The 57,671-nt window shown below is 48.2% G+C and carries 56 protein-coding genes, 1 tRNA gene and 1 pseudogene (2 of these 58 cut by a window edge); 23 read left to right on the forward strand and 35 right to left on the reverse strand.

The window, feature by feature from the left end:
* A protein-coding gene (locus B0D95_RS07480; RefSeq protein ID WP_078043318.1) for a GlxA family transcriptional regulator crosses the window boundary here: on the forward strand, window positions 1-208 show its 3' end. It extends 797 nt beyond the left edge of the window; only the last 208 of its 1,005 coding nucleotides appear in the window; its start codon lies off the left edge, out of view; the stop codon is at window positions 206-208.
* A gap of 63 nt (window positions 209-271) precedes the next feature.
* On the opposite strand, the gene B0D95_RS07485 is transcribed toward B0D95_RS07480, so the two are convergent.
* Together B0D95_RS07485 and B0D95_RS07490 are read right to left on the reverse strand one after the other, a co-directional pair.
* Window positions 272-766, reverse strand: a complete 495-nt coding sequence (locus B0D95_RS07485; RefSeq protein ID WP_078043319.1) for an Hsp20 family protein — start codon at window positions 764-766, stop codon at window positions 272-274.
* 137 nt (window positions 767-903) lie between these two features.
* A complete protein-coding gene (locus tag B0D95_RS07490) occupies window positions 904-1,827 on the reverse strand; it encodes a TIGR01777 family oxidoreductase (RefSeq protein ID WP_078043320.1) in 924 nt (307 codons plus the stop codon).
* Between the two features lie 273 nt (window positions 1,828-2,100).
* Here B0D95_RS07490 and B0D95_RS07495 point away from each other — a divergent pair, with 273 nt between their 5' ends.
* Complete coding sequence (locus B0D95_RS07495) at window positions 2,101-2,412, forward strand: HPF/RaiA family ribosome-associated protein (RefSeq protein WP_078043321.1); 312 nt, start codon at window positions 2,101-2,103, stop codon at window positions 2,410-2,412.
* Window positions 2,413-2,490: 78 nt separating this feature from the next.
* Here B0D95_RS07495 and B0D95_RS07500 read toward each other — a convergent pair whose 3' ends face one another.
* From B0D95_RS07500 to B0D95_RS07600, 21 genes are all read right to left on the reverse strand, one after another.
* Complete coding sequence (locus B0D95_RS07500) at window positions 2,491-3,240, reverse strand: SapC family protein (RefSeq protein ID WP_078043322.1); 750 nt, start codon at window positions 3,238-3,240, stop codon at window positions 2,491-2,493.
* Between the two features lie 166 nt (window positions 3,241-3,406).
* Window positions 3,407-3,483: transfer RNA gene (locus B0D95_RS07505), tRNA-Pro, on the reverse strand.
* 175 nt (window positions 3,484-3,658) lie between these two features.
* Window positions 3,659-4,018: a MerR family transcriptional regulator gene (locus B0D95_RS07510; RefSeq protein WP_078043323.1), complete on the reverse strand. Its 360-nt coding sequence runs from the start codon at window positions 4,016-4,018 to the stop codon at window positions 3,659-3,661.
* Window positions 3,999-4,307 carry an integration host factor subunit alpha gene (gene ihfA / locus B0D95_RS07515; RefSeq protein WP_007642205.1) on the reverse strand — a complete coding sequence of 103 codons (309 nt, stop codon included), beginning with the start codon at window positions 4,305-4,307 and terminating at the stop codon, window positions 3,999-4,001. Before ihfA ends, B0D95_RS07510 begins: the two co-directional genes overlap by 20 nt.
* Window positions 4,308-4,319: 12 nt before the next feature.
* Window positions 4,320-6,689, reverse strand: a complete 2,370-nt coding sequence (pheT, locus tag B0D95_RS07520) for a phenylalanine--tRNA ligase subunit beta (protein WP_078043324.1) — start codon at window positions 6,687-6,689, stop codon at window positions 4,320-4,322.
* 111 nt (window positions 6,690-6,800) lie between these two features.
* Window positions 6,801-7,814, reverse strand: coding sequence for a phenylalanine--tRNA ligase subunit alpha (pheS, locus tag B0D95_RS07525; protein ID WP_078043325.1), 1,014 nt, complete (start codon window positions 7,812-7,814; stop codon window positions 6,801-6,803).
* A 204-nt stretch (window positions 7,815-8,018) separates the two neighbouring features.
* Window positions 8,019-8,378, reverse strand: a complete 360-nt coding sequence (gene rplT / locus B0D95_RS07530; RefSeq protein ID WP_039913342.1) for a 50S ribosomal protein L20 — start codon at window positions 8,376-8,378, stop codon at window positions 8,019-8,021.
* A 34-nt stretch (window positions 8,379-8,412) separates the two neighbouring features.
* Complete coding sequence (gene rpmI / locus B0D95_RS07535; protein WP_007642209.1) at window positions 8,413-8,610, reverse strand: 50S ribosomal protein L35; 198 nt, start codon at window positions 8,608-8,610, stop codon at window positions 8,413-8,415.
* A gap of 61 nt (window positions 8,611-8,671) precedes the next feature.
* A complete protein-coding gene (infC, locus tag B0D95_RS07540; protein WP_078043326.1) occupies window positions 8,672-9,220 on the reverse strand; it encodes a translation initiation factor IF-3 in 549 nt (182 codons plus the stop codon).
* A 73-nt stretch (window positions 9,221-9,293) separates the two neighbouring features.
* Entirely contained in the window at window positions 9,294-11,219 is a 1,926-nt protein-coding gene (gene thrS / locus B0D95_RS07545) for a threonine--tRNA ligase (RefSeq protein WP_078043327.1), read from the reverse strand.
* 219 nt (window positions 11,220-11,438) lie between these two features.
* Window positions 11,439-13,844, reverse strand: a complete 2,406-nt coding sequence (locus tag B0D95_RS07550; protein WP_168172418.1) for a sulfite reductase flavoprotein subunit alpha — start codon at window positions 13,842-13,844, stop codon at window positions 11,439-11,441.
* 57 nt (window positions 13,845-13,901) lie between these two features.
* The gene (locus B0D95_RS07555) at window positions 13,902-15,308 is read right to left on the reverse strand and encodes an efflux transporter outer membrane subunit (RefSeq protein WP_246841749.1); all 1,407 of its coding nucleotides are present in this window, start codon (window positions 15,306-15,308) and stop codon (window positions 13,902-13,904) included.
* A 3-nt stretch (window positions 15,309-15,311) separates the two neighbouring features.
* Entirely contained in the window at window positions 15,312-17,255 is a 1,944-nt protein-coding gene (locus tag B0D95_RS07560) for a MacB family efflux pump subunit (protein ID WP_078043329.1), read from the reverse strand.
* Entirely contained in the window at window positions 17,255-18,550 is a 1,296-nt protein-coding gene (locus B0D95_RS07565) for an efflux RND transporter periplasmic adaptor subunit (protein ID WP_078043330.1), read from the reverse strand. Before B0D95_RS07565 ends, B0D95_RS07560 begins: the two co-directional genes overlap by 1 nt.
* A gap of 176 nt (window positions 18,551-18,726) precedes the next feature.
* On the reverse strand, window positions 18,727-20,226 hold the full coding sequence (locus B0D95_RS20795; protein WP_149867880.1) for a sulfite reductase subunit alpha: 1,500 nt from the start codon (window positions 20,224-20,226) through the stop codon (window positions 18,727-18,729).
* Window positions 20,227-20,280: 54 nt separating this feature from the next.
* The gene (locus B0D95_RS07575; protein ID WP_078043332.1) at window positions 20,281-21,108 is read right to left on the reverse strand and encodes a DUF4198 domain-containing protein; all 828 of its coding nucleotides are present in this window, start codon (window positions 21,106-21,108) and stop codon (window positions 20,281-20,283) included.
* 31 nt (window positions 21,109-21,139) lie between these two features.
* Window positions 21,140-21,667, reverse strand: coding sequence for a DUF2271 domain-containing protein (locus B0D95_RS07580; RefSeq protein WP_078043333.1), 528 nt, complete (start codon window positions 21,665-21,667; stop codon window positions 21,140-21,142).
* Between the two features lie 61 nt (window positions 21,668-21,728).
* Complete coding sequence (locus B0D95_RS07585) at window positions 21,729-22,325, reverse strand: PepSY-associated TM helix domain-containing protein (protein ID WP_078043334.1); 597 nt, start codon at window positions 22,323-22,325, stop codon at window positions 21,729-21,731.
* 19 nt (window positions 22,326-22,344) lie between these two features.
* Entirely contained in the window at window positions 22,345-24,759 is a 2,415-nt protein-coding gene (locus B0D95_RS07590; protein WP_246841750.1) for a TonB-dependent receptor domain-containing protein, read from the reverse strand.
* A 119-nt stretch (window positions 24,760-24,878) separates the two neighbouring features.
* The gene (locus B0D95_RS07595; RefSeq protein WP_078043335.1) at window positions 24,879-25,559 is read right to left on the reverse strand and encodes a Fe2+-dependent dioxygenase; all 681 of its coding nucleotides are present in this window, start codon (window positions 25,557-25,559) and stop codon (window positions 24,879-24,881) included.
* 93 nt (window positions 25,560-25,652) lie between these two features.
* The gene (locus B0D95_RS07600; protein ID WP_168172419.1) at window positions 25,653-28,016 is read right to left on the reverse strand and encodes a catecholate siderophore receptor Fiu; all 2,364 of its coding nucleotides are present in this window, start codon (window positions 28,014-28,016) and stop codon (window positions 25,653-25,655) included.
* 233 nt (window positions 28,017-28,249) lie between these two features.
* Between B0D95_RS07600 and B0D95_RS07605 the strand changes: the two genes are divergently transcribed.
* From B0D95_RS07605 to B0D95_RS21105, 7 genes are all read left to right on the forward strand, one after another.
* Complete coding sequence (locus B0D95_RS07605; protein WP_078043337.1) at window positions 28,250-29,077, forward strand: ABC transporter substrate-binding protein; 828 nt, start codon at window positions 28,250-28,252, stop codon at window positions 29,075-29,077.
* Between the two features lie 440 nt (window positions 29,078-29,517).
* Window positions 29,518-29,694: a hypothetical protein gene (locus tag B0D95_RS20555; RefSeq protein ID WP_168172420.1), complete on the forward strand. Its 177-nt coding sequence runs from the start codon at window positions 29,518-29,520 to the stop codon at window positions 29,692-29,694.
* A gap of 70 nt (window positions 29,695-29,764) precedes the next feature.
* The gene (locus tag B0D95_RS07610; RefSeq protein WP_168172421.1) at window positions 29,765-30,256 is read left to right on the forward strand and encodes a papain-like cysteine protease family protein; all 492 of its coding nucleotides are present in this window, start codon (window positions 29,765-29,767) and stop codon (window positions 30,254-30,256) included.
* Between the two features lie 194 nt (window positions 30,257-30,450).
* A complete protein-coding gene (locus tag B0D95_RS07615) occupies window positions 30,451-30,786 on the forward strand; it encodes a hypothetical protein (protein ID WP_078043339.1) in 336 nt (111 codons plus the stop codon).
* A gap of 87 nt (window positions 30,787-30,873) precedes the next feature.
* Window positions 30,874-31,146, forward strand: a complete 273-nt coding sequence (locus tag B0D95_RS07620) for a hypothetical protein (protein WP_078043340.1) — start codon at window positions 30,874-30,876, stop codon at window positions 31,144-31,146.
* 64 nt (window positions 31,147-31,210) lie between these two features.
* Window positions 31,211-32,038 carry a hypothetical protein gene (locus B0D95_RS07625; protein WP_078043341.1) on the forward strand — a complete coding sequence of 276 codons (828 nt, stop codon included), beginning with the start codon at window positions 31,211-31,213 and terminating at the stop codon, window positions 32,036-32,038.
* Between the two features lie 115 nt (window positions 32,039-32,153).
* The gene (locus B0D95_RS21105) at window positions 32,154-32,294 is read left to right on the forward strand and encodes a hypothetical protein (RefSeq protein ID WP_371453646.1); all 141 of its coding nucleotides are present in this window, start codon (window positions 32,154-32,156) and stop codon (window positions 32,292-32,294) included.
* 173 nt (window positions 32,295-32,467) lie between these two features.
* On the opposite strand, the gene nfuA is transcribed toward B0D95_RS21105, so the two are convergent.
* Entirely contained in the window at window positions 32,468-33,055 is a 588-nt protein-coding gene (gene nfuA, locus B0D95_RS07635; RefSeq protein ID WP_078043343.1) for a Fe-S biogenesis protein NfuA, read from the reverse strand.
* Window positions 33,056-33,402: 347 nt separating this feature from the next.
* Between nfuA and metH the strand changes: the two genes are divergently transcribed.
* The 10 genes and pseudogenes from metH to B0D95_RS07680 all read left to right on the forward strand — a co-directional run bounded on the left by metH (window position 33,403) and on the right by B0D95_RS07680 (window position 43,494).
* Window positions 33,403-37,137 (forward strand): methionine synthase, encoded by a 3,735-nt coding sequence (metH, locus tag B0D95_RS07640; RefSeq protein ID WP_078043344.1) that lies wholly within the window; start codon window positions 33,403-33,405, stop codon window positions 37,135-37,137.
* A gap of 16 nt (window positions 37,138-37,153) precedes the next feature.
* On the forward strand, window positions 37,154-38,035 hold the full coding sequence (locus B0D95_RS07645; RefSeq protein WP_078043345.1) for a GIY-YIG nuclease family protein: 882 nt from the start codon (window positions 37,154-37,156) through the stop codon (window positions 38,033-38,035).
* 73 nt (window positions 38,036-38,108) lie between these two features.
* Window positions 38,109-38,330 (forward strand): penicillin-binding protein, encoded by a 222-nt coding sequence (locus B0D95_RS07650; protein ID WP_078043346.1) that lies wholly within the window; start codon window positions 38,109-38,111, stop codon window positions 38,328-38,330.
* 246 nt (window positions 38,331-38,576) lie between these two features.
* Window positions 38,577-39,164 (forward strand): porin family protein, encoded by a 588-nt coding sequence (locus B0D95_RS07655; RefSeq protein WP_246841751.1) that lies wholly within the window; start codon window positions 38,577-38,579, stop codon window positions 39,162-39,164.
* A 163-nt stretch (window positions 39,165-39,327) separates the two neighbouring features.
* A complete protein-coding gene (locus tag B0D95_RS07660) occupies window positions 39,328-39,840 on the forward strand; it encodes a hypothetical protein (protein WP_078043347.1) in 513 nt (170 codons plus the stop codon).
* 74 nt (window positions 39,841-39,914) lie between these two features.
* Window positions 39,915-40,385 carry a Cys-tRNA(Pro) deacylase gene (gene ybaK, locus B0D95_RS07665; RefSeq protein WP_078043348.1) on the forward strand — a complete coding sequence of 157 codons (471 nt, stop codon included), beginning with the start codon at window positions 39,915-39,917 and terminating at the stop codon, window positions 40,383-40,385.
* A gap of 205 nt (window positions 40,386-40,590) precedes the next feature.
* Complete coding sequence (locus B0D95_RS07670) at window positions 40,591-40,947, forward strand: helix-turn-helix transcriptional regulator (protein WP_246841752.1); 357 nt, start codon at window positions 40,591-40,593, stop codon at window positions 40,945-40,947.
* Window positions 40,947-41,570: a type II toxin-antitoxin system HipA family toxin gene (locus B0D95_RS20800; RefSeq protein ID WP_246841753.1), complete on the forward strand. Its 624-nt coding sequence runs from the start codon at window positions 40,947-40,949 to the stop codon at window positions 41,568-41,570. Before B0D95_RS07670 ends, B0D95_RS20800 begins: the two co-directional genes overlap by 1 nt.
* A gap of 35 nt (window positions 41,571-41,605) precedes the next feature.
* A pseudogene (locus B0D95_RS20805) lies at window positions 41,606-42,259 on the forward strand (type II toxin-antitoxin system HipA family toxin); the annotation flags it as partial.
* 38 nt (window positions 42,260-42,297) lie between these two features.
* Complete coding sequence (locus B0D95_RS07680; RefSeq protein WP_078043349.1) at window positions 42,298-43,494, forward strand: CvpA family protein; 1,197 nt, start codon at window positions 42,298-42,300, stop codon at window positions 43,492-43,494.
* Here the strand turns inward: B0D95_RS07680 and lpxL are convergent.
* The 4 genes from lpxL to B0D95_RS07700 all read right to left on the reverse strand — a co-directional run bounded on the left by lpxL (window position 43,491) and on the right by B0D95_RS07700 (window position 46,662).
* Window positions 43,491-44,408: an LpxL/LpxP family Kdo(2)-lipid IV(A) lauroyl/palmitoleoyl acyltransferase gene (gene lpxL, locus B0D95_RS07685; protein WP_078043350.1), complete on the reverse strand. Its 918-nt coding sequence runs from the start codon at window positions 44,406-44,408 to the stop codon at window positions 43,491-43,493. The genes B0D95_RS07680 and lpxL overlap by 4 nt on opposite strands.
* Before the next feature lie 156 nt (window positions 44,409-44,564).
* A complete protein-coding gene (locus B0D95_RS07690; protein ID WP_078043351.1) occupies window positions 44,565-45,332 on the reverse strand; it encodes a YdiY family protein in 768 nt (255 codons plus the stop codon).
* Window positions 45,333-45,446: 114 nt separating this feature from the next.
* Entirely contained in the window at window positions 45,447-45,671 is a 225-nt protein-coding gene (locus B0D95_RS07695; protein ID WP_007642266.1) for a DUF2789 domain-containing protein, read from the reverse strand.
* Window positions 45,672-45,750: 79 nt separating this feature from the next.
* Window positions 45,751-46,662, reverse strand: a complete 912-nt coding sequence (locus B0D95_RS07700) for an acyltransferase (protein WP_078043352.1) — start codon at window positions 46,660-46,662, stop codon at window positions 45,751-45,753.
* A gap of 94 nt (window positions 46,663-46,756) precedes the next feature.
* On the opposite strand from B0D95_RS07700, the gene lepB reads away from it, so the two are divergent.
* Window positions 46,757-47,386, forward strand: a complete 630-nt coding sequence (lepB, locus tag B0D95_RS07705) for a signal peptidase I (protein ID WP_078043353.1) — start codon at window positions 46,757-46,759, stop codon at window positions 47,384-47,386.
* Window positions 47,387-47,449: 63 nt separating this feature from the next.
* Here lepB and fabV read toward each other — a convergent pair whose 3' ends face one another.
* Entirely contained in the window at window positions 47,450-48,625 is a 1,176-nt protein-coding gene (gene fabV, locus B0D95_RS07710) for an enoyl-ACP reductase FabV (protein ID WP_078043354.1), read from the reverse strand.
* 214 nt (window positions 48,626-48,839) lie between these two features.
* On the opposite strand from fabV, the gene B0D95_RS07715 reads away from it, so the two are divergent.
* Together B0D95_RS07715 and mgrA are read left to right on the forward strand one after the other, a co-directional pair.
* Window positions 48,840-49,256 (forward strand): MAPEG family protein, encoded by a 417-nt coding sequence (locus B0D95_RS07715; protein ID WP_244904480.1) that lies wholly within the window; start codon window positions 48,840-48,842, stop codon window positions 49,254-49,256.
* A gap of 119 nt (window positions 49,257-49,375) precedes the next feature.
* Entirely contained in the window at window positions 49,376-50,389 is a 1,014-nt protein-coding gene (mgrA, locus tag B0D95_RS07720) for an L-glyceraldehyde 3-phosphate reductase (protein WP_078043356.1), read from the forward strand.
* A 149-nt stretch (window positions 50,390-50,538) separates the two neighbouring features.
* Here the strand turns inward: mgrA and B0D95_RS07725 are convergent, their stop codons facing one another.
* From B0D95_RS07725 to creB, 5 genes are all read right to left on the reverse strand, one after another.
* On the reverse strand, window positions 50,539-50,739 hold the full coding sequence (locus tag B0D95_RS07725) for a hypothetical protein (protein ID WP_078043357.1): 201 nt from the start codon (window positions 50,737-50,739) through the stop codon (window positions 50,539-50,541).
* Between the two features lies 1 nt (window position 50,740).
* Window positions 50,741-52,138, reverse strand: a complete 1,398-nt coding sequence (gene creD / locus B0D95_RS07730) for a cell envelope integrity protein CreD (protein ID WP_078043358.1) — start codon at window positions 52,136-52,138, stop codon at window positions 50,741-50,743.
* Window positions 52,139-52,325: 187 nt separating this feature from the next.
* Entirely contained in the window at window positions 52,326-52,931 is a 606-nt protein-coding gene (locus B0D95_RS07735) for a hypothetical protein (protein ID WP_078043359.1), read from the reverse strand.
* 125 nt (window positions 52,932-53,056) lie between these two features.
* Window positions 53,057-54,526 carry a two-component system sensor histidine kinase CreC gene (gene creC, locus B0D95_RS07740; protein WP_078043360.1) on the reverse strand — a complete coding sequence of 490 codons (1,470 nt, stop codon included), beginning with the start codon at window positions 54,524-54,526 and terminating at the stop codon, window positions 53,057-53,059.
* Entirely contained in the window at window positions 54,526-55,227 is a 702-nt protein-coding gene (creB, locus tag B0D95_RS07745; protein WP_078043361.1) for a two-component system response regulator CreB, read from the reverse strand. Before creB ends, creC begins: the two co-directional genes overlap by 1 nt.
* Before the next feature lie 128 nt (window positions 55,228-55,355).
* Between creB and B0D95_RS07750 the strand changes: the two genes are divergently transcribed.
* Window positions 55,356-57,566, forward strand: a complete 2,211-nt coding sequence (locus B0D95_RS07750; RefSeq protein WP_078043362.1) for an FdhF/YdeP family oxidoreductase — start codon at window positions 55,356-55,358, stop codon at window positions 57,564-57,566.
* A 1-nt stretch (window position 57,567) separates the two neighbouring features.
* Here the strand turns inward: B0D95_RS07750 and B0D95_RS07755 are convergent, their stop codons facing one another.
* Window positions 57,568-57,671: the 3' portion of a hypothetical protein gene (locus B0D95_RS07755; protein WP_078043363.1), read on the reverse strand. 160 nt of this gene lie beyond the right edge of the window; only the last 104 of its 264 coding nucleotides appear in the window; its start codon lies off the right edge, out of view; its stop codon occupies window positions 57,568-57,570.

A 57,671-nucleotide genomic window follows, 5' to 3' on the forward strand; every position in this document is an offset into this window, starting at 1 on the left:
GGGACAAACACCACTTGAATACCTTCAAGATATTCGTATTAACACCGCCAAAGATTTATTAAAAACCAGCAACTTATCGATTGCAGAAATAGCGGACAAAGTTGGCTACCAAGACACCAATTATTTCACCACACTATTTAAAAAGCATCTAGCAACGACACCCAACGCCTATCGCGAAACCGTACGCGCAAAATTATTTCGCACATAAAAAAACCTGCCATCATTTGATGACAGGTTTTTAATTTCAGGCAGAGTTTATATCAAAGCTGTATCAAGCAGCATCAACACTCGCGGCAACTGACGCAGAAGAACCTGCCTGCACAACAGTCAACTTCTCCGCCGTTTGCACACCGATTGGAATAGTACGGGGCTTCATAGACTCAGGGATAATGCGCTGCAAATCTATGTGTAAAAGTCCATTTTCATAGTGCGCTGATTGCACCTGCACATGATCAGCCAACTGGAAACGGCGCTCAAAACTGCGCGCAGCAATTCCCTGATGTAAATAAGTACGCTGCTGCTCTTCACCTGCCTTATTGGCAGACACGGTCAGATTATTTTGATTAACCTCAATGGTTAATTCGGATTGATCAAAACCGGCAACAGCCATGGTAATTCGGTATTTATCTTCTCCCGTCAACTCAATATTATAGGGAGGATAGCTTGGCTGATTTTGCTCAGCACGAGAAAGATTATCCAGCAGGTTAGCCATGCGATCAAAACCAATTGCCGAACGATAAAGCGGAGTGAAATCAAAATTACGCATATCAAATATCCTCAAATGAGCAATACATAAGTGGCGGCTTATCTACCGATCAAGCCATTTCAACTGTGTGATCCTCTAATGAGCCATCACACATCTGAAATAAGGATACGCAAATATTTTTCAAGGGAACTAATACATTATTTTTCAAATATTTTATTCAATGCGCCCTGCAACCGGGGATACTCAAATGAAAACCCCTCCCCTTCAGCCCTTACCGGCAATACTCGCTGACTGGACAACAACAGCGCATCAGCCATCTCACCAAATAAGAGACGCAACACAAAGGCTGGCATTGGCAGAAATGCCGGGCGACCTAACTGTGCAGCCAATAAAGCAGTAAAATCACGATTAGTTACCGGTTCAGGTGCGACACCATTAAACACACCAATCGCCTTATCATTCTGCAGCAAGAAAATAAACAATTGCACCAAATCCTGACGAACAATCCACGACATATACTGCTCACCAGAACCCATTCGCCCACCCAAGCCAAACCTGAATGCCGGCAGCATTTGCTTTAAAGCGCCACCATTACTATCCAGAACTATACCAATACGAACAATGCAGACACGAACAGAATGAGCTGCAAACTGTTGCGCAGCCGACTCCCAATCACGGCACAAATGCGCCGCAAAATCATCACCAACTGGCGCCCCCTCATCCAGCAAAGCAGAACCTGCATCGCCATAAACACCGATAGCGCTGGCACTAATCAGCACCTGAGGAAAAAGCCGCTGTGATGAGAAAAAGCCATACAATTCATGTGTAAAGTCCACCCTGCTCTGCCTGAACAACCGCTTTGACTGCTCATTCCAACGCCCGGCCCCCAACGACTCACCCACCAAATTAATCACCGCAAAAAATGCTATACCCACAAGATCACTGAGGCACCGCACTACATGCACTTGCTTGTTCAATCGCAGCATGGCGCGAGCTGGATCGCGGCTTAACACCCAAACCTCATACCCCATATGAACCAACTTATGGCTCAATGCACTACCAATAAAACCACTGCCGCCGGTTATCAATACTCGTTCTTTAGCGGAACTATCACTTGCCATAGTAGCCTCCCATAACCGCATGCATTATTTAGCGTTTAAGCTATTGATTTTCTTTACTCTGGGCAAGGTAAAAACGATCACACCCAATCGCAGCAAAACACTATATGGCTGCTAAGATCACAAAGTGCTAAACCAGAGATCAAAATGTTATTAATAAAACGAAGAAGAAAACTTGATATTTATACGAGGATGATCAATATAAGAAGAGAGGGTTGATGAAGTTTGCATGCCAAACACTCCCCCCTCCCAACATAAACGTTAAGGAGCTTTACGATGAAACCTGCTGTCGACGTTGTATATCGTGATTTGGATTCTTCTGCCGCACTCAACGACATCATTACCAAGAAACTCGAAAAACTCAGCCGCTACACCGACCAAATAGTCCACAGCCGCGTCGTACTCGATGCCCCCCATCAACACAAACACAAAGGCAAACAATACCGCGCCTCTATCGAACTGGATATAAAAGGTCACCCTGTAGCCATCACACAAGACGATGAATCCATTCATGTTGCCGTTCGCGATGCATTCTCCAGCGCCGAGCGTAAAGTAAAACAACTCGCAGCACGCCACCGGAACCGCTAAAGAACCGAATACCCGACTGGAAATAAAAAAGGCCGGAATCAATTAAGATTCCGGCCCTTGTATCAGACTACAACTTAATTATTTGGCAGCTTCAAGCTGAGCAGACTTTTTGCTAATCAATACATTCAAGTTGGATAGAGATTGGATATGACTATAGATCAACTCCAGGCCATCTTTCTTGAACAGATCCAACGCGTCCGCATCACTGAGCGCTTTTAACTTCTCGCGCTTAACCACATAGAATCCCATCAGGTTCATATTGGCATCTTCACGCCCTTTAAAAGTAATATTTGCCTGCATAGGTTCAAGCAAATCAAGCTCATGCAAACGCTTGCAGAACACCTTGGTCATTTCAGCACGGTATTGATAATCCTTCAGGAATTCGACAACTTCCTTCAGGTGCGCACTTTGCTCACCATTTTCTTCAAACAACTTACGCCCTTTACTGCCATCTTTAATTACGGTGGCACTGTCAGCGTCGATGCAAAGCGCCATAGTGTCAGCCGCTTTATCACCACCCAACACAAATGGATAGCGACGAATGAATGCAGGAATATAGCGTGTAGTAAATTGATTCTTTTCGTTCAAAATCAGGTTTTCACCCTCTTTCAACCCCATAATCGCCAGAGGGATGTATTCGCCTTCATTGGCTGTTGCCGAGAAAACAATTGGGAATTCTGCTGAAGCAAAGGGAATCTCTGTTGCCAACACTGGCACTGAAATCATGTGAGTTACAAAAGAATAATCTTCAACCAACACCGACCAGTTACGATGAATTTCAGATGACAGTGGTTGAATATTGTCATAAATCATTAATTGCTTTGCCACGAGAATACCTCTATTTATTTTCTATGCGGGGTTAGTGATACACAAAATAAAGGCGCATGGTAGCACTTTGACAAAAGACTGCCACTAGAATTGACAAGAAGGAAAGGAGAGAAAATCTTCGGGCAATAAAAAAGCCGCTTGTTAGCGGCTTTTTTATAAAACTAATTGGTCGGAACGGCGGGATTTGAACCCACGACCCCTACACCCCCAGTATAGTGCGCTACCTGACTGCGCTACGCTCCGACATCTTTCAAACGACAGCCGATTAACACCTGCTTTCGCGAAGGATCGGCATAATACCTTAATTTATTGTTAATGCAATCAGAGTTTTGATAATTCGTTTTATTAAAAACTCCAGGTAATTCGTTATTACCCATCAGTTATACAAACTGATCAATTCCCCAACAGTTCATTAAGGTTATTTAACTTTTAACAAGTCTAACAAATGTTCAAGATCATCAATCATACGTACAACCAACTGATTAAGCTGGCTGGAGTCAGACGAATTTGAGTCATTCGACATCTGCAAACGCGCGCCACCAATAGTAAAGCCTTGGTCATAAAGAAGGCTGCGAATCTGGCGGATAGTCAGAACATCCTGACGCTGATAGTAGCGACGATTACCTCGACGCTTGACTGGATTCAATTGTGGGAACTCCTGCTCCCAGTAACGCAATACGTGCGGTTTTACTGCACAAAGCTCACTGACTTCACCAATAGTGAAATAACGTTTGCCGGGTATTACGGGAAGTTCGTCGTTATGACTCGGTTCCAACATAAGCTTCTACTCGTGCCTTAAGTTTTTGTCCTGGACGAAAAGTAACCACTCGACGGGCGCTGATGGGAATCTCTTCACCAGTCTTGGGGTTTCGACCAGGACGCTGGCTTTTATCGCGCAACTCAAAGTTGCCAAAGCCAGAAAGTTTGACCTGCTCATTATTTTCCAAAGCGTGGCGAATCTCTTCAAAGAAGAGCTCCACCAACTCTTTGGCCTCACGTTTATTGAGTCCGAGATCTTCATAAAGTTTCTCGGCCAAATCTGCTTTGGTCAGAGCACCGTCCGACATAGTTATTATTCCCTATCTGAGGGTGGCTGAAAAATTAGCCCCCAGATACTGAACAATCGAGTCAATGGAGGCGTTGATCTCATCTTCATTAAGAGTGCGTGAAGGATGCTGAAAGGTCAACCCCATTGCAACACTTTTTCTATGTGGATCAATACCTTTGCCGATATATACGTCAAAAACCTTTAAGTCGATGAGATGCTCACCCGCTTGGGATTTAACCGCATTCACCAAGCTGTCCGCCGCCAAATCGCGGTCAACCAGTACCGCCAGGTCACGGCGAACTTCAGGGAACTTTGACAAACTTGTAAAGGCGGGGATGCGGGCCTTAAGTAGTGCACTCAACCGAATTTCAAATACATAAACTGACTGGGGAATATCCAATTGTTGCTGCAAGCTTGGATGAAGCGCCCCCACGACACCCTGCCACTCACCATCGCGGTAAATAGCGGCGGTTTGACCGGGATGCAGTGCTGAATGGCTTTCAGCCTTGAACGAGAAGGATGACTCATCACCAGTCAATGCCAATAAGGACTCTACATCGCCCTTAATATCAAAGAAATCGACAAACTCAGCCCCATTGGCCCAAGCTTCCGGAGCCCTACTGCCATAGATCAAACCGGCTAACATGGCTTCTTGTGCCAGGCCATCTGCTGAGGGGACAAAACGCAAGCCAGACTCGAACAAGCGCACGCGGTTTTGCTGGCGATTAAGGTTGTTGCGCAAGACGCTGACCAAGCCAGGCATCAAACTGGTACGCATTGCTGCCATATCTGCACTGATCGGATTGCGTAGCACAACTGGCGCCACTTCCGGATCAAACAACGCCGAGAGTTTTGGCTCGATAAAGCTATAGGTAATCGCCTCTTGGTATCCACGGGCAACCAATTGGTTACGCAGTGCAGGCAAACCCATTTTTGCTTCAGGGTGTGGCTCTATGTCCAAAGGTGCTGCAAGGCTTCTTGTAGGCAAACGGTTGTAGCCATACACGCGGGCCAGCTCTTCTAACAAGTCTGCTTCGATGGAAATATCAAAGCGGTAACTTGGAACCACAAACACCCACCCTTCAGCGTTTTGCGACAACAGGGAAAGCCCCAGGCGCGCAAGGATATCAACGACCTCGTCATCAGTCATTTCCAAACTCAGGCCGCTAAGGATACGAGCCTTGCGCAAGCTGACTTGGCGCTCTTGTGGCAAGTGCTCATTGGCGACATGCACTACCGGCCCAACTTCACCACCGACAATCTCCAACAACAATGCTGTTGCACGCTCAATCGCATCGAGTTGCAAGCTGTAATCCACGCCGCGCTCAAAGCGATGTGATGAATCGGTATGCAAACCATAGGAACGGGCGCGGCCCGCAATTGCTAGCGGATTGAAGAACGCACTTTCCAGGAAGATGTCACGTGTTGTTTCACCTACCGCACTTTCCTTACCACCCATAATGCCCGCAACTGCCAAGGCTTTTTGCTGATCGGCGATAACCATGGTGTCGTCATTGAGTTTGATTTCCTGTCCATCCAATAACTGGATAGATTCACCCTGCTGCGCCAAACGCACATGAATTGCGCCACTGAGCTTGGATAAATCAAATGCATGCATTGGCTGCCCTAGCTCGAGCAACACGTAATTAGTCACATCCACCACTGCATCAATACTGCGCAACCCCGAACGGACTAACTTATCTTGCAACCACGCAGGGCTTGGACGTGTGATATCAATATTGCGAATCACACGACCCACATAGCGACTACACGCGTCTCCCGCTTCAAGATGAACGGGGAAACTGTCAGCAATAGATGCCGCCACTGCAGGAATTGCAGGCGCAACGACAGGCGCACGATTCAATACACCCACCTCACGCGCAATGCCTTTGACACTTAAGCAATCGCTGCGATTGGGGGTCAAATCCACTTCGATCAGCTTGTCATCAAGATTGAGGTACTCGCGCAGATTCGTCCCTACCGGTGCATCAGCAGGCAGCTCCCATACACCGGAATCATCATCACCGGCTTTTAATTCCGTTTGCCCGCACAACATGCCAAAAGATTCAACACCGCGCAGCTTGGCTTTCTTGATATCAAACTCAGGCAGTTTTGCCCCTATAGTCGCAAACGGGATTTTGATTCCAACACGCGCATTGGGCGCCCCACAAACCACTTGCGATAAACCTTCAAGGCCAGCTACCTGACACACACGCAACTTATCGGCATCAGGATGTTGTTCACAGCCGACAATCTCACCCACGATCACGCCGGTAAAATCGCCTGCGACAGACTCCACTGCGTCTACTTCCAGCCCCGCCATGGTCAACTGGGCAACTAATTCATCGGTATCTATGGCTGGATTAACCCACTCACGCAACCAGGATTCACTGATTTTCATATTTCATCTATTCCGTAGGTTGGACTGTTATGCCCAACAATCACCGTTGTTTTACCGCATTCACTAATCGGCAGGATGCTCGTGTGGGCATAACTGCCCAACCTATATAAGCTAAAACTGTTTTAAGAAACGCAGGTCATTCTCGAAGAACAAACGCAGATCATTCACACCATAACGCAGCATCGCCAAACGCTCCACGCCCATACCAAAGGCAAAACCGGTGTAGGTTTCCGGGTCAACCCCACTGGATTTGAATACCTCAGGGTGAACCATGCCGCAACCACCGACTTCCAACCAACCGGTGTTTTTGCACATGCGACAGCCTTTACCGCGGCATTGCGTGCATTGAATATCCATCTCGGCAGAGGGTTCAGTAAATGGGAAATAAGAGGGACGGAAACGCACAGGGACATCAGCCTCAAAGAACGCTTTCAGGAATTGATCCATGGTGCCCTTGAGATCAGCGAAGCTGATATTTTTGTCAACCACCAACCCTTCGACCTGATGGAACATGGGTGAGTGGGTTACATCAGAATCACAGCGATAAACGCGGCCAGGGCAGATTACCCGAATAGGTGGCTTTTTGTTTTCCATAGTACGCACCTGCACCGGCGAGGTGTGGGTACGCAGTACATGGGTATCATCCACGTAGAAAGTATCGTGCATCGCCCGGGCGGGGTGATGGGAGGGAATATTGAGCGCTTCAAAGTTGTGGTAGTCGTCCTCAATCTCCGGGCCGACTTCAACGCTGTAACCCACAGCGGAAAAAATTTCTTCGATGCGTTGTAATGTACGGGTGACCGGATGCAAACCACCGGTATGCTGACCGCGACCAGGCAAGGTCACATCGATAACTTCATTGGCAAGCTTTGCATCAATCGCTGCTTGCTCCAGTAATTGCTTGCACCGATTTAAGGCTTCTTGTACCGCATCTTTGGCTTTATTAATTTCAGCCCCCGCCGCTGGCCGCTCTTCTGGCGACAACTTGCCAAGGGTTTTCATCAGCGATGTGATACTGCCATTTTTACCCAGATAATCCACACGCACAGAATCCAGTGCAGCAAGATCCTGAGCATCATTAACGGCTTTGAGCGCTTCTTGGGTAAGCGCAGCGAGATTTTCCATCTGCTTTTCCAATTTGAATAGGTCACGAATGAGTCGAACAGGTTATGTTTCGGGCGCTTGCTTTCGCCTCAGGAAAACCGCACCTGCACATCCATGCACTGCGGCATACCATTCATCTTGAACATAAAAAAAGGGAGGAACCAAAGCTCCTCCCCTTTTCATCGCGTTCACACAAACCCTTGCGGGTTTGAGGTTGTTGGACGATTAAGCAGCCAGAGCTGATTTAGCCTTCGCAACAACAGCAGCAAATGCCGCTTTGTCGTATACAGCCAAGTCAGCCAGTACACGACGGTCGAGAACGATGCTCGCCTTTTTCAAGCCAGCAATCAATTGGCTGTAGGTCAAGCCTTCAGCGCGAGATTGGGCGTTGATACGAGTGATCCACAGAGCGCGGAAATTACGCTTTTTAACGCGACGATCGCGGTAAGCATATTGACCGGCTTTGATAACTGCCTGCTTGGCAACACGGAAAGTACGCGAACGTGCACCGTAGTAACCTTTAGCAGCTTTTAATACTTTCTTGTGACGACGACGCGCCTCTACACCACGCTTAACACGGGCCATATTTCAATCCTCTCAAAATTCTGAATAAGCGCTATTAGATAGCACGGAACAAACGTTTTACGCGTGGTACATCGGCTGCATCAACGATGCTGGTGCCGCGCAGTTGGCGCTTACGCTTGGTCGTCATTTTGGTCAGGATGTGGCTCTTGTTAGCGTGCTTGAACTTGAAGCCCGCGCCAGTCTTTTTGAAGCGCTTTGACGCGCCACTGTGTACTTTAGCTTTGGTTGCCATGTGATAGAACTCCACACATATAGGTAAATAATATAAATAATCAAGGCAGCTAAAAGCCCGACTATTTTCTCTTTTTGGGGGCGATCACCATGGTGAGCTGCTTACCTTCCATTTTGGCAGCCTGCTCTACGGTGCCCATTTCAGCCAGATCGGTCTCGATGCGCTGCATCATTTCCATCCCCAGCTCTTGGTGGGCGAGTTCGCGACCACGGAACTTCAACGTTACCTTGGCCTTGTCCCCATGCTCAAGGAAGCGCATCAAAGCCTTTAATTTGACTTGATAATCCGCTTCCTCCGTCCCTGGGCGAAATTTCATTTCCTTCACCAGCTGCTGCTTTTGCTTCTTTTTAGCAGCGGCTTTGGTTTTCTTGATTTCAAACAGATGCTTGCCGTAATCCATAATCTTGCAGACTATTGGATCGCTATCAGCAACGATCTCCACCAAGTCAAGCGTTGCCGCCTGCGCTTGAGCAAGTGCATCACTCAGGCTAACAATACCGACCTGTTCACCTTCTGCATTGATCAAGCGAACTTGTTTGGCTTCGATCTGATCGTTGATCCGCGCTTTCTTAGAATTGCCTTTGGCCGCGGGAGCGTTATCTCGTTTGATAGTTGTATCTCCAATAAATTAATAGAAACAAATCTTTTTCACTTTATGCGTGTCGGTAACCAGAATCTCTGTTTTAGGCAGAAATATTTCTGCCTCGACGCGCTATATCGGCGGTCAAGTGCGCGATGAAAGCTTCCAGATTCATTACACCCAAATCTTGTCCGTCCCTTGTGCGAACCGCAAGTGATTGATTTTCAACCTCTTTATCGCCAATGACGAGCAGGTAGGGTACCCGCTGAATTGTGTGCTCGCGGATTTTAAAGCCGATCTTCTCATTTCTCAAGTCCGGAATGACGCGGAAGCCCTTTTCACGCAAGGCTTTTTCGATCATTTTGACGTAATCGGCCTGATTATCCGTAATATTCATCACCGCCACTTGCGCCGGGGCAAGCCAGGTTGGGAAAGAACCTTCATAGTGCTCGATCAAAATACCGAGGAAGCGCTCGAAGGAACCGAGAATAGCACGATGCAGCATCACCGGACGCTTACGCTGGTTATCTTCGGCGACATATTCGGCATCCAGACGCTCGGGCAACACATAATCGAGCTGGATGGTGCCGCACTGCCATGAACGGCCAAGTGCATCTTTAATTTGGTATTCGATTTTCGGACCGTAGAACGCACCTTCGCCTGGAAGCTCTTCCCACTCCAGACCTGCAGCCCGCAGGGCAATACGTAGCCCCTCTTCCGCCTTATTCCAGGTTTCCAAGGTACCAGCATATTTCTCAGGGCGGAGAGAGAGTTTTACGGCGATATCAGTAAAACCAAAATCGTCATAAATCGACTTGAGCATTTGGTTGAAAGCAGCAACCTCAGCGACGACTTGCTCTTCGGTACAGAAAATATGTGCATCGTCTTGCACAAACCCGCGCACACGCATAATGCCGTGCAGTGCACCGGACGCTTCATTGCGGTGACAAGAGCCGAATTCCGCCAGACGCAGCGGCAAGTCTTTGTGCGAGCGCAAACCGTGATTGAAAATCTGGATATGGCCTGGGCAGTTCATCGGTTTCACGGCGAAATCGCGCTTTTCCGATTCAGTGGTAAACATATTGTCGCGATAGTTTTCCCAGTGACCGGATTTCTCCCACAGGGTGCGATCCATAATCATGGGGGTTTTTACTTCCTGATAGCCCCAATCATTTTGTTTGGTTCGCATGTATTGTTCGATTTGCTGCCACAGCGTCCAACCCTTGGGGTGCCAGAACACCATGCCCGGCGCTTCATCTTGCAGGTGGAATAAATCAAATTTCTTCGCCAGTTTGCGGTGATCTCGTTTAGCCGCCTCTTCGAGCAAATTCAAATAGGCTTTTAACTGCTTGGCATCGGCAAAGGCAGTGCCGTAGATGCGCTGCAACATTTTATTGTTGGAGTCACCGCGCCAGTAGGCGCCGGAAGTGCGCATCAATTTAAAGTTCAGACAGAAGCGCATGTTGGGCACGTGAGGGCCACGACACATGTCCACGTATTCTTCGTGGTGATATAGACCCGGCGTTGCATCTTTAGGCACGTCGCGATCCAGGATCTCCAACTTGTAAGTCTCGCCGCGCGCGGTGAATACGTCATAGGCTTCTTGCCAGCTGACGTTCTTTTTCACTACGTCATATTCGGTTTTGGCCAGTTCCAGCATGCGTGCTTCCAAGCGAGCGATATCCTCGTCGGTCAGCTTTTGCTCAAGGTCGATGTCGTAATAAAAGCCATTGTCGATGGTGGGGCCAATGGCCATTTTCACATCGGGAAAGAGCTGTTTAATCGCATGACCGAGCAAGTGCGCACAGGAGTGACGAATAATTTCCAGACCGTCTTCGTCTTTCGGAGTGAAGATCACCAGATCTGCATCTTCTGTGATCAGGTCATGGGCATCGACGCGCTGACCGTTCACACGACCGCCCAGTGTCGCCTTGGCAAGGCCAGCACCAATAGAAGCAGCCACTTCATAAACAGAGACGGGATTTTCGAAAGGACGTTTGGAACCGTCGGGGAGAGTAATTACAGGCATTGGTTATCCTTTTCAGTGGTGACCCCTACGAAAGGTCACATGATAGTGATGATGGGCAATGGTAAATCGCCGGCGAACCGCTTAACAGCTCGGATACTGCTAATAACGGAAGGGCGCGAGTATATGCGAGAGAAACTGTAGCTGCCAGTGTAAAAACAAACGTACTTACAACAGCAAGCCAATAACCAGTAATAGCCTGCTGCCGTTTTTTGGGGTTAATCAATACACATCGCGCTTATAGCGGTTGGTATCGATCAGTTGTTGCAGTTCATGTTCGCCCAGAATATCCAACAGCGCCTGATGCACACCCGCTCCCATCGCCATGCCACCACAGACATAAATAACGGCACCGCGATCCAGCCACTCACCCAACTGCTGCTGTCGGGTTTTCAGTAGATCCTGCACATAGCCTTCGCCATCACGCGAGTAGACCTCATCCAATTCATTGAGGAAACCTGACTGACGCCATGCATCCAATTCTTGCGCAAACAAGCGATCGCAATGGCGTTGGCGCTCGCCAAAGATCAACCAATTACCCGTTTGGTCTTTGAGATAGCGCTGATGCAAATGCGCGCGCAAACCGGCAATGCCCGTACCGGCACCGATCAAAATGCAGGGAGCCTGCAACCCTGCAGATGACTGCTCTGGCGCATGGAACGACGGGTTATTACGAATACGCGCACGCACCCGTTGTTGCTCGGTGGCGAATGCTGTCAGCCATCCAGAGCCCAACCCCAATTGGCCCTGCTCGTTAAAGGCCTGACGCACCACCAAATCCACTACGCCATCGGTAGGCAATGAGGCGATGGAATATTCACGATGCGGCAACGCCGGATCGTTATGTGGCTGTATTTCCAGAATATCGCCCGCCTGCCAGGGCGTATTACCCGGCCGCGCGGGTTGCAGACTAACGCGATAGATAGGCGCCCCCAAACTGCCTTCATTGAGGAGCTGACGGGATTGCAATGTCCAGTCTTCATATTCCGGTGCAGCCCAAGCCGTCACACTTGCCACACCACTTAAATAAGCAATCTGTTGCTGCCACTGCTGGATTGCCTGAACATCGCCATTGTTCACATTGATTCGCTCAAACAAGGGTTGCGCACCATTGGCCAGAAGCCATCGCTCCACCGCCGCCGCAAAGGCGCAGTAATCCGCATAACGTCTATCACCCAACCCCAAGATGGCAAATTGCAATGAAGCCAACGGCAGCGTGGTTTTAAGTAACTTGCGGGCAAAACCGCGCGCGGCATCCGGCGCTTCACCCTCACCAAAAGTGGACAACAAAAATAAAATCGTGGGCGCGGTGGTGAGTGCATCCTTATCCAGGGTGGCGATATTTTTCACGCTCGCCTTAAGGCCGCCGGATTGCAAAATCGTGGCAGTATTCCATGCCAATTGCTCGGCGGTACCCGTCTGGCTGCCATAGACCACCCAGTAATCTGCATCCGTATGCACACTCGCCACAGCCGCTGCCGATTGCCTGTTTTGTTTTTTCTTCTTGCGACGATCGAAATACAGCAAAAAGCCGGTGATCGTAAATAAGGGCATCAGCAGCGATGCAATCATATTGATAACAATACCCGGTGTACCAAACCATTCACCGGTATGTAATTCATACAAGCCCTGAAAAATACGTTTTCCCAAGGGTTCTATGGGTTTGTAGGGTTCATCAGCAACCACTTCGCCCGTATGTGCATAAATACTCATGACACTGCGCTGACGATCATTGGTTGCATCTGGCGTTACATAATTCACCACCACTGGTTCTTTGGGTGAACGTGGCTGGCTGATACTGGCAAATTTGAAATTGCCATCAGCCTTGCTGACAAAAATCGCCCACGCTTGATCCAGAGATACAGCAGGCATGCCACCGCCATCAGGGCGCCCGCCCGGCCCACCGCCAAAACCGCCGGGACCACGACGCTCTTGCATAGGCTCGCCAGTCAGTATTTGTGACAACCCATTTTTATACCAGGCGTAAGACCAGGACAAACCGGTTAACGCCAGGAGTAAATATACGGCCAGCACCCAGGTACCAATTACTGAATGCAATGCCCAATAAAAATTGCGGCCTTTTAAACTGAAATCGATACGAAACCAATTACGCCAATTCAGTGGGCGACGAGGCCAGCGTAAATACAACCCGGAGAGCGCAAAAAATACCAACGCCAATGCACAAAAACCGGTTATTTGACGGCCGATATTTATCCCATCCTGTTCAAAGGGAATTAATAACCAGCGATGCAACGAGCGCACTGTGCGAAAAAATTGTTCACCGTGGATTTTTCCCAAGGGTTCGCCGCTGTAAGGGTTTACATAAATGGCATCGCCACGGCGCTCACCTACGGGCGGCGCAATACGAATTAACGCACTGCGATCCGCTTCAGGCCAAAGGGTAATTTGCTCAACCCGCGTATCCGGGCGATGAACACTAAAACGCTCAATAATTGCATCCGGGGTTAATCGCTCACCGCTGACCTGAACTCGCACAATGTCCGGGCTAATCTGTTCCATGATTGCCCGTTCAAAACTCATCAACGCACCAGTAACACCAACAACCGCCAGCACAATGCCTGCGGTAATCCCCAGAAACCAGTGAATCTGGAATAGACCGTTTCTCACATTAACTCCCCAAGTCACCCTATAAGTAGATCAATTTTATTTTAAAAAAATAGTGTATTAGTTTTTTGCCAACGACCAGCCACCGCCGAGGGATTTATAGAGATCCACAGCCGCATTCAAGCGCGACAGCCGCTGCTGTACCAGCGCATCCTGTGCTTGAAACAAACTGCGCTGGGCATCTAGCAACGACAGCAAATCATCCGTACCCGCGCGATAACGCGCCTCTGTTAAACGCAAACTACGCTCCGCATTAATCACAATTTCTTGCTGGCTAATTTCCTGCCGGGTACTCACATCTGCCGACGCCAAAGCGTTATCTACCTCTTGCAATGCCGTTAAAATCGCTTTGTGGTATTGCAAAATTAATTCCGCGCGACGCGCTTCGCTCAAGCGTTTTTGATTGACCAAACGCCCGCCATTAAACAGGGTTTGCGCCAGCGATATAGTCCAGCCCGAAGTTTGTGTTGCCGGATTCAATGCGAACAACTCGCTTGCCGTTTTTCCTGCATTCGCGCTCAAACCGATAGAGGGTAATAACGCAGCGCGGGCGGCTTGAATATTCGCATTCGCCGCGATCAAATCGGCTTCACGTGCGGCCAAATCCGGGCGACGGGCAACCAGGTCAGCCGGTGTTCCGGGGGCAATTTGCGGCACAGTGATGGCGAGCAAGTTATCGGCAGCCAATACAAATTCTTGCGGCGTTTTCCCTAACAGAATAGCGAGTGCCGACTGTGTTTGGCGAGCTTGCAATTCAAGCGGTAACAGCGCGGCACGCTGGGTTAATAAATTGGTTTTTTGCTGGGCAACATCAGCCGCAGTAGCGGCGCCATTGCGAAAACGCGCATCAACAATAGCCTGGACACGCTCGGCAATGGCTATATTTTTGTGTGCCGTGGTAATGCGCTCTTGCAGTGCCAACCACTGAAACCAACCACTGGCGATAGCGGCATTAATGCTGAGCATAGCCGCATCCTGATCGTAGCGTGTCGCTTCATAACCAGCCTTGGCAGACGCGCGACTTGCGGCCACTCCACCCCACAAATCCAACTCATAACTAATGCCAACACTGGCGCGCGATGACTCACCGCGCTCACTGCCCTGCCCGTCAACCCTGGTGCGGGATTCACCAGAAGATGCACTTGCCGTCAGGGATGGAAACAAACTCGCATTGGCAATGCGCATTTGCAATTCAGCCTGACGCACACGCTCTGCCGATATTAATAAATCCAGACTTTGTTGCTGCGCGAGCTGCATTAATTCATTGAGCCTTGGGGATGAAAATGCCTGCCACCAATCAGCATCAATCTGTGTCGCCGTTCCATGGGTAGAGACAGAATAACGCTCTGCATAGTGAATATCCGGCGAAGCTGGCGGCGTACTACTGCAAGCAGCCAAGATGACGACCACAGATATTAATGTCATTTTTTTACTAAACTGTTGCATATTTTTGCTAAGCAGTTGCATAGGTTACTCCGTAGCCAAGGCGGTAACTGGATCAAGACGGGCCGCTTTACGCGCAGGCAAATAACCAAACAGCAAACCGGTTAAAAATGCACAACTAAATGCCATCACGATAGGCGACAACGAATAAGCAACTGTGGTCCCTAAATAACCAACCAACATTGCCACACCCAGGCCTAAGGCCACACCCAACACACCACCCAGGGCCGACACCACCAATGCCTCAATTAAAAATTGCTGCATAATATGGCGAGTACGTGCGCCGGTTGCCATGCGAATACCAATTTCGCGGGTGCGTTCAGTCACGCTGACCAACATAATATTCATTACCCCAATACCACCCACCAGCAGTGAAATGGCGGCAATAGAGCCCAGCAAAATCGTCATGGTATTTTGTGTTTCAGAAACCATATCAATCAGCGACGACATACTGCGAATTTGAAAATCCTCCGTGCCATGCCGCTCCATTAGCAAGGCATGAACACGGGTTTGTACAGCGGCCATATTTTTTTCGTCATCCACAGAAATAGTAATGTTGCGCAAATAGCGCTGACCAACAACACGTAAACTGCCAGTTTTAAACGGCACAAATACTTTATCGTCCTGGTCCTGGCCGCCGGGGTCAGCGCCGCGCTCGCTCATCACGCCAATCACTTGGAACAACACATTATTGATAATAATAAATTCACCAACTGGATCTTGTTGGGCAAACAATTTAGTGGCGACGGTTTTGCCCAGAACAACAACTGTTGCGTAATTTTTATCGTCTTCTTCACTGAAAAAAGTGCCCTGTGCAACATCCCACTTACGAGCGGTGGGGAATTGTGCAGCAGTGGCATTCACTTCTGTGGTGTGATCAACATTGCCGTAGCGCAAGGTGAATTGACCATTTAATTCCGGCAGTGCAGCAGCAATATTTGGCAGCGTGGCAATAGCATCCACATCCTCCGGTACTAGCGTGACTGAATCCCAGCGAAAGCGCTGTGTGGGGCCACCAGGCCGCACCAGCAGTAAATTACTGCCCATTGCACTGATACTTTCCACTACCGATTTTTTAGCGCCATCGCCAATTGCCATGAGAGTGATGACCGATGCAACACCAATAACTATGCCGAGCAGGGTTAATACTGTGCGGAACACATTGCTATGCAAAGAGCGAAACGCCGTTTTGGTCGCCTCAAACAATTCGCTGCGAACAGTGGATTCACCACGCAATGCCGATTTCTCAGGTAAGGGCTGTACGGGAATGCGAGGCCCAGCATCAGCAATAATTTCGCCATCGCGAATTTCAATTAAGCGCTGGGCGTGATGAGCGACCTCGGCATCGTGGGTAATTAAAATAATGGTATGCCCCTGTGCCGACAATTCTTTGAGCAGGCGCATCACTTCTTTACCGCTGTGGCTATCCAGCGCACCGGTGGGCTCATCGGCCAAAATAATCTGACCGCCATTCATCAGTGCGCGCGCAATGGATACGCGCTGCTGTTGGCCACCGGATAATTGATTGGGGCGATGGTGCAACCGCTCTTGCAAGCCCAAGCTGGACAGTAGTTCTGTAGCCCGTGCATGGCGCAACTCAGGCGACAAACCGGAATAAGTTGCCGGCATTTCCACGTTTTCACTGGCAGTTGCACCGGCCAACAAATTGTAACTTTGAAATACAAAACCAAAGGCTTCGCGTCGCAATTGGGCAAGGTCATCGGTGCCCAATTCGTTGATATTTTTCCCATTGAAAAAATAATCGCCACTGGTAGCGCGATCCAAGCAGCCGAGGATATTCATGAGCGTTGATTTGCCCGAGCCCGATTGCCCCATGATCGCAACAAATTCGCCGGGGTAAATTTCCAGATCTATACCGTGCAACACTTGCGTTTCAATTTCACCATTGCGAAACGTTTTGGTGACGCCGGATAATTTGATCAGCGGTTGAATAGCACTAAGCTCGCTCATTAACGTCTACCCATTCCCATACCAGGGCCACCCATGCCCATACCTGCTGCCGCTTTTGTTTGGGTAGGACGGGAACTGCCGCTAATAACGAGCTCACCTTCGGCAAGCCCTTCAATAATTTGCGCCTGTACACGATTGGTAACACCAACCAAGACTTTACGTTCCTCAATGCGGCCATCGGCTTTCATGACTTTTACCATACCGGGACGAGCGGATTTATTTGCTCCTGCTGGTATTGTTTTATCTATTGATGTTTTATCGCGTGGAGGAAACTCACCGCGCGGTGCATTGGCTGGTGGTCGCTCACCGCGAGCTGGCGCGAAACTGAGAGCGGACATGGGCACTAACAACACATCTTTTGCCTGGGACTCGATAAAAAATACCTGTGTACTCATCTGTGTCATCAGCAACCGGTTTTCATTGGGAACATCAAAGAGTGCGTTGTACAACACAACATTGTTAAGAATTTCCGGCGTAGGTTGAATGCGATCTAACTTGCTGTACCAGCGACGCCCTTGGCTGCCGAGGGTGGTGAAATACACCGCCATGTCTTTGCGCAATTTTCCAATATCCGCTTCCGATACTTGCGTCTGCACCGTCATGGTGGAGAGATCGGAAATGCGCATAATGGTAGGCGCCATTTGATTGGTGTTCAGGGTTTGGCCCTGGCGCGATGTGATAGACACAACTGTGCCATCTATAGGTGCATAAATTTTGGCGTAGTTAAGGTTGGCGGCTTCCACACGCAAGGTGGACTCGGTTTGTTCAATTTGTGCTTGCAGCGCTTTTAACTGCGCACGCGCCGATTTCAAATTGGCTTCGGCGGTTTGCAGGGATTCATTCGTTGTTGCATCTTCCTTGAACAGATTTTTTTCACGTTCATATTTTATGTTTGCCAAAGTTAGCTGGGCTTCGCGATCCAGCAATTGCGCTTGCTGGGTGCGCAGGGATGCTCGTGTTGCGTCAACCCGCGCGGCATAGACGGTTGCATCAATTTCAGCCAACAGATCGCCCGCTTTCACTTCCGACCCTATGTCAACGTGCAGTTTTTCCAGCTGACCGGACACCTGGGCACCCACATCCACATAATCCTGTGGCTGTAATGTGCCGGTTGCCGTGACAAGGTTTTCTATATCACCTCGCACCACAGCTTCCGTGGTGTAAATAACAGCATCGCTATCGGTTGCCCAGACGCTGCGCCAAAGCCCAATCAACACCAGCAGCACAATTACCACTGCTGAAATAATGCCACGAGTGGAGCCCAATATATTTTTAATCGATAAAGACATAGCCATGAAAAATAGCATCCGTTAACGGGAAAACAGGAACTTTCCAGATAGAAAAAATCAATCGGGAGTATAACCCGCCAAGGGCTAGCCAAACATGGTGCGTTCAGGTTTTAACACTTGTTTCACAATGATCAAGCGCCATGGAGTGCGCCATATGAATAGCGATAATCACACTGGTGAAATTAATACACATCGCGGCAATAACGTTGCTGATCTGCCAACAGCTCCAATTGTTCAGCACCGAGAATAGCGACCAATGCCTCATCAACCGCTTGTGCCATTCCCTGCAAACTGCCGCACACAAAAATAGCAGAGCCAGCAGCAACCCAAGCACGAATATCATCGGCATTGGGCATTAGTAAGTCCTGCACATAGCCACGCTGCCCGTCGCCAGCATCGCGTGAAAATATTTTATTAACCTGGGTGAGCAAACCGGTTTCTTGCCAATGCTGGATATCGGCATTAAAAAAATTGTCTGCAAGATAATGGCGCTCACCAAAAAATAACCAATGCTTGCCTGTTGCTCGCGCGGGGTTTGCTAAATGTGAACGCAACCCGGCAATACCCGTCCCATTACCGATAAGGATGAGCGGGTGTTGCGCAGCCGGTGAATGAAAATGGGGATTGCTACGCACACGCAACCGAATAAGCGATTGCAATGGCGCATGTGCGGTTAACCAACCGGAACCTATACCTAATTCATTATTGGCGAGTTGCACCTGGCGCACGACCAAATCCAAAGTTCCCTCTTGCGGTGCAGACGCGATGGAATATTCGCGATGACCTAAATCAGCCAACTCAGAGAGCAAGGCGTCGTCAGATAACTGCCTTAGGTGCGCGAGCTGCGCCTCATTCACATCAAGGTCTTTTTCACTCAGGGATTCTCGCGGCAAATGGCGATTAAGTTGCTGTAAAAAGACATCAATGCGGTCCATAGAATTACAGGGGCCAACTTCCACAATATCGCCTGCTTGCCAGGTTTGATTATTAATAGCCTGGACCGCAGGTTTTAACTGCAAGTGATACGCAGGTGCCCCCGGGCTTGCGAGATTCAGGCAATGACGTGCGACCAACAACCAATCGCTGTACGCCGGTTTGCTCCAATCCGCAAAATGACTAGAGCCCGCAAGCTTGCCTAAATAATATTGCCAATGCCGAAGTGCACTTTCGTCGAGTTTATCCACCGCAATCATATCGGCAATCGCCTGAGCGCCACGGTGATGCAAACCATGATGCAACTGTTGTGCAAAACCGCAAAAATGTGTGTAGTGTGAATCGCCCAAACCGAGAATTAAATAGGTAAGAGACTGGAGCGAGCCTTCGCCCAAGCGATTCAATCTACGCGGAATAAAACGATTGGCGTTATCAGGGGCTTCGCCCTCGCCATAGGTGCTGGCAACAATAAGCAGATGTGTTGCCGATAATAATTGTGTATCTGTAAGCTGATTCAGCGGAAGGGTGATTACCGCCTTACCGGCTTGCTGTAATTGCAATGCACTTTGCTCGGCAATCCGTCTTGCGTTACCGGTTTGACTTGCATAGGCAATCACAATATCACCGGCCGGATTGCTTGCGTTATTCGATGCAATAATACTCGGCTGCTTGCGCTGGTAATGGCGCCAGCAGAGCCAACAAAATAGTAAATAGGAAAGTATTAGCAGGCTCGCGACAAGGTAGCGCACAACAATCAACTCATGTATGAAAACATTTTGTGCGCTACCCTTGGTGACACACTATTATTCTGGCAGCACTTCAAGCGTTGCAACGTAGCTCCCTGCACGGCTGGTTGCCGGTTTTTTGGCTTTTTCATCGCGATAATTCGCGCTTAACCAGTACATTCCTGCTTGCGGCCAAGTGACTGTAATGACGCCTTTTTTATCTGACTCCACATCGATTGCCGCCTGATCATTGCGATAGCGCATGCCGCCCGGAATGATCGTGACTTTTACCCCTGCTACGGGTTTACCATCCATCAGGAATTGGAAACTTGCAGTTTCACCGGCAAATAAATCGTTGGGATGGGTAATAGGCAGCAACTCCAAACCTTGTTTGCTGGGTGCCAATACCGTATTGGTTGGTGAACCTGAAGTGACAAAGGTTTCCATGCGACGCGAGAATTGTGACACTTCCAAATTTTTGGCTTTTTTGGGAACCATTTTGTCGAAATCGGCAGGGTTTGCACGCTCACCGCGACCGGGCCACATTTTGCGTTCGCCGCTTTCTGTTTCCCAACGTGCCATCAAACCGCTGGATGCCACAGCAATTTTATAGGTTCCTTTTTGTGGTAGTTGCACATCAAACGTGCTGCGAAATTTACCCTGGCTGGCATTTTGTGCATCCAGCTTTTTGCCGTCCGGCGCGGTAATTACTACGCCTTCAACACGCATAGGCGCATGGTCAGCATGAAAAATATCGTTAGATACTGCAGCATCGATACTGACCCAGGCATCATCACTGGAAAGTACAGTGGCACTGGGCAATAGCCAGGCGCGATGAGCTTGTGCAGTTAAGGGCAGACAAACAACCAATGCAGCACAGAGTGCCGTGTTTAAAAATTTATTCATGGTATAGCTCCTGTTATTCATTGCCGATGGATCATGGGTTAAGGCTTAATTTAACTTCGCCCAATTCTTTGCTGCCTTTGGCTGATTGCTCACTTGCCAGAGGCCAACTAAATGGCACTTTTACCAATTCACGACCACCAACTTCGCGTGCTGCTTCTACTAAAAGTACATAATTGCCGCGCTTTAATTTTCCTAAAGGTGCTTTACCGTCAGTGAAGGTGACACTGTGCTTGCCCGGTGCGCGGGTTGCACCGCTCACACCATCGACCGGCATATCAAGATCACGCCCAATACGACGCCACCATTGGCGCATATCTTTCAGCCACTCTTCACCTTTATCACTTTTTTGGCCACGCTCTTCCAATTGATACCACACCGCAAGATTGGTGCTCTCGCCCTTTTCATTTTCAATCCATATCGATACATAAGGTTTGTGATATTCCGCAACATCCAAGGCGGGGACTTCCACTGAAATAGTTAAATCGCTAGCGCTGGCAGACACCGCACTCAACAAAGTGGCCGCCAGTAAAACGGAAGAAAACAACAAACTCGCACGCATAATCACCTTCTTAAAAGTAAATAGTTATAGAGACGGTTGCCGTAAAGCGAATAAATAGTCATTAGTGGATAAACAAGAGGATCAATACCCAAGGCAGAACCAACCCCAAACCCACCATGGGCCAGGTGGCAGGGCGACCACTTGCATAGCGCTTTAATAAAATTAAACCGGTCACACAAAAAATAATGCAGAACACGGCGAACACATCAATGAACCAACTCCAGGCAACACCGGTATTGCGCCCCTTGTGCAAATCATTGAAATAAGAAATCCATCCGCGATCGGTGCGCTCATACAGCAATTCGCCACTGGTTAAATCAATGCTTAACCAAGCATCACCACCGGGACGCGGAAGCGACAGATAAACTTCATCCTCACTCCACTCCGCCAACTGCTCACCTACGTGGATTTGCTGTGCATCTTGCAGCCAGTGCTGTAAAAATGGTGGTAGCGGTGCGTTGTCTTCACCCGGCACAGCAATGGCAGAAAGAATGTCTGCCGGTAGCTGCGCCTCCTGGGTGATAACCTGTGGCGTGGCTTTTATTTGCGCTGCATGATTGAGAGTTATGCCGGTAATGGCAAAGAGCAGCATGCCGATTAAACATATCGCCGAGCTAACCCAATGCCACTCCCGCAGACTACCCAAGTAGATTTTCATTCATCCGCCAACTCATGGATTAGAACCGAACGTTAACGCCAACCCACACATTGCGGGCTTTGTCTTTGTTGTTGTAGTCATCGAAATACAGCGCCTCGTTACGACCACTACCACCGATATTAATATCGTCGTAGTCGCCATCATTGTTTAGATCGCGGAACTCGGTTTGATAGGTAGTGAAATCGCGATCAAACAAGTTGTTGATACGGGCATTAAACGTAACGGACTCGCTGGCTTTATAAGACGCGCCCAAGTGAAGCACTTCGTAATCTTTGAAATTCAGTGCTTCACCCGTAATGGCATGCACACCGCGATAACGCTTGGAGCGAGCCTCAGCCGTGAGGAAGATGTTAAACACAGGAGACATTTTCCAATCCAAGGTAGCGTTGGCCATATGCTTGGCGCTGTTACCCAGCGGGCGTCCTTTGTTTACGCCACTTTTTTGTTCGCTGTCGGTGAGGGTGTAGTTGGCGCGCAACGAAAAGCTGTGGTTGATTTGCCAACGCCCTGCCAACTCCGCGCCATCGATAACAACCTTGTCGATGTTGACGGTTTTATTGCTGGTGCTGTAACCCAATTCAGCGTAATCGCCGGTATTGGAGCAAGTAATACTGGTGCCAGCACCGCAAGGTTGGGAGTCAATTTTGTCTTCAAATTCATTTTTAAACAGGGTGATATTGAAATTGTGACCCTGCGGATGTTGCCAATAGGCAGCCAGTTCATTGCTAACACTGGTTTCCGGTTTCAAATCCGGGTTTCCATACTGTGGCGAAACGCCCTGATTACCAAAACCAACAATACCGTCATATAACTGGGTAGTTTTAGGGGTTTTGAAGCCTGTGCTCACACCGCCTTTGAATGTCCACTGCTCACTCAGGGTATACACACCGTAGAGACGCGGGCTGAGATGATCGCCAAAGACTTCGTGATCGTCGTGACGCAAACCCGCAGTCAACGCAAAGGGCTCAATGATGTACCAGGTGTCCTCGGCAAACAGCGAGTACATATTGTGCTCTTGCACACCGCCGGGAGTGCCCGCCTCCATACCGAAGACGCCATCTTCCAATTCACCTTGAATGATTTGTGTGCCCACCACGGCAATATGCTGACCAGCCAATTCAAACGGCATATCCAACTTGGCGTCCAAGGTGTATTGGCTGCTTTTGAGTACGCGCTCGGGGCGCGGTAAAAAAGTTTGCTCTGCAAGTGCACGACGCTCTGCAACGGTTAACCCGTTGTAAATGCCCGTACCATCCCACATGGCTTGTAACTGCAAGCGCTCTGCAACTGTAAATGGCAAGGTGCGGCCAAGGTTATCGGTTTCTACATGGGCCAAAGACACAAAGCTATTACCAAACCCCCACTTGCCTTCATGGGTTAGCGACCAACTGTCGCGGGTAAATTCCTGGGTTTCGCTATAACCTACTTGCGGCGCAACACGGGTAGCGCCATTAACACTGGCGGTACGCCATACCGAGGTAATGCTGTCTACAGTGCCCACGGGGTATTCATATATACCAGCGTCATTCAAACGCGGGGTGTTGTCATATTCTTGCGTTGATTTGTCGGCATCCAACCAAATGCTTTGGTTGTCTGTCGGCGTCCAGGACAAGCGGGCGCCGAATGCCTGATTTTCATTATCGACGGTTTTCCCACCCACACCAAAACCCAAGGTACGGCTGCGCTCGACACCCGCAGGATCGATAATGCTGTCATAGGTTGGGTTTGACGCCATACGATTGTAGAAGCTGCCGCGCACACTTAACCCCAATTTGCCGGGAACCAGCGGCCCCATCGCATTAAAGTCGGTGGTGATATCGTCACCAAATTCATCATTGGTTTCGATGGTGCGACTATGACTTACCGAGCCTTGCCATTTATCAGTCACTTTTTTGGTGATGATGTTAATGACGCCGCCCATGGCATCTGCGCCATAGAGGGTTGAGGCCGGGCCGCGAATCACTTCAACGCGCTCAATAGCATCCAGCGGTGGAACATGCCCGAATTGGTTGCCGCCAAAATTGTTGGGGTAGATATCTCCATGGTTGTTTTGGCGCTTGCCATCCACCAATACCAGCGTGTAGTCCCCGCCCATACCGCGCATGGAAATAGTACCCTGCCCGGTTTTGTCGCGAGTTTCGCCCACATCAACACCTTCCAGATCCCGTACAGCATCCAACAGTGTGGTGTAAGGACGCTCAGCAAGCTCTTCTGCGGTCACAACCGAAATGCTGGAGGGTGCGTCAGTGATTTTTTGCTCAAAACCAGCCGCGGATACCACTACTTTTTGCAACACAGGCGCTGCTTTTTCATCGTCTTTCGCTGCTGTTTGGGCAATAGCGCCGGAAGCGGCAAACAATACGCCCATCACTACCATTGACGAGGCTGTACGCGGAAAAGAAAACCGGGATGTTTTGAAACCTGTGTGTTGCATGGTTGTTTTCACCTTATCGATAATTATGCGTAAAAAATAATAATGCGCGCATGTTATCGATAAGTATTTTCATTTGCAATGATAACAATTCTTATTGGCAGAAAACTGAATCAACCTGGTCAGATTTCAGCCCACTGTCGCAGCAGGTTGTGGTAGTGCCCTGTAAGGCCGACTATCTCGTCGCTGTCACCGACTTTTTGACGCAAGGATTGAATATTGCAATCCAGCTCATGTAGCAGATTGCGCTGCCAGTCGTCGCGCACCATGCTTTGGGTCCAGAAGAAACTACACACCCGCTCCCCCTGAGTGACAGGCGCCACCTGATGCAAACTGGTTGAGGGATACAAAATCAGATCACCAGCAGGCAGCTTGACTTCATGACTGCCATAGGTGTCCTGCACGATTAATTCACCGCCCTCGTACTCCTCAGGCTCAGACAAAAACAAGGTGGATGAGACATCGGTACGCAAGCTGAGATTGCTGCCGGGAACCAGGCGAATTGCGCCATCGACATGAAATCCGTAATGCTCGCCGCCAGAATAAGCGTTGAACAAGGGCGGCACGATACGCAGTGGCAAGGCAGCAGACATAAACAGCGGGTTGGCATAAAGCGCGGTTAGAATCATCTCCCCTAATGCGCGAGCCACGGGGCTATCCACGGGCAACTGGCGGTTGCGTTTTACCTGCGCGCCCTGTTGGCCAACAGTAGCTTTTCCATCAACCCACTGCGCTGCCTGCAAATGGGCACGGCATTCAGCAACCTGTTGCTTGGTTAAAACCTCGGGAATATGGATTAACATAAATTTTCTTGTCCAGAGAGACGCAACACCTACGCGGGTAAATAACACAGGGGCGCAACCTGTTGCGCCCCTGCATAGACTCCCATCAAACCCTTAAAAATTGAAGTTCACACCCAGGCGCGCTGACAGAGGCGCACCGGGATAGTAACGCGAACCGCCGTTATTCAAGCTGGCCACATAATCCTCATCGGTAATGTTGAGCAGGTTGAGTTGCAGGCTCAGGTTTTTGCTAAAGGGATAAGAGGCCATGGCATCAAATACCCAATAATCACCAAACTCCAGTACGGAACGTGTGCTCTGGGCCAGTGGATTAACAATACTGGAACTGACCATGGTATCCACGTAACGTGCGCCGCCGCCAATCTGCAAACCACTGTCAAAGGTATAGCTGCTCCACAAGGTAAAGGTTGTTTTGGGTGACCATTGGATCGCGCCGCCTTCGTTGTTACCGGAGGCTTCATTCGCAGTGGTGTTAGGATCATCAACCGTGCGATTACCGCGGGTGATTTCATTATCCATAAATGCCAAACCGGCGCTGATTTGCCACTTCTCGGTCAATGAACCCACCGCGCCCAACTCCACACCTTCAACCTGTTTCTCGCCGACAGCGACGGAGGAACCATCAGGATTGGTGGCGATTTCATTTTCATTGGTGCTGCGGAACAGTGCCGCTGTCAGGAACAATTTGTTATCCAACACATTCCACTTGGTGCCCAGCTCCGCATTGGTGCCCTTTTGCGGATCAAGATTGGGGTTGTTGATGTTATTGCTGGCATTGGTGGTATTTAACGCAAAGTTTGCCCCGCCCGGTGGTAACTCGGAGGTTGCGTAGCTCACATAAATAGAACCATTACTCGCCGGCTTATACACACCACCCAATTTCCAACCGAACAAATCGTCCGTTAAGTGGGCATCGCTAGCCACCAAAGTTCCCACCGGAATAGTTTGTACTGCCGGAGCGGTGACCGCAGCCTGACGGGTGATTACGTCTGTCTTGGTATGGAAGCGATCAGCGCGCACACCGGCACTTAACTCCCAGTGGTCGTTCAGCGTAACGGTATCTTGCGCATAGAAAGCGTAGGTTGTGGTTTCGCCATCGGTTTTGGCGCCTGTACGCAATACCGGCTGGAACACATCACTGGTGCTCGGGTTGTAGAGGTTAGCTGGCGCTTGCGTCACAGTGGTCGATGAATTGGCCGATGTAAATGGCAGCCCCATGGTGTAATTGAGTTGGCTCTCGTAGATGAACTCAACGCCAGATACCAAATCGTGCTTGATGCCACCGGCGTCAAACGATGCCGTCAGATTGGTCTGGTTGGTGAGGATCTGGTTTGTTTGATCCTTGCCTTGGCGCGAACGGGAAATGGTCCAGGAATCCGGATTTACCGGTGTGGTAAAGGTGACGGCGTTAATACCCGTCAATAGCTGATCCTGATTGGTGCGGCCATAACGGGATGTATTGCGCAGGGTCACGCCCTCCGCCAAATCCTGCTCGATGCGCACTGTGACCATATTGGCTTTCATATCGTTAAAGTCGCCGGTGGAGCCATAAAAGTTTTCCGTATCGACCCGTTTCGGGGTTTGCCCCGCCAGTGCGCCGGTCGCAAAAATCGCGTTGTAATAACCATCCAATCCGATTGTGGGCACACCACCATCCGGCACGCCAGACTGTTCAACAGACAAGACATTAATGTAAGTGCGCGTATCAGTTCCCAAACCCAATGCCAGCGAGGCCGCAAACCCCTGGGCGTTATTTTCCACCTCATCGCGGCCATCTACACCCGCCTCTTGCTTCATCACATTGACACGCACAGCAGTGGTGCTGGATAGGCTTTTATTGACATCGAGGGTTGCGCGCGCGTAATCGCTGGTGCCGCCGGTCACGCTACCGCTGATAGCGTCTTCCTGATTGGCCACCTTGCTGCTCAGGTTCACATAACCGGATGCCGCACCGCGACCGTTATCAACTCCCGCGGGGCCTTTGGCGATCTCAACCTGTTCGGTATTAAAAGTATCGCGACTGATACTACCCAAATCGCGAATGCCATCCACAAAAATGCTGCCCTGGGTATCAAAGCCGCGCATGAAAATCGAATCGCCGGTGGAGGTATTGCCATTCTCGCCCATCAACATGGTAATGCCGGGCGTATTGCGCAGCGTTTCACTCAAGGTGGTTGCCGCCTGTTGCTGGAACAATTCTTTTTTTACCACGACCAGTGTTTGGGGGGTATCCACCAAAGGCTGGGTAAACTTGGGGGAGCTAAGCTTGTCTGCTTTGTAACTGCCGATTGCATCGGCTTCAACTTTAACCGTATTCAATTTTTTGGCTGGCGCTGGCGCGTCATCGGCCATAACAGCGGAAGCCGTCAACAGCAGTGCTGAAGACAAGGCAGTTGCGCCCAAGTGCAACGCCGTCGCACGCTTTTTGGAAACTATGTGCGAATGAGTGGATTTCATAACAAGCCCTTTAATAGGAATGAAAGTGGAGGTTTTGCGCCTGCGCACACTATCAATAATCATTATCACTAACAATGAGAATGATTGTCACCTTCAAACAATAACAAAAGTTGTTATGCGATTTTTACACCCCTAATTGTCAGGGTGTTCATTTGACTTATTGATCATATAACCAAATGCGATTAGGCTTCGATTCCTATATTACAGACGCACTTGGTTAGGAGTTTTTACCGATGAGCAAATCCCCGCGCTATGTGTTTCTACTACTTTGCTTCTGGGTCCTGCCATTGACTGTAACAGCCCAGCCAGCCACACCTGAACACAGCGCGACGCCTACCCTCAACAATTCGGATTTAGTCAATGTTCGCCTCGGGGCAGAAAACTCCTGGCCACCCTATAGCGATGAAGAAGGGCAAGGAATCTCAACGGAATTGATCAAAGCAGCCTTTGCCAAAAATGGTGTAGTACCCAGCTTTCAAGCACTGCCTTATGCGCGGGTTTTACACGATCTGGACTCAGGCAAAATCGACGGCGGCTTTAACGTCAATCGCCAATCCACCACCGAGGCGAAATACATTTTTGGCGATGTGCCTTTGTTTACCGTTGAAGCCTATTGGTTTTTTTTACCGGGCACCCATCCGGGAGTTAAATCCTTTCAGGATATTCCCAACAAATTTCGGGTAGGTGTTATTCGCGACTACGAATACGGCGATGAATATGAAAACCATCGCCACCGTTTCAATGAAATAAAAGTATCCCAACAGTCGCAAATTATCCGCATGCTCAAGCAAGGGCGCATTGATGCCGGCATTATGTTTGAGCATGAAGCGGAATTTAATATGCGAAAAATGCAGTTAAAAAGCAGCCTGTTTGACAAACGCTTTTTGAATCACCGTGGCGATGTCTACGTTGCCTTCTCGCACAAAAGCCCCCGCGCACGATGGATGGCGCAACAATTGGACAAAGGTTTACTGGAGCTAATGCAAACCGGGGAATACGAAACACTCATCGGCGACGCGCTCAACAACAAGCAACAGTCCACTGAACGCACCGCACACTAAGGCATAACTCAGTAATTGGCTATTGATTGCGAAGCAAGTGCTTCGCAATCAATGAAGTTTACATATCTATCCCTTTCCTTAGTTTTGCAGCATAGAAACAATTTTTTTAATAACATTTCGCTTAGTGAGATGCGTTATATTGCGTAATTGACACCATGCAAAAGATAATTTTAACTAATACTAATTCCCCGTTATATTAATTATTCAAATCGTAAAACGTCTTCAATTTCAACCAAGGAGGTTTTAATGTCAAAACACAAATCCCCCTTCTGAACGCACTTATACTTTTAATTGGTATTGTAACTCTTGATTCTACAGCGCAGGTTGCACCGATTGAAGGGGTCGGCACTACAGCATGTAAAAAATTAGTGCCCGAGGATTTCACGGCTGAAGCCTCTGTAGGGCAATGACTTCTTGGATATTATTCTGGAGCGCTTGCCATGAATATGGCTTTAACTCTTTCTGAAGGTAAATCTAGTGATATTCCTGACCAAGCGGCAAAATGGAGTGAGGAATACTTATTAGAGTCAGCAAAAGCATTCTGCGCCAATCATCCAAATGCGACATTGTATAAGATAGCAAATGTGGTTGTGACGATGGTTCTGGAGGATGACTGAGATGTTAGTACTTTGAAATAATTGGGCAAAAATAGTGGTAATGATGGTTCAATTTTTACAGGAGTTTAAAATGCAGAAAGTTATTACTTTTGTGGGCGCTATACTAATTTATGGAATTTCTAGTTTTTCCAATGCTATTGAAAGACAAAGGGCTGATAACTGGTGTTGGGCTTCATCAATTCAAGATGTTATGGCTTCTGCTGGCGTCTACCAATCACAAGAGCAAATTGCTGCTAGGTTAGATGGATGGCCTATGAACCGTCCCGCACACCTTCAAGAATTAGTTATGCTTTTGCAATCATATGGATTTACTTCTTGGCAAGCAGGAAGACCAGGAACGCCTCAGGAGTTATATCAAACACTTGTAAGCGGATGGAAAGTGATTGCGTTCGTTAGGCCGTCCGCTGGCCCAGTCGGGCATTACATAGTTTTGCAAGGTATACATCCTAGTGGGGGTATTATTACGTCCGATCCATGGACTGGAATGACCAATGTGTACTCGCTGCAAGACTTATACTACAGTTGGAGATGGGGAGACTCCGTTGTAGTCGGTGCGCACTAGTAAATCGCACTTCGTAATGATCTAAGCTTCACCTTGTCTTAAGCTCAATTCATTTTGAGCTATTCCACCTATTTGTTTATAACTTTAATGTAAAAATTAAACGTATTGACAGAAAAAAAATCATATACCTCCCTAGTTGAATCGCTTTAATGAGCCCCAATCTTTTACAATTCGAATAACGTAGAGGGCGGCTTATGAACGGTTTATTTTTAGATTCTGCAATAAAATCAATCGCAAGATACTTGGTAAAGCTCGAAAAACTCGTTAGCTCAAAATACGATGGCAATGTGCGTATCAAAGAAGAAATTGAATTGTTAAATCAACAATATGGGTTCGTTGATGTTGAGCATGTTTCTGCTTTTGTAAATGACATATATCGCATGTATGAATTTGAGCGAAATCGAGAGCTAACGTCTATTGATTCTATGGCGTATGCTAAATTTAAATGGGATTTAGCTACAGGAGTTAATGACCTGCAAAGACTGAAGAATGAACTGCATCAGGAACTTGCTGCACTAAACACCCCATAATAAATTCACTAGTTAAGTGCATCTGCTTTTTTTGCTAAAACCAGCAGCAAAAAACATGTAAATTTTTTCATTTATATAGGAAAGAATATGGAACAGCTTCAGTTTGAAAGACGTATCGATCAAGTTTTGGCACAAGCTAATGAATTTGGAATTTTAATAATCTGTTCTTGGTCAATTCCTATCCCTAAAGCTAAAGCCATTGAATACGTCAAAAACTATGGGAGTGATGCAAACCATGGTTTTTTTGAACAAGAAAATGTTGTAATTCTTAGTCATAACGGTGGGAAAATAACATTCACTCATCAAGAGGCAGATGCTATTGTTGGATTAATTAGGACTGCATATTCCGAAGCTAGATAGTGCAACCAAATCTTATCCTTGATGCACCATTTTAGATATTAACTCTACGAACAACGTTAAATATATGGAAAAAAAAGAAGTCAGTCTTGGTCGAACTGAAGAGTTTATCTTTTTTGATTTGGCCGTTCTAAAGCAGAAAGATAAATGGGGCAAGTACTGTCGAGTGATTGCAAATGCAATGAGTGCTATTCCTTGGGTCGGTACTATTTTTTCTGCGGCAGCAGCTGTTCATGGAGAAAAGGAGCAAGGGAAAGTAAATGAGCTGTATGAAGAATGGCTGAAAGTGCATAAAGAAAAAGTTCAATACTTAATGATGACCTTAGATGAAGTTGCGGATCGTTTAGAGTCTGTTCATGAGGATTACGAGGTACGAATTCAATCTGATGAATATTTGGCGTTAGTGCGCCGAGCTTTTAGGTCATGGGATGAGGCGGAAACTCATGAAAAACGGGAGTATGTTGTTAACCTAATATCTAATGCGGCAGCATCAAATTTATGTCCTGATGATCAAATTCGTTTGTTTAATGACTGGCTTGATACCTACCATGAGATACATTTCAAGGTAATACGCGCGATATACCAGAAACCTGGAATCACTCGATTAGGAATATGGACTTCGGTTAGTCAAACTATTCCGCGAGAAGATAGCGCGGAGGCGGATCTTTTTCGGCTTTTAATACGGGATTTAAGTACCGGTGGTGTAATTAGACAACACCGCCAAACTACATATGACGGTCGCTTTATAAAGAGCACAAGCAAATCGTCTAGCAGTTCAAGCACTATGGAGTCCGCTTTTGAAAATAAAAAGCAATATGAGCTGACGGAGCTGGGATCTCAGTTTGTGCATTACACGATGAATCAAGTAGTTAAGCGATTAAGTGGTGTTACTTAATTGGCTATTTTGTGTTTGTAAGTTTTGTCAGCCAATGTAAATACGAGGGGAAGTTGAAATGGACAAAAAATTTGAAGTTGGTGATGTAGTTAAGTTAAAGTCAGGCGGATCGAGCATGACTGTTGAGCAGGTAAGTGATGATAATGTTTCGTGTGTTTGGCATGAGGGCAAGAAAACTCATCGCGATACATTCAATACGAAAACGCTCGTGCACTATACAACTAGTGTTGGTGCTATCAGTATTTCAAGAATCTAGAGCTATTCAATATATAGGTGACAAGCCTCATTACTTGTGTGGCAAATAAATGAATACTGAGGTTGTCACCTTTTTTAAAGAACATTCGAAGAAATACCTTTAAGTCTGATAAAAAAATCCCGCTCCGGAAAAACCGCAGCGGGATTTTTTATCAGGATCACGCCAGTGATCAACTACATATAAGCGTTAGAGCGATCCGTGTGATCGGTAACATCGCGAATACCTTTCAGCTCCGGCAGCTTATCCATCAACTGTACTTCAATGCCCTGCTTCAGGGTAATCGCTACAGAACCGCAGCCCTGGCAACCACCACCAAACTTTAATACGGCGATCATATCCTCTGTAATTTCCACCAAACTGACATTGCCGCCGTGGGAAGCAAGGCTGGGGTTTACATCGTTATACAACACATAATTGATGCGATCTTCCAATGGGCTATCGTCAGTCACACGCGGCATTTTGGAGTTAGGAGCCCGAATCGTCAGTTGGCCGCCCATACGGTCAGGTGAGTAATCCACCTTGGCATCTTCCAGAAACGGCAGGCTGCGCTCTTCAAAATAGGCTTTGAAACCCTTGAGCGGCACAATCACATCACCTTCTTTTTCCTCGCCCGGGCGACAGTAAGCAATGCAAGTTTCTGCATTGGGGGTGCCAGGGTTAGCCACGAACATGCGGATGCCAATGCCATCATTGTCTTTCTGCTTGTCGAGCAATTCTTTCAGGTAATCTTGAGCGGATTCGGTGATATCGACGTTAACCATATAAACCTTTCTGCGAAATCTGTGGGAACCACACGTACTTACGAACAAACGTCGAATAAAGTACAAATAATACCCGATTAATTTACTCGGGTATTCTACTGCAAACTGCGCCAGCAGGCACTAGCAGAGCCCGAAAAGAAGCCGCTAAATTTCTATTGCCCCTATAGCCAATGCCTAACGCGCCCATAACATAGGGAAAAACTGCCCCAGATACCGCCTATCCCTGCGGAATACGCGCCCTGTAGCGTCTTTTCTGCTAGAATTTGCGCCAATTTTCTATATCAATCTTTTTTGATATTGCCTGACAAAACCTGTCATCGCGGCAATTTTCTCTCTATAGGTTTTCCATGACGATTCCAGCTCCGCTCAAAACCCGCATAGACGCACTGAATGACGCCATTACCCAACGCATCCTGATTCTGGATGGTGGTATGGGCACCATGATCCAAAGCTATAAGCTGCAGGAGGCGGATTATCGCGGCGCGCGCTTTGCGGATTACCATATGGATATCGCCGGCAATAACGACTTGCTCAGCATCACCAAACCGGAAGTGATCCGCGAGATCCAGCGCGCCTACCTTGAAGCCGGCGCGGACATTCTGGAAACCAACACCTTCAACTCCACGCGTATTTCCATGGCCGATTACGACATGGAAGAGCTGAGCTTCGAGCTGAACTTTGCCTCCGCAAAACTCGCGCGCGAACTTTGCGACGAATTCACCGCACGCAATCCCGCCAAACCACGTTTTGTTGCCGGTGTACTCGGGCCAACCAGCCGCACCTGTTCTATTTCGCCGGATGTAAATGATCCCGGCGCGCGCAACGTGACCTTTGATCAGCTCGTTGAAAACTATCTGGAATCGATGGACGGTTTGGTCAAGGGCGGTGCCGATATTATTTTGATCGAAACTATTTTCGATACGCTCAATGCGAAAGCCGCGGTGTTTGCAGTAAAACGCTATTTTGATAACGTCGGTTTTGAATTGCCGATTATGATTTCCGGCACTATTACCGATGCCTCCGGCCGCACACTCTCTGGCCAAACCACAGAAGCCTTTTACAACTCTCTCGCCCATGCTCGCCCACTCAGCATGGGTTTGAACTGTGCACTGGGTGCAAAAGAATTACGTCAGTACGTACAAGAATTGTCGCGCGTTGCGAATTGTTTTGTAAGCGCGCACCCCAACGCCGGTTTGCCCAATGAATTTGGCGAGTACGACCAAACTGCACAAGAGATGGTGGATATTGTTGAAGAATTTGCGGCAAGCGGATTTTTAAATATTATCGGCGGCTGCTGCGGTACCACACCCGCGCATATCAAAGCACTCGCTGATGTGATGAGCAAATACGCTCCGCGCAAAATTCCTGATATCGAACCAGCATGCCGTCTCTCTGGTTTAGAGCCGTTCAACATCACTAAAGATTCGTTATTCGTAAACGTCGGCGAACGCTGTAACGTTACCGGTTCTGCACGCTTCAAAAAATTAATTGTAGAAGAAGATTATTCCACCGCACTCGAAGTGGCACTGGAGCAAGTGGAAAACGGTGCGCAGGTAATCGATATCAACATGGACGAAGGCATGCTTGATGCTGAAAAAGCCATGGTGCGTTTTTTGAATTTAATTGCCGGTGAACCGGATATCGCCCGCGTACCGATTATGGTGGATTCATCTAAATGGGATGTGATCGAAGCTGGCTTGAAATGTATTCAAGGCAAACCGATTGTAAACTCCATCAGTTTAAAAGAAGGCGAAGAAGAGTTTCTGCAAAAAGCCAAACTCTGTATGCGCTACGGTGCCGCCGTAGTCGTAATGGCATTTGATGAAACTGGCCAAGCCGATACTATGGCGCGTAAAAAAGAAATTTGTGAGCGCTCTTATCGCACGCTGGTCGACAAACTGGATTTCCCACCCGAAGACATTATTTTCGATCCAAATATTTTTGCGGTCGCCACCGGTATTGAAGAGCACAACAATTACGCGGTCGATTTTATTGAAGCCACCCGTTGGATTCGCACCAACCTGCCTCACGCAGGTGTAAGCGGTGGTGTGTCCAACGTGTCCTTCTCGTTCCGTGGCAACAACCCGGTGCGTGAGGCGATTCACTCGGTATTTTTGTACCACGCGATTAAAGCCGGCATGAACATGGGTATCGTTAACGCCAGCCAGTTGGCGGTGTACGACGATTTACCGCAAGAATTAAAAGACAAAGTTGAAGATGTAATCCTCAACCGTCACAGCGGCGGCACTGAGGCACTGCTCGATATCGCCGATAAATATCGTGGCGATGGCTCAACCGGTGAAGCGAAAGAAGATGCCGAATGGCGCTCACTGCCGATTGCAAAACGCATTGAACACTCTCTGGTAAAAGGGATTTCAACCCATATCGTTGAAGACACCGAAGAAGCGCGCCAACACTATCCTCGCCCACTCGATGTAATCGAAGGCCCACTCATGGATGGTATGAATGTGGTGGGTGATTTATTCGGCGCCGGTAAAATGTTTTTGCCACAAGTGGTGAAATCCGCGCGCGTCATGAAGCAATCCGTTGCCTATTTGCAACCCTTTATCGAAGCCGAGAAAACCGAAGCCTCAAAACCGAATGGCAAAATTTTGATGGCTACCGTAAAAGGCGATGTACACGACATCGGCAAAAATATTGTCGGCGTAGTGTTGCAGTGCAACAACTTTGAAGTGGTTGATCTTGGGGTAATGGTACCCTGCGATAAAATTCTGGACACCGCCATCGAACAAAACTGCGACATCATCGGCCTATCAGGTTTGATCACACCATCGCTGGACGAAATGGTATTTGTCGCGCGCGAAATGGAGCGTAAAGGCATTAACAAACCGCTAATGATCGGCGGCGCTACCACCTCCAAAGCACACACTGCGGTAAAAATTGATCCAGTATTTAAACTCAACCAAGTAGTCTACGTTGCGGATGCTTCACGCGCCGTAGGTGTCGCCAGCACATTACTGTCTGACGAACTGCGCCCCAAATTTGTGGAAGACCTCAAGCAAGAGTATATAGAGGTACGCGAGCGCAACGCCAACCGCAAACCACGCGGCACAGTGCGTTCCTACCCCGAAGCTATCGCCAAAGGGCTAAAACTGAATTGGGATAATTACACCCCACCAGCTCCTGCATTTACCGGCGTAAAAGTATTTGAAGATTACGATTTAAATACACTGGTGGATTTTATCGACTGGACGCCGTTTTTCATCAGTTGGGATCTCGTCGGGAAATACCCCAAAATACTAGAGGATGAAATTGTAGGCGAAGCCGCACGCAATTTATTTGCCGATGCACAACAGATGTTGCGTAAATTGATCGATGAAAAGCTGATTCGCGCCAACGGCGTGATTGGCTTCTGGCCAGCGAATACGATCAACAGCGATGACATCGCCGTATATGATGCGGATGGAAAGCAAATCAATACTTTGCACCACATCCGCCAGCAGCATTTAAAACAAGGCATGGAATCGCGCCCGCATTATTCACTCGCGGATTTTGTTGCACCGAAAGAAACCGGCAAACAGGATTACATCGGCGGCTTTGCGGTCACTACCGGCATAGGCGCAGAAGAACTCGCCAAGCAATATCAAGACGCAGGCGATGACTACAACAGCATCATGGTAAAAGCCCTCGCCGACCGCTTGGCTGAAGCCTTTGCCGAACACATGCATCAACGCGTGCGCAAAGAATTCTGGGGCTACGATCGCGATGAAAATCTATCCAACGAAGATTTAATCAAAGAACAATACAAAGGCATCCGCCCTGCCCCCGGTTATCCCGCCTGCCCGGATCACACCGAAAAAACGCAATTATTTAAATTGTTGGACGGCGAGAAAAATACCGGCATCACACTGACTGAGCATTTTGCGATGCTGCCAACTGCAGCAGTGTCTGGTTGGTATTTCGCGCATCCGCAAGCGGAGTATTTCAATACCGGCAAGATTGAGAAAGATCAGGTTGAGAGTTTGGCGCAGCGTAAGGGAGTTAGTATACAGGAGATTGAAAGATGGATGAGTCCGGTGTTGGCTTATGAGCCGGGTGCTGGCGAACAACAAGACATCTAAATATTAGGATTTTTATATGCAATTCGGAAGAAAGGTCACAGTTTATTTAGCCGATGCCTCTCCTTCAGGTATACGCCATGTGGAAATAGCAAATTGGTCTGGGCAAGCAGTTGCTTGCCCACGAAGCAGGCTTGTGGAATTAAAAGATTGGCATGAAGCTCAAAGGCCGGGGGTCTATTTTTTATTTGAAAAGCAAACAGCTGAAGTGGGTGACAAAGTTTATGTTGGTGAATCGGAGAATGTCGTTAAAAGACTGACTCAACAAGATAAAGATCAGGAGTTTTGGAATGAGGTAATCATTTTCACGAGCAAAGATGAAAACTTGACTAAAGCACATATCAAATATCTTGAATCGCGTATTACCAGCCTAGCGAAAATCGCTGACAGATATAAAATTGAAAATGGCAACACCCCTACCGAATCACTTCTTCCTCGCTCAGATAAAGACGCAATGGAAGAATTTATCCATAATCTTAAAATCGTATTAGGTACTTTAGGCCATAAAGTTCTTGAGCCAATAAAAATACAATCATCTCAAGCGAGCACCTCAACACTAAGCCAATATATATTTAGTTTTACTGTAAAAGGATTATTGGCAAAAGGTCAGCAAACAGATGATGGATTCGTACTATTTAAGAACTCGCAAGTTTCAGATCTATTCAACCCCAGCATGCCAGGAAAACTAGCGCAACTTAAGGAAGATTGGGTAAAAGATGGAACGTTAACTAAAACCGAAAACCATTACCTTTTAACTAAAGATTTACTACTCAGCTCGTCATCTTATGCAGCCGCATTAGTCGCAGGAACAGCAAGATCAGGCCCACAAAGCTGGCTTAATGACAATGGAGATTCGCTAAAAATTATTGAAGAAATATTATTAAAAAGCGCAGAAAGTTAACTTTTATATTGGGTATAGAATCGCTGTTGCGGTTCGTTCCTCACCAGCAACCTACCCGTACACGGAGAACGCTATGACCAATCCAACAAATGAAGACCTGATTCAAGCATTAAAAATTGCCTTTTGTTATATGCCAAAAGCTATCGAAGTAAACAAATACGAATACGGTGATAGATACCAAACCGTGCTCGACCATATTCAAACGGTGAGAGAAACCCTACTGATGAACGGCATAGACCCTGAAGAGGTTTATGGTGAGATAAATCCCGACATAACGCCTAATTCTTCTTATTGATCGTTGGGTCGATAAGAAGATTCCGGCAATTCCCCAACTCACTGAACAATTAAAAATCCATCTTCCTACATCTTTTGTAAATTTTACTTTCGTTGTAAAAAATCCTACTGAAAAATGTAAATATTTATATTTTACATTATAGAAAAATCACCAAACCCGCAGAAAACCTGCTCATTTAATTGATTGGCATAGGGATTGCTATTTTGCTGTTGTACACCCAGCAAATCATTAAACGGAGATTACATTATGTTCACTAAAACTTCTGCAATCCTGAGTCTTGCCATGATTTCTTCGGTTGCTGCTGCACAAACAGATTCAGAAGAAGGCAGTAATTGGCGATTACATCCTGAGTTTTCATTGGGTGCAGGTTATGGCCTTACCAAATTAAAGGATAATGAATTCAAAGAGGATGAAGCAGCCAAAAAGATATTTGCTCTGGTTAAATTTAACGAATACATCGGCGTGGAAGCAGCCTATATCGATTTTGATAAAGCCGGAAATGATGTATTAACGCTAGATGCGGACGGTAAGTCTCTAGCAGTTATTCTGGAAGCACCGATAAACCAATATTTTTCGCTTTATGCCAAAGGCGGTCAATTATGGTGGGATGCCGATGCTTCCATAGCAGCTATTAACGCCAGCGATAATTATGATGGTAACGAAGCATTTTGGGGTGGCGGTGCAAAATTCCGTTTGTCGGACAACCTTGATTTGCGTGTCGAATATGAGCGTTTCGATTTCAATATTTCACGCGATGAATTTGATGTGCTACAACAGGATGATATTGGTATGGATGTCGATTTTGCCAGTGTGAGTTTGCAGTTTACTTTTTAGCAATAACCTATACCAGCATAGATGCAGTGGGAGCTTAGGCTTCCACTGTTTGCTATTAAGCACAACCAATCACAGGCTACCGATATACTAGGTTGCATTCATTAAAAACACTACAATACGCACACTGACAACTCCCATTTTAATTGTATTTGAGCGTATCGCTATGCCGCACAAGATTATAGGATTGGGCTCACCTAATGCCTGTATCAGGTTCTATATCACCAATCGCCCGCCGCTTGATGATTATCCCACCATGACAGAATTGCGCTGTTTAGCGATGGGCGAGCTAACACATATTGTGAAGCACAGCAGCAATCATTGGCGCAAAGCTTTTAATGTGTATGCGAAGCTGCTGTTTGATTGGCATCAATTACACGCACGCAATAATTTACCGCATAGCTGGCAAGAATATCGCGACCTTGAATTATTTCAGCCACACTCGCAAGAAGCCCTGCTTTTTAGTGCACCACTAGCTGATAAGACGTCGCCTGCTATTCATATCATCGCTGGGAAAACCTATGCAGCGCAGTTACCTTTACCGCCCCTGACCTGGTTAGATAATTATTTTGCAATCAACAAAGAGGCGCGTTTGATTGTGGCGCCCTACCCGGATTATCGCCAACTGTCTAATGAACGTATTGCGCGGCTAATTACGCTAATGCAAGCACTTCAGTAAACCATGCTGCCCTCCCCTTACCCGAAGATTGGGATACACTAAGCACGAACATTTATTCATAGAATATTTTCTTTATGACACCTGCCATTAAATCTCTGGAAAAAGCCAAAGCGAATTTTAAAATCCATGAATACAGCCATGACCCTGCAGCCGAATCCTACGGGCTGGAAGCCTCGGAAAAATTAGGGGTAGATGCCAGCCGCGTTTTTAAAACCTTGGTGGTCATGCTGGATGCAAAAGAGTTTGCCGTGGGCGTGATCCCTGTTGCGGACATGCTAAGCATGAAAAATATCGCCAAAGCCGCTGGCGCCAAAAAGGCAGCTATGGCCGACAAAGTGGCAGTTGAGCGCATTACCGGCTACGTATTAGGCGGCGTTAGCCCATTAGGACAAAAGAAAGCATTACGTACCTTTATTGATACCTCCGCACAACAACAAGAAACTATTTTTGTCAGCGCAGGGCGACGCGGCCTGGAAGTAGAAGTAAAGCCTGCTGTTTTTACCCAATTACTACGCACCACCTTTGCCAATCTGACCCAGGAATAACCCGCACCACACCCCTGGTGATTATCCATGATTATGTCAAACCTATCACATTAACCATAAAATAAAAGATACTTTAATACCCACTAAATGCAAAAAATCACAATAAAGAGAATATATTTACCTAAAAATTGACAATTTCAATAATGGGTATAAATTAACCATTAATTAATCATTAAAGTAATTTAAGGGTAATTTAATACCTACTATGAACTACCAATCCATGACCAACAGTGCCATTGCCGCCGAATTAGGCGAACGCCTTGAGCGCCTGAGGCTTGCGCAGAACATGACCCAGCAAATGCTGGCAGAAGAGATAGGCATTACCGCCAAAAGCTATCGCCAACTGGTGGCTGGCGGTGGCAAGCTGGAAAATATGATTGCTGCCCTGCGCGCCCTGAATGCGCTGGACCAATTGGACAACTTTTTACCCGATACCCCGGCAAGCCCACTCGAACAATTAAAACTGCGCGGCAAGCAACGCCAGCGCGCGCGCGTAACACACTACAAAACAACAGCAGCACGCGATACTGACGGCGTGAAAGAACCGGGGCTGGATTGGTAATGCAAAACCTTGCGGAAGTATGGCTGTGGGACAAGCTGGTAGGCGCCCTTGCCTGGGCCCCACAAACAGCAACGGCAACCTTTGAGTACACCCCGGAATGGATAAAAACGGGGGTGCAAATTGCCCCCTTGCACATGCCCAGCCAAGCGGATGGCACGCGCATTTTTCATTTTCCCCAACTCAATCACGATACCTATAAAGGGCTGCCAGCCTGTTTTGCCGACACCCTGCCGGATGATTTTGGCAATGCGGTGATCAACGCCTGGCTGGCACGTAGCGGGCGCGATGCAGCGAGTTTTAATCCACTTGAGCGGCTGCTTTACAGTGGCAAGCGCGGTATGGGCGCCCTTGAGTATGCCCCCGCACTGCGGCAGGCACACAGTTCTCACAGCAAACTGGAACTGGAATCGCTGATTAGCATGGCGCAACAAGTACTGGATCAGCGCGCGGGCCTGAGCAGTTCACTGCAACACAAAGGGAATGACGATTTAGCGGCGATCCTGCAAGTAGGCACATCCGCCGGTGGCGCACGCGCCAAGGCTCTGGTTGCAATTAACACTACACGCACCGAAATTCGCTCAGGACAAGTGGATGCCCCGAGGGATTTGAACATTATTTATTAAAATTTGATGGTGTAGTTGAGCAGGGTAATAACCGCGAAACCTTTGGCGACCCACAAGGTTTTGGCCGCATGGAATATGCCTACTATTTAATGGCAAAAGCCGCCGGCATCAGGATGGCGCACTGCGAATTATTAGCCGATGGCGAACGCGCGCATTTTTTAACACAACGTTTTGATCGTATTGGCAATCACAAGGTGCATTATCAATCGCTCTGTGCGATGGATCATGCCGATTTTAAAAAACCGGGCCACTACAGTTATGAACAATTATTCGCCGTGGCGCGACAACTCCGGTTATCCCGCGCCGAGGCGATAGAAATTTATCGGCGCATGGTATTTAACATAGTGGCACGCAACCATGACGATCACAGTAAAAATACAGGTTTTATTCTGCCCGGCCCACGAGCGCACTGGCAATTGGCACCCGCCTTTGATATAGCCTACAGCTACAAACCCGGATCACCCTGGGTAAATTCACATCAACTGAATTTAAATGGTAAACGCGATAATTTTACCCGCCATGATTTACTCAGTGCGGCAGGTTTAATCAGCAATTTCAACAAAGAAGCAAAGCGCATTATTGATGAGGTGATTGAAGTTGTCAGTCAATGGCAAACCTTTGCGCGCACCGCTGGTGTAACACCTGAATTTACACGCGAGATTAATAACAACCTGCGTCTCTCCATTTAAGCCTTGCATGACATGCTTGCGCAGATAAGGAACCCACTATGAAAATCACTACCCTTGTCTTTTTTGCGTTACTTATCTTTTTTATTTGGCGCGGCTACCAAAAAGGTTTTATCGGTTCCATCACCCGTATTTTAAGTTGGGTGGTGGCTTACCCGGCTGCGCTGATTTTCACCCCTATGACCGCCAACTTACTGATGCAACATACGGCATTAACCGGTGTGATTGTTTATTTTGTCGCAGGCGCTGGGATTTTTTTACTGGTTAGTTTTGTTGTGTCCTTGTTGCTGACAGGCATTGGAAAATTAATTCCGGACAACAAGATCACCAACACTGGATCTAAAATTGGCGGCGCAGGTGTCGGGGTACTTGTTGGCGCCCTGACAGGTTTGTTAGCTGTTTACCTGTTGGGTTTATTATTACCCGCCGGTTTGCCAGCAACACAGTCAGCTCTCCATACAAAACCGCCTGCTGAAGCGATAAATACCAATCCCGCTGCGAATAGTTCGCCAGGAACCGCCGTGCCCGCGCTACGCGATTTGCAGCAAGCCAATGACAGTTTTATTGAAGCCAGCGCAAAAAAACTCATGGGCACTGCCGCCGCAACACTGGTTGATCTGGCAGTGGAGGACAAAACCGCCAGCCAAGTCGCCAAAGCTTTTGTACAAGACCCGCAGGCTATGCTCGGGCATGTGCAGCAAATGAGCCATAGCGGTCAGATGCAAAGTCTTCTCGCCGATGAAAATGTTCAATCGCTATTAACAACAGGTGACACTCAGGCGTTAACACGCAACCCTGAGTTTAAAGCCTTAATTGAAAACCCGAGTATGCAAGCGCTCATGGCGCAATCCGATGTCAGTAGCGATGCAGGCACGCAAGCCGCTGCCGAAAAAATGGTGTATGCCTGGAACCGGGTACAAATGCTCAAGCATGACCCGCGAGTGATTGCGATTGTGACTGATCCGGAATTCCAGCAACAACTGAATGCCACCAATAAATTGCCGTTGATGATGAACCCAAAACTCAATCAGCTTACGCAGATTATTTTTAGCCAGGAGACAATCGCCGCTAACGGCATGAGTGGCTATGAGGTGGTGGATCAAACGCAATACCAACCTGCTGATAGCAAGGGAGAAGATAACACCGACACACCCACCCGTATTTATCGTTGGACCGATGAAAATGGGCAGGTGCATTTTTCTGACCAGCCGGCAGCACCGGCAGAAAAACAACCTTAATAAATTTTTGCTTCGCCCTCTGGCCGTGTTTTAAAACGCGGCTGAGCCCACAAATATTGTTCCGGTGCTTTTAAAATTTCTTGCTCGACAAATTCATTAACGCGGCGCGCATCTGCAAGTTCATCACCCGTGGGGTAATTCTCAAACGGAGCATGAATCACCACATCATAGCCACTATCATCAGCGCGGCGATATTGCGAAAAGGGAATAATTTTGGCGCGCCCCATTCGGGCAAATTGCGCCGTGGCTGTCACTGTGGCGGCAGGCACACCAAAAAATGGCACAAATACCGATACTTTTGCTCCCAGGTCGCGATCCGGTGCGTACCAAATCATGCGCCCTTTGCGCAGTTGCCCAACCATGGCGCGAACATTATCGCGACTGATGGCAATGCCCTCTTTGACATAAGCTTCACGGCGCACTTTTTGTACGTAATCAAATACTTTGTTTTTATGTGGGCTGTACATGCCATCGTAGTTCACGCAAACACCGAGCATGGCGCTGCCGATATCCAGGGTGGTGAAATGCAAACTGAGGAGTAATGCTCCCTGCCCTTCGGCTTTTGCCTGTTCAATATGTTCCAGGCCGGTAATGCTAAAAAGTTTGCGCAAGCGCGATTTGGCCCAGAAAAAACCAATCCCGGTTTCAAAAATGGCCATGGTCGTGGACTGTAAATTGTCAGCCAGTAACTGCTCGATCTCCTGCTCATTTTTTTGCGGGAAACACAACTGCAGGTTTGTGCGCGCCATGTTCAGGCGCTTTTTATTCAAGCGCAGCAATGGCGCCAAACGGCGAGCTAACGCCATCTGCCAGGAATAAGGTAATTGCGCAATCAAAAACCAAAACCCGAAACCAATCCAGGTAGGCCAGTGACGCGGAGCAAGTAAGGCACGGTTAAATTGCGGTGAAGCCATAGTGATAGATAATCTAGTGTTGAATAGGCCATGTCGGCCATCAATGAAAAACGGTAATTATAATGCAACGCAGCGGATCAATCGGCTTTTTACGCCGCCTGATCCGCTGCGTGTGTTTTTTATACTGATAACTGTAGTTGCCTGTAGCGAGGCAAATTAAAAGCTGTACACCAAATTGATAAAGGTCGTGGTATCTGTTTTTTCCTTGCCAGGTGCAACATCGGTGTCGTTGGCTACAGTTAAACCCACTTTCATTTTCATGCGCTCGCTAATACTGGTAGCCAGCGATGTTTCAGTTTGGGTACGGGTATTGTCCGAACCGGATTCAACACTGATCAATTGCTTGAAGGTAGCGTTTGCACTGATCTTCCACTCCAGCGCTGTGGCCGCACGCAAAATCGCACCGCTCTCTTCTGAAATGCTATCCGGCACCAAAGGATCTGAACTTTGATTGACCTTTTCGCCTTCAAAATAACCTGGACCCGCTTCGATAAACCAGTTAAATGTCGGGCTGTAGTACAACCAGTTACCATAACCCAGCGCCACAGTGGTGTAAGAGCGGTAAGCACCAAACTTATCTTCTGTGTAAGAGCCAAAACCAAATAGGTAGGACTCTTCTACACCCAATAAATAGGCAAACTTGGCTGAACCAAAATACTTCTCTGCCGTTTTTTCCTTGCGGCTGCTGTTATCGTCCTGCTTCACACTGTCCTGTTTAAACAGCGAATTAAATATGTATTGATTCTCCCATTTCTCCAGATTTTGCTTGGCATCCACCTTGAATTGCAGGCTGGCGGTATCGGTATTACCGGAGGTGGAGATAGCGCCGATATCGACTTCAACGTCCCAAGGCTTTTTCGTATCCTCGGCAAAACTGGCAGTGGCAAATGCGGTGAGAACAAACGCGGTGGTTAATTTATACATAGTCAATCCTGTTACCTCTATCTAGTGAGATAGAACCATAACATAGAAAAGCTGACTTCCACATGAAAACGACCGGCGCAAGGCCGGTCGTTTCAGTTGAGGGTGATGGGAATCTCAGTCGCGTAACAAGCAATTAAGCTCATCCACAACCTCAGCCCAGTCGGAGTACTCCTGTCGGGCCTCACGCAGGAATGCCGCTTGTTCAGCAGTCCAGAAGGTAGCGCTAGCCAAGGGTTCGGCTTGCGGTAGCGGGCGATGCTTTTCAATAAAAGCCTCTATCGCGGCGGGAGAGTTGGGTAGACCTAATTTGGCAAAAAGATCATTCAGCGTGTAGAACATGCGGCCCTCCTGTCGATGTCTATGGAACAATTCCAATCGAACATTCCACCACTAGGATAGCGGCAAGACAAGCAGTCTCCTAGTTTATTTTATCGCGACTCGCGTTTTCCTCACGGATTAGGGTATCAAGCAGTGCATCCTTCTCTGCCCAAAGCTGGTTAACCCACTGCTGGAAGCGCGCACGAAACTCAGAATCCTCGCTGTAATCGCCAATCAATTCCGGTGGAATGGGCAATTGGCGAATATGCACACGAATGCGTTTAACCCGTCCGCATGCATAATCCCAATAGGTGGGAATCCCTTCCGGGTAATAGATGGTGACATCCAGTAAGCGGTGCAACTGTCCTCCCATGGCAGCGAGAGTAAAAGCCAAACCACCGGCTTTGGGTGGCAGTAAATGGCGGTAAGGAGACTGCAACTGGCTGTGTTTGGCCGGAGTAAACCGGGTACCTTCCAGAAAGTTAATGATAGTGACCGGGTGATGGCGAAAACGCTCACAGGCCTTGCGCGTCTGCTCTATATCCTTCCCTTTAAGCTCGGGGTGACGCGCTAGCTTGGCCTTGGAGTAGCGGCGCATGGAGGGAAAGTCCAACCCCCAGAGCGCAAGCCCCAATACAGGCACCCACAACAGACTGCGCTTGAAAAAGAATTTAACCCCGGGAATCCGCGCATTAAAGGCACGCACCAATACCAAAATATCCGGCCAGGACTGGTGATTGGCAATCAACATATACCATTCCGCGCGGCTCAAATTCCCCAAGCCATCCACCTCTACCTGAGTCGGCAAGGTGTGCTCTTGTTGCCAGGTATTAAAGGTAATCCACACATTGGACGCAGCATCCAATAGCCGGTCAATAGCACGGCGCAACGCAGGCACAGGTATCAGCAGTTTCACTAGCGCAAACACCACCACCGGCACCGAGATCATGATAATAGTGATGGAAAAAATGGCTGTGACTAGCACAGCGCGCAAATGATTCAATAATCGCATTCTTCTAACCTGTGAACTCGTCTGAGACCTTAATGTCATAAAAGCTGCACATTTTTGTGTATAACGCAGCCTGGATCAACTCGAGGGATAATTAATGAAACATTTTTGGATGGAAAACCGCTCGCTTTTATTGTTTTTAGTGCTGATGTTCTGCTTCCGCAGCGCTATTGCCGATTGGAATGATGTCCCCAGTGGATCAATGAAACCGACTCTCGTCGAAGGTGATCGAATTGGCCTGAACAAGATGGCATACGACCTTCGAATCCCTTTCACCCATATTTCCCTGTACAAAATTGCCGACCCTGCCCGTGGTGACATTGCCGTATTTGACTCCAAAGTGGCGGACAAACGCTTGGTCAAACGCGTCATTGGCGTGCCAGGCGATACAGTAGCCATGCGAGACAACCGTCTTTATATCAATGGCGAAGCAGTTAGCTACACAGCCGCCACCAATGGAGACTGGCTGGAGCACTTACCCGGTAAACACCATATTGTTCGCATCAATCCAAATGCGAAAACCTACGCAAACTTTGATCCAGTGACAGTACCGGCAGACCAATATTTGATGCTCGGCGACAACCGTGATAACAGTGCCGATTCGCGCGTGATCGGCTTTGTACCGCGCAGCGAGTTTGTTGGTCGCTCGCGCAGTGTTGTAATGTCACTTGATTATGAAAATTACTTATTGCCGCGCACTGAGCGTTTTTTCCACAGTATTGAATAACCAATACTCAGAGAGTAGATAAAAAATCCCCCGCCAAGGCGAGGGATTTTAGTGCAATCCATCTTAGAAGTTGGTTTGCACCAGCGGAGTTGTTTCCGCATCGTAGTCAACGCCATCAATGCCGAAGCCAAACAGGCGCAAGAACTCGGCTTTGTAGCCTTCGAAATCGGTCAGCTCGAACAGGTTTTCTTCTGTTACTTGCTCCCAGATCTCTTCCACCGGGCGCTGCACAGAAGGATCGAGTTCCAGTTCATCCACACGGTAGCGATTGGCATCGTCCAAGCGAGGCGTCGCAGAATACAAACACTCCTTGAACAAACGTTGGATCTGCTCGATACACCCTTCGTGAGTGCCCTGCGCTTTCATGACTTTGAACAGAATCGCCAAGTACAACGGCATGACCGGAATCGCAGAACTCGCCTGGGTGACAACCGCCTTTAACACCGCAACACGTGCATTACCGCCATGTTTTGCACTCAGGGTTTTAGCTGCGCGATCCAGGTCTTCTTTGGCTTTACCGATAGTCGCTTTACCGTAGATTGGCCAAGTCAGTTTGTCACCCAGGTAGGTGTAGGCAACGGTTTGGAAATTGTCGGCGAGCAAGTCAGCGCCTTTGAGGGCATCGATCCACATTTCCCAATCTTCACCACCCATTACCTTAACGGTGTTGGCAATTTCTTCGTCGGACGCAGGCTCAATGGTGACATCGGAGATTTTCAGGGTATCGGTATTGAGGTTTTTGGAGGTGTACTCCTTACCGATTGGCTTCAATACCGAGTTATAAACTTCACCGGTTTTGGGATCGGTACGACGTGGCGATGCCAGGCTGTAAATCACCAGATCCACTTTGCCAATGCCGTTTTTCAGCTCAGCAATTACTTTCTCTTTGCAAGCGTCAGAGAACGCATCGCCATTGATGGTGTGAGCGTACAAGCCCTCTGCCTTGGCTGCATCGTGGAATGCCGAGGTGTTGTAGTAACCGGCAGTGGCAGTTTTAGCTTCAGACGGCTCTTTTTCAAAGCATACGCCCAAAGTGTCTGCGCCGCCGCCAAAGGCTGCAGTAATGCGTGATGCCAAGCCAAAACCGGTTGAACAACCCAACACCAATACCTTTTTAGGCGCACCGGCAACAGGGCCTTTGGCTTTGGTGAAAGCGATTTGCTCTTGAACGTTGGCAGCACAGCCTTGTGGATGCGCATTGGTACAAATAAAACCGCGGACTTTTGGCTTGATAATCATGAATCTACCTTGTGGTGATGTTTATGAATTAGCGAGTAATTTGAATTAAAGGAGCACCGGAGGCCGCTCGCAAAGTCGGCCATTATAGTGCCAGAAAGCGCGAATGTCCCCCTGCACTGTGCATGAGCCGCCCGAAACCCGGCGCGAGCCCGGGGATACCTGCTCAGGAATTGAACTATAGTTGATGCTATCGCCACACCATATAAGGAGCATCATGATGATTTACCCCCTGTTTGCTATGGTTTTACTGACGTTTCTGGTGGCTTTTCGCCTGCTCTTTTTGCGCATTAAAGCACTCAAAACCGGCAGCTTAACCTTGGGGCAATTTCGCCTGAATAGCGGCGACATACCCGATGACATCACCCAAACAGCGCGCAATTACAGCAATTTGTTTGAAGTGCCTGTACTGTTTTACACCGCCGGTGCAATTGCTATTGCAATGCGCGTAGACGGCAGTGCGATCATCATCGCCGCCTGGCTGTTTGTACTGGCACGTGCTGCCCACAGTTGGATTCATTTAACCTCCAATAATGTGATTAACCGCTTCCGTGCTTATGTCGTTGGCAACCTCTGTGTGATGGCACTCTGGGGCTTATTGCTAGTCGACCATGCCACACATTTCGTAGGGTAATCGCCACCTTTCTTTACACTGGCACAACTCAGACATTGGCGATTTTCAGGTAAAATCGCCGCCCTCAGGCAATAACATCGGTTTTATCAACACCTCAAAAAAAATAGACAGGATCACGCATGATTACCCACGAGCCCAACCCGCTTTACGTTGCCCATCCCGACCGTTACAAAACCATGAAATACCAACGCTGCGGTAAAAGCGGCCTGCGCCTGTCGCGTTTGTCGCTGGGCTTGTGGCAAAACTTTGGCGCAGTGGATTCCCAGGCGAATGCGCGCAATATGCTGCGCCGTGCGTTTGACCTGGGTATCACCCACTTTGATTTAGCCAATAACTACGGTCCCAATTTTGGCTCGGCAGAATCCACCTTTGGCAATATTTTCAAACAGGATTTCGCCCACTACCGCGATGAATTAATTATTTCCAGCAAAGCCGGTTACGACATGTGGCCTGGCCCTTATGGTATTGGCGGTTCCCGTAAATATTTGGTCAGCAGTTGCGATCAAAGCCTGAAACGCACCGGTCTGGATTATTTTGATATTTTTTACCACCACTGCATGGACCCGGAAACACCGTTAGAAGAAACCATGCAAGCCCTGGATTATATTGTTCGCTCAGGCCGCGCGCTGTATGTGGGTATTTCCAACTACCAACCGGAACAAACCCGGGAAGCGGCGCGTATATTGCGTGAGCTGGGCACCCCCTTACTGATTCATCAGCCTCGCTATAACCTGTTTGATCGCTGGATTGAAAATGGCTTAACCGATGTATTAAAAGCAGAAGGTGTTGGCTCTATTGTCTTTTCGCCGTTGGCACAGGGCGTGTTAACCAATAAATACCTCAATGGAATCCCCGCCGACTCCCGCGCTGCGCGTCCTGAACTGATTTACCTGAACAACAAGGACATCACTCCGGAAAAACTGCAAAAAGTACAAGCCTTAAATACGCTGGCAGAATCACGTGGCCAATCCCTGGCACAAATGGCTATCGCCTGGACATTGCATAACGATGCCGTCACCACCTGCCTGATTGGGGCCAGTCGCCCTGCACAAATTGATGACTCGGTTGCTGCATTAAACAACCTTGATTTCAGTGCGGATGAACTCGCAACAATCGAAACCATTTTAAAATAAACAGCACCGTAGGTTGGGTTAGAGGCGAGCGGCGCGAGCCTCGTAACCCAACAACAGTGTCGCCGCCCACCGAATGTTGGGTTACGCGACTCGTTAAACTCGCCGCTAACCCAACCTACGATTTAACAACCAACATTCCATTTATGCTATCAACTAATAACCCGTGCATAATTCTCTTTCAGCTGTTTCTGCGGATACTTGAGCGCATAAACTTCCGAGCCCATAAAGCACACAACAGCCAATAAAATCACGCGCCCTCGCCAGCCACGGCCCCACAAACAATAAGTGAATAAGGCCCCCAACAACACCGGCAAACCCACAATCAAACACGACGCCACTAGCTCAATCATCTTAATGCTCCTGCGCGGCGCTATAGGCGGTACCACTGACAGCACTATTGGTGGTTTTATTGGTTGCACCCAATGCGTACCAATCCACCTTGCGGGTTAACAACATAAATAGGCCAAGCACCACAAACAGTAGCAATGCGCCCATCAACAAGGCGTAATCCTCAGCGCTTAATAAGCCATACAACAGCAGGTATAAAAATCCCAAACCCATGCTAAACGCCGCGCCGCGCATAACACTTTGCAGCACGTAGGACACGTAAAAACCAATTAATACCACACATGCAAACGAGGAAATCGCGTAGGCCGCCACAAAGGCAATATGTTCGGATAATGCCAACAGCAACAAGTAGAAAAATGCCAGTGCCAGACCTACCAAACCATATTGAACCGGATGAACTTGCAAGCGTTTTAATACTTCGAATAAAAAGAAACTGGCAAAGGTGAGTGCGATAAATAACAACGCATACTTAATGGCGCGATCACTTTTTACATACAAATTTACCGGTTCTAATAAACTCACACCAAATTGCCGCTGCTGGTATGGATCGCACTGCGTGGTGCGAATACAAGTAGAAAAATACTCCTCAAAGTTGGTGGAGAAATAGGATGTCTGCCAACGCGCAGTAAACCCTGTGTGGTCAATGCTGCGCTCCACCGGCAGGAAATCGCCCAAGAACCGTGGATGCGGCCAATCCGAATGCAGCTCAACATGGGATTCTTTTCCGACGGGCGCCACATGAAACTGCTCCGTACCCTGTAACTGCAAGGCGAACGAAAAGGGTAAGGTCTGTGCTTGCACAGCCACGCCAGAAAAAACTCCCTTTGGCAATTTTGCATGCACGCCATCGCCCAGTATTTTTAGCTGTGAACCGGGCTCAAAATCATAAGTTTGTTGATTCAAGGTCAACCGCAGTGAATTTTTAATCCCGCGAATATCACTAATCCCCATCGCCACAAATGGAGCGTGAAAGGTGTAATCTGCCAGATTGGTTTGAATACCATAGTTAAGCGGCAGGCTGAAATGACCATCAATGAGAGTATCTGCATGGTAGAGCCGTGCAGTGTAAATTCCCAACTGGCGCGATTCGGTAGTCATAGCACTATTCAAGCGAAAACTATCGGGTAAAAAATACAATTTGTCCTCTACCTGGCGCTCCTGAAGGACTTTTTCTTTTGCATTATTCAGCATCCAGTAACGCTCCTTTTTAGTGTAAGGAACAACCAGAACTGGCCCCACCAAGGTTTGACTGTAAGCCGAACTTCGCGCTATATCGCGCACCACTTGTTCGCTGTATTCACGCCGCTCGTCAATAGAATTGCCAATCATGGCGAGCGGAATCAGCAGTAACAGCATCAATAAGCCAATAGCCAAAAATTTGAATAATAGTGAACGACTCATAGTGATCTCCCTGGAATTAATGAGAGGTCACTATGCCGCGACAGGATGGAGCCTTAATGGGGAAACGCAGAGCTTATGTGAAGCTTGTGTGAAGAGTATGTGGAGATTGTATAGCGTTCACCATTTCCCGGCAGTGCGCTGCATCAGCCAGGAAACGGTGTTGCTAAAAAGGGAGACTAATCAGAAGTTACCTGCGATTAAATACCACCTGATGTTTACTGGGGAAAATAGTGCGGTATTTTTTGGCAAATTCGTCGTTAAATTTGCGCATGCGCTTGGACAACAGCAAATTGCCCGACTCAAAACTACTCGCACAGATTTCTTCAGTCTGCTTGCATAACGCACTGGTATTCATCGGCGAGGCAAAAAAGTACTTGGCAAAATGCTTTTCAAACTTATCCATTTGCGCTGGCGATATGCGCAGCTCATCATCGTCAGCGATTGCACCAAATAACATGTACACCGGCATCTCAGAATTCACAACGGGGCGTGTATTAATGCGCACACTGGCCAAGTCAACATTAAACACCATGCGGTGTTTGAAGTAAGCCACAACAAACCGGCCCTCTGTTTTTTTGGTGTCCTCTGTGTAGCTAAAGTTATACCAGTCCTGATTGCCCGCCTTGGCAATACGCAGTTGCTTTGTGCCATCTTCACTTAACCAATCGCCAACCAGTGACCTGGGAGACTCCGGCACATTGACGCTGGACAGCGGCTTGGACAACAAATCCTTACAGGCGGTAAGCGATAAAAGCACAACAGCAGCAAACAGTATTTTGAAGGGTGACAGCATTCTTTCAACTCCAGCGACGGCCACTGGCATAAAAGCCAACGCAACCGGGATCATTTTTATAAACGCTGGAGCTTATTTTTTTACGCCAATGAAAGATGTAAATAATTGTATTTTTAAGCGCACACTCACGGCGCCGTAAAACTCAATACCACTTGAACACCAGCCTGCTGCACAGCAGGCGATATGGACGCTAGATTCACAATGGATAATTCCCCTTTGTGAAGAGTCATTACCTCCTGTACAAAATTCAAACCAAGCCCCGTGCTTTTTTTGCCAGTTTGCGGACGTGGCAGTGAAAAAAACCGTTCCGTTAAGCGCGCAAATGCAAATTCAGGAATGGGTTCGCCTTGATTGCAAATGGATAACTGCAGGCTGTCGCCCTGCCTGAGGGTTTGCAGGCGAATAATGCCGCCTTGTGGTGTAAAGTCCAACGCATTTTCCAGCAGGTTGTTAATGGCCTGACGCAACAAAAACATTTCGCCAGTGACCCAGGATGAGGGCGCGTAATCCTTATGGATCTGCAGTGATTGCTGTGCAATGCGCGCCATGTGGTTGCTGATCAATTCATCGCACAAGGCATTGAGGTCGACGAGCTGTGGATCATGCAGGCTCTGTTGCTGCTCAACCAATGCCAGGTTTAGCAAGCGCTCAATTAAATGCTGCAAGCGCAAACTTTCGCTGTCGATATTGCTAATGAAACGCTGGCGCTGCTGCTGGTTTTCCGGTGCTTGTAATAAAGGCGTCTGCAATAGTTCAGCGGCAGCGCGAATACCCGCCAGCGGACTCTTCAATTCATGTGCCAAGGTTTGCACATAGCGCTCAATATAGGCTTTGCCATCCAACTCAGTGCGCATGGATTCCAGCGCTTGCGCCAATTGCCGCAGCTCACCGCTGGCGATTCGCCCCTGCGGAATACTGGCACGTGCGCCTTGACTGACATTCACTGCATATTCGCGCAATTTGCGTAATTCACGGCTTAACCACCAGGAAAATACAGCGCCACTCAATAACCCGAGCAATATTAACCCGCCCGCCAACAGACCCAATCGCTGTTGGGTGCGATCAATAAACGGCTGCACACTGCGATTGGGCTTGGCAACCGACACCACACCAATAATGTCATCACCGTGCTTAATCGGTGCTGCCACATACATAATGCTGGTGCGCTCATCACCCTCCACTTCATGGGATGAACGCGCGCCGTATTTTCCCTGCAGGGTTAAATACACATCGTTCCAACGGGAATAGTCCTGGCCTACTGCAATGTTTTTGGAATCCAACAACACAATGCCCTTGCTGTCAGTAACATAAATACGGTGATTGACTGCAAATTTATTCACACCCCAAATGTTGGCATTCGGCGTTCGCTGTCCATAAGCTCGGAAAATATCCGCATAAAAATCATTATTGATTTGCTTGTTCAACATGGGCTCGCGCAGAAACTCCGCGAGTAAATTGGCGGTGTCGACCAGTGTTTCCTCGGTAGTTTGACGAACGCCCGGGCGAATTTCTTCCATAACAGTGCGCAGCACAAAATAACTGCAGAGCGCCACAAACAGCATGTAAATAATAAAAATGCGTAAACTCAGCGACATTAATGCGATTCCGGTTGATAGCAATAGCCAAAACCGCGCTGGGTTTTAATGGGTTCTGCGGCAGGATTTATCTGGCGTAATTTGGCGCGCAGGGTTTTTATATGGCTATCAATACTGCGATCATACCCGGCATCCACCGTGACACCTGCCGCTGTGAGTAATTGCTCGCGACTAAACACCCGCCCCGGTTGCGCCAGCAGCGTCGCCAACAAACAATATTCATAGCGTGTTAGTTGCAGCAATTGCTGCTGGTAGGCGATGGTTTTGCGATCATGGTCTATTGCAAATTCCGCCCTATCCGATGTGATGGTTGAATCGACAACCGCTGGCGTTTGTACCTGTCGAGTGCGCTTTAAAATGGCTTTAACCCTGGCAGCCACTTCCCGTGGGCTAAATGGCTTTACCACATAATCATCCGCTCCGATTTCCAGCCCGACAACGCGATCCAACTCATCGCCGCGAGCCGTAAGAAACATCACCGGAACCTCGGAAAGCTTGCGTAGCTGCTTGCAGGCTTCAAAGCCGGTCATATCGGGCAACCCTACGTCCATAATCACCAAATCAACAGGCTGTTCTGACAGATGCGCCAGCGCCTTGCTCGCCAGGGTTTCCCAGTGGGTGTTGAACCCCTCCGCCTGCAGCACAAACACCAGGCTTTCAGCGATGGAGGGCTCATCCTCAAGAATCAAAATGTGGGGCATGGATTTAAATCCGCAAAATGGGTGACTGGACCAGACCGATTCTACAAGAAAGCCGTGATTTAACGTATTGCAATAGCGGGAAATCCGCCCTACCCTCCAATCATATTCACCGACACTGGCACCCCATTATGTCCACTACCCATTCAACCCCTGCAGACCCTATCACCATAGTAGGCGGCGGCCCCAAGAAGGTGCTCTACACCTTAAAAACCGTGGCGCGCATTGGTTTACTCAACTCCGCCAAAGCGCTCAATAGCAAAAACACCTGCAAGGCTTGCGGCTTGGGCATGGGTGGCCAACGCGGCGGCATGACCAATGAAAAGGATGAGTTTCCCTCTGTCTGCAATAAAAGTATTCAAGCGCAATCGACCGATATTCAAGCGCCCATTCCCGAGGATTTATTTGCCCATACACTGGATGATTTCAAACAACTCAGCGCCTATGAAATTGAACACTTGGGCCGCTTGAATACACCGCTGTTTAAATCAGCCGATGGCAATAAATACACACCCGTCAGCTGGGAATTTGCGCTGGACAAAATGGCACGCAGCTTTGCCGCTACCCACGCTGACCGCACATTTTTTTATTCTTCAGGTCGCTCCTCCAATGAGGCAGGATTTGTATTGCAATTACTCGCACGGCTTTATGGCACCAACAATGTCAACAACTGCTCCTACTACTGCCATCAGGCTACCGGTGTCGGACTGTACAATGTGATCGGTACGGGAACTGCAACTGTGTCGCTGGAAGATGTGGGCAACTGCGATTGTATTTTTGTGATAGGTGCCAACCCATCATCCAATCACCCGCGCTTTGTACATCAGTTAAAAAACTGTCGCGAACGCGGCGGTCAAGTGATTGTTATCAACCCCGCCAAAGAGCCGGGCCTGGTGCGTTTTGCGGTACCCAAAAGTGCTAAATCCATGCTGACTGGCGGCACCTGGATTGCATCCGAATATGTGCAGCCCAAGATCGGTAGCGACCTTGCCCTGTTAAAAGGTATCGCCAAAGCCCTATTGGAAACGCAGCAAATTGATGCGCATTTTATTGCAGAACACACGGATAATTTTGCTACCTTTAAACAGGATATTGATAACACCTCCTGGCAAACCATCACGCAACATTGCGGAATTGAGCAAGAAAAAATCCATCACCTCGCCACCGCCTACGCTACTGCAGAACGCGCGATTTTTGCCTGGGGCATGGGCATTACCCACCATTTACACGGCGTGGAAAATGTAGAGGCCATTGCTAACCTTGCCTTACTGCGCGGTATGCTGGGCAAGCCCGCCGCCGGTTTATTGCCGCTACGCGGCCACAGCAATGTACAAGGCATAGGAACCGTGGGTGTAAAACCGGTATTGGCAGACGATGTATTACAGCAACTGGAACAACATACCGGCGCACAATTACCGCGCCGTGAAGGCATGGATACACTCGCCTGTTTAAGTGCAGCGCATGCAGGCAATATGGACGCGGCGTTGATTATGGGCGGCAATTTATTTGCAGCAACACCCAATAGCCAATGGGCACAGGAAGCGCTCGACAAGATTCCCTTCAAAGTCTATTTAACCACCACCTTGAATCTAGGACATGTCACAGGCATGGAAACCAGTGAAGCATTAATTTTACCGGTGACCGCACGGGATGAGGAATGGCAACCCACAACACAGGAATCCATGTTTAATTATGTGCGCTTAAGTGATGGCGGCATTGATCGCCTGCATAACGTCAAACCGGAAGTGGAAATTTTGTGCGAATTAGGCAAACGCTTATTGCCCAACTCTCCACTCGACTTTACCCAATTAAAACAACACGACTCCATCCGCGCCGCCATTGCCGCCACAATTCCCGGACTGGGTGAATTAAAAGATATAGCCTCCACCAAGCAAGAGTTCACCATTAAAAACCGCTTGTTCGACACACCAACATTTAAAACAGAAAACGGAAAAGCGCAGTTCCAAACTAGCCCATTACCCAATGCCGTCGCCAGTCAGGATTACCCTTTTGTCCTGGCGAGTATTCGCAGCGAAGGGCAATTTAATTCGATTATTTATGAAGAGACCGATTCCTATCGCGGTACAAATACACGCTGGTCGGTGTTAATGAATAAGGAAGATATACACGCACTGGGTATTGCGGTTGGTGATGCTGTCACATTGACATCGCCACAAGGCGAAATGAAGGACGTTAAAGTATTTGCGTTTGATGTGCCGCGCGGCAACCTGCTGGCGTATTACCCGGAAGCCAATGTGCTGATTGCAACCAAGCATGATCCACGCAGTAAAACACCGGCCTTTAAATCAGTACCGGTACAGGTTGTTACCTTCCAGGGATGATTTAAATAGAGATATTAATGGTCGTTTGCGGGGCTTTGCGGCGATCCCGCCCCGCACGGGTTTCTACCATTGGCTGACCCGCCTTGTGGCGACGATCCTGTTTAC

Origin of the sequence: Cellvibrio sp. PSBB023, from assembly GCF_002007605.1 — a bacterium.
Lineage (GTDB): Bacteria > Pseudomonadota > Gammaproteobacteria > Pseudomonadales > Cellvibrionaceae > Cellvibrio.

Excerpts from the sequence above, each read along its gene's own strand:
- B0D95_RS07485 (WP_078043319.1), bottom strand. The coding sequence starts at position 766 with ATGCGTAATTTTGATTTCACTCCGCTTTATCGTTCGGCAATTGGTTTT.
- B0D95_RS07490 (WP_078043320.1), bottom strand. The coding sequence starts at position 1,827 with ATGGCAAGTGATAGTTCCGCTAAAGAACGAGTATTGATAACCGGCGGC.
- B0D95_RS07495 (WP_078043321.1), top strand. The coding sequence starts at position 2,101 with ATGAAACCTGCTGTCGACGTTGTATATCGTGATTTGGATTCTTCTGCC.
- B0D95_RS07510 (WP_078043323.1), bottom strand. The coding sequence starts at position 4,018 with ATGTTGGAACCGAGTCATAACGACGAACTTCCCGTAATACCCGGCAAA.
- ihfA (WP_007642205.1), bottom strand. The coding sequence starts at position 4,307 with ATGTCGGACGGTGCTCTGACCAAAGCAGATTTGGCCGAGAAACTTTAT.
- pheT (WP_078043324.1), bottom strand. The coding sequence starts at position 6,689 with ATGAAAATCAGTGAATCCTGGTTGCGTGAGTGGGTTAATCCAGCCATA.
- pheS (WP_078043325.1), bottom strand. The coding sequence starts at position 7,814 with ATGGAAAATCTCGCTGCGCTTACCCAAGAAGCGCTCAAAGCCGTTAAT.
- rplT (WP_039913342.1), bottom strand. The coding sequence starts at position 8,378 with ATGGCCCGTGTTAAGCGTGGTGTAGAGGCGCGTCGTCGTCACAAGAAA.
- rpmI (WP_007642209.1), bottom strand. The coding sequence starts at position 8,610 with ATGGCAACCAAAGCTAAAGTACACAGTGGCGCGTCAAAGCGCTTCAAA.
- thrS (WP_078043327.1), bottom strand. The coding sequence starts at position 11,219 with ATGCCTGTAATTACTCTCCCCGACGGTTCCAAACGTCCTTTCGAAAAT.
- B0D95_RS07555 (WP_246841749.1), bottom strand. The coding sequence starts at position 15,308 with ATGCAACTGCTTAGCAAAAATATGCAACAGTTTAGTAAAAAAATGACA.
- B0D95_RS07560 (WP_078043329.1), bottom strand. The coding sequence starts at position 17,255 with ATGAGCGAGCTTAGTGCTATTCAACCGCTGATCAAATTATCCGGCGTC.
- B0D95_RS07565 (WP_078043330.1), bottom strand. The coding sequence starts at position 18,550 with ATGGCTATGTCTTTATCGATTAAAAATATATTGGGCTCCACTCGTGGC.
- B0D95_RS07575 (WP_078043332.1), bottom strand. The coding sequence starts at position 21,108 with ATGAATAAATTTTTAAACACGGCACTCTGTGCTGCATTGGTTGTTTGT.
- B0D95_RS07580 (WP_078043333.1), bottom strand. The coding sequence starts at position 21,667 with ATGCGTGCGAGTTTGTTGTTTTCTTCCGTTTTACTGGCGGCCACTTTG.
- B0D95_RS07585 (WP_078043334.1), bottom strand. The coding sequence starts at position 22,325 with ATGAAAATCTACTTGGGTAGTCTGCGGGAGTGGCATTGGGTTAGCTCG.
- B0D95_RS07590 (WP_246841750.1), bottom strand. The coding sequence starts at position 24,759 with ATGCAACACACAGGTTTCAAAACATCCCGGTTTTCTTTTCCGCGTACA.
- B0D95_RS07595 (WP_078043335.1), bottom strand. The coding sequence starts at position 25,559 with ATGTTAATCCATATTCCCGAGGTTTTAACCAAGCAACAGGTTGCTGAA.
- B0D95_RS07600 (WP_168172419.1), bottom strand. The coding sequence starts at position 28,016 with ATGAAATCCACTCATTCGCACATAGTTTCCAAAAAGCGTGCGACGGCG.
- B0D95_RS07605 (WP_078043337.1), top strand. The coding sequence starts at position 28,250 with ATGAGCAAATCCCCGCGCTATGTGTTTCTACTACTTTGCTTCTGGGTC.
- B0D95_RS20555 (WP_168172420.1), top strand. The coding sequence starts at position 29,518 with ATGAATATGGCTTTAACTCTTTCTGAAGGTAAATCTAGTGATATTCCT.
- B0D95_RS07610 (WP_168172421.1), top strand. The coding sequence starts at position 29,765 with ATGCAGAAAGTTATTACTTTTGTGGGCGCTATACTAATTTATGGAATT.
- B0D95_RS07615 (WP_078043339.1), top strand. The coding sequence starts at position 30,451 with ATGAACGGTTTATTTTTAGATTCTGCAATAAAATCAATCGCAAGATAC.
- B0D95_RS07620 (WP_078043340.1), top strand. The coding sequence starts at position 30,874 with ATGGAACAGCTTCAGTTTGAAAGACGTATCGATCAAGTTTTGGCACAA.
- B0D95_RS07625 (WP_078043341.1), top strand. The coding sequence starts at position 31,211 with ATGGAAAAAAAAGAAGTCAGTCTTGGTCGAACTGAAGAGTTTATCTTT.
- B0D95_RS21105 (WP_371453646.1), top strand. The coding sequence starts at position 32,154 with ATGACTGTTGAGCAGGTAAGTGATGATAATGTTTCGTGTGTTTGGCAT.
- nfuA (WP_078043343.1), bottom strand. The coding sequence starts at position 33,055 with ATGGTTAACGTCGATATCACCGAATCCGCTCAAGATTACCTGAAAGAA.
- metH (WP_078043344.1), top strand. The coding sequence starts at position 33,403 with ATGACGATTCCAGCTCCGCTCAAAACCCGCATAGACGCACTGAATGAC.
- B0D95_RS07645 (WP_078043345.1), top strand. The coding sequence starts at position 37,154 with ATGCAATTCGGAAGAAAGGTCACAGTTTATTTAGCCGATGCCTCTCCT.
- B0D95_RS07650 (WP_078043346.1), top strand. The coding sequence starts at position 38,109 with ATGACCAATCCAACAAATGAAGACCTGATTCAAGCATTAAAAATTGCC.
- B0D95_RS07655 (WP_246841751.1), top strand. The coding sequence starts at position 38,577 with ATGTTCACTAAAACTTCTGCAATCCTGAGTCTTGCCATGATTTCTTCG.
- B0D95_RS07660 (WP_078043347.1), top strand. The coding sequence starts at position 39,328 with ATGCCGCACAAGATTATAGGATTGGGCTCACCTAATGCCTGTATCAGG.
- ybaK (WP_078043348.1), top strand. The coding sequence starts at position 39,915 with ATGACACCTGCCATTAAATCTCTGGAAAAAGCCAAAGCGAATTTTAAA.
- B0D95_RS07670 (WP_246841752.1), top strand. The coding sequence starts at position 40,591 with ATGAACTACCAATCCATGACCAACAGTGCCATTGCCGCCGAATTAGGC.
- B0D95_RS20800 (WP_246841753.1), top strand. The coding sequence starts at position 40,947 with ATGCAAAACCTTGCGGAAGTATGGCTGTGGGACAAGCTGGTAGGCGCC.
- B0D95_RS07680 (WP_078043349.1), top strand. The coding sequence starts at position 42,298 with ATGAAAATCACTACCCTTGTCTTTTTTGCGTTACTTATCTTTTTTATT.
- lpxL (WP_078043350.1), bottom strand. The coding sequence starts at position 44,408 with ATGGCTTCACCGCAATTTAACCGTGCCTTACTTGCTCCGCGTCACTGG.
- B0D95_RS07690 (WP_078043351.1), bottom strand. The coding sequence starts at position 45,332 with ATGTATAAATTAACCACCGCGTTTGTTCTCACCGCATTTGCCACTGCC.
- B0D95_RS07695 (WP_007642266.1), bottom strand. The coding sequence starts at position 45,671 with ATGTTCTACACGCTGAATGATCTTTTTGCCAAATTAGGTCTACCCAAC.
- B0D95_RS07700 (WP_078043352.1), bottom strand. The coding sequence starts at position 46,662 with ATGCGATTATTGAATCATTTGCGCGCTGTGCTAGTCACAGCCATTTTT.
- lepB (WP_078043353.1), top strand. The coding sequence starts at position 46,757 with ATGAAACATTTTTGGATGGAAAACCGCTCGCTTTTATTGTTTTTAGTG.
- fabV (WP_078043354.1), bottom strand. The coding sequence starts at position 48,625 with ATGATTATCAAGCCAAAAGTCCGCGGTTTTATTTGTACCAATGCGCAT.
- B0D95_RS07715 (WP_244904480.1), top strand. The coding sequence starts at position 48,840 with ATGATGATTTACCCCCTGTTTGCTATGGTTTTACTGACGTTTCTGGTG.
- mgrA (WP_078043356.1), top strand. The coding sequence starts at position 49,376 with ATGATTACCCACGAGCCCAACCCGCTTTACGTTGCCCATCCCGACCGT.
- B0D95_RS07725 (WP_078043357.1), bottom strand. The coding sequence starts at position 50,739 with ATGATTGAGCTAGTGGCGTCGTGTTTGATTGTGGGTTTGCCGGTGTTG.
- creD (WP_078043358.1), bottom strand. The coding sequence starts at position 52,138 with ATGAGTCGTTCACTATTATTCAAATTTTTGGCTATTGGCTTATTGATG.
- B0D95_RS07735 (WP_078043359.1), bottom strand. The coding sequence starts at position 52,931 with ATGCTGTCACCCTTCAAAATACTGTTTGCTGCTGTTGTGCTTTTATCG.
- creC (WP_078043360.1), bottom strand. The coding sequence starts at position 54,526 with ATGTCGCTGAGTTTACGCATTTTTATTATTTACATGCTGTTTGTGGCG.
- creB (WP_078043361.1), bottom strand. The coding sequence starts at position 55,227 with ATGCCCCACATTTTGATTCTTGAGGATGAGCCCTCCATCGCTGAAAGC.
- B0D95_RS07750 (WP_078043362.1), top strand. The coding sequence starts at position 55,356 with ATGTCCACTACCCATTCAACCCCTGCAGACCCTATCACCATAGTAGGC.